The 57,671-nt window shown below is 66.2% G+C and carries 49 protein-coding genes and 1 riboswitch (2 of these 50 running past the window's edge); of the genes, 19 read left to right on the forward strand and 30 right to left on the reverse strand.

Annotated features, from left to right (window positions below; translation table 11 throughout):
- A protein-coding gene (locus tag ACTZQ5_RS06135; RefSeq protein WP_443584278.1) for a LysR family transcriptional regulator crosses the window boundary here: on the reverse strand, positions 1–436 show its start. The gene continues 455 nt to the left of window position 1, outside the view; 436 of the gene's 891 nt are visible here — the first part of the coding sequence; it begins with the start codon at positions 434–436; its stop codon lies beyond the left edge, outside the window.
- 113 nt (positions 437–549) lie between these two features.
- Between ACTZQ5_RS06135 and ACTZQ5_RS06140 the strand changes: the two genes are divergently transcribed.
- Positions 550–1,467, forward strand: coding sequence for an AEC family transporter (locus tag ACTZQ5_RS06140; protein WP_443584279.1), 918 nt, complete (start codon positions 550–552; stop codon positions 1,465–1,467).
- Positions 1,468–2,015: 548 nt separating this feature from the next.
- Here ACTZQ5_RS06140 and ACTZQ5_RS06145 read toward each other — a convergent pair.
- The 3 genes from ACTZQ5_RS06145 to ACTZQ5_RS06155 form a co-directional block, all read right to left on the reverse strand.
- Positions 2,016–4,268 (reverse strand): TonB-dependent receptor domain-containing protein, encoded by a 2,253-nt coding sequence (locus tag ACTZQ5_RS06145; protein WP_443584510.1) that lies wholly within the window; start codon positions 4,266–4,268, stop codon positions 2,016–2,018.
- A 359-nt stretch (positions 4,269–4,627) separates the two neighbouring features.
- Positions 4,628–5,413, reverse strand: coding sequence for a hypothetical protein (locus ACTZQ5_RS06150; protein WP_443584280.1), 786 nt, complete (start codon positions 5,411–5,413; stop codon positions 4,628–4,630).
- A gap of 17 nt (positions 5,414–5,430) precedes the next feature.
- Positions 5,431–8,460 (reverse strand): N-6 DNA methylase, encoded by a 3,030-nt coding sequence (locus tag ACTZQ5_RS06155; protein WP_443584281.1) that lies wholly within the window; start codon positions 8,458–8,460, stop codon positions 5,431–5,433.
- Between the two features lie 419 nt (positions 8,461–8,879).
- Positions 8,880–9,079, forward strand: a riboswitch (cobalamin riboswitch).
- 105 nt (positions 9,080–9,184) lie between these two features.
- On the opposite strand from ACTZQ5_RS06155, the gene ACTZQ5_RS06160 reads away from it, so the two are divergent.
- The 5 genes from ACTZQ5_RS06160 (at position 9,185) to ACTZQ5_RS06180 (ending at position 14,313) form a co-directional block, all read left to right on the forward strand.
- Positions 9,185–9,985 carry an acyl-CoA thioesterase gene (locus tag ACTZQ5_RS06160; RefSeq protein WP_443584282.1) on the forward strand — a complete coding sequence of 267 codons (801 nt, stop codon included), beginning with the start codon at positions 9,185–9,187 and terminating at the stop codon, positions 9,983–9,985.
- 223 nt (positions 9,986–10,208) lie between these two features.
- The gene (locus ACTZQ5_RS06165; RefSeq protein ID WP_443584283.1) at positions 10,209–10,691 is read left to right on the forward strand and encodes a VOC family protein; all 483 of its coding nucleotides are present in this window, start codon (positions 10,209–10,211) and stop codon (positions 10,689–10,691) included.
- A gap of 937 nt (positions 10,692–11,628) precedes the next feature.
- Positions 11,629–12,054 carry a DUF6326 family protein gene (locus ACTZQ5_RS06170; RefSeq protein ID WP_443584284.1) on the forward strand — a complete coding sequence of 142 codons (426 nt, stop codon included), beginning with the start codon at positions 11,629–11,631 and terminating at the stop codon, positions 12,052–12,054.
- A 4-nt stretch (positions 12,055–12,058) separates the two neighbouring features.
- Entirely contained in the window at positions 12,059–12,787 is a 729-nt protein-coding gene (locus ACTZQ5_RS06175) for a DUF4386 domain-containing protein (RefSeq protein ID WP_443584285.1), read from the forward strand.
- 11 nt (positions 12,788–12,798) lie between these two features.
- Complete coding sequence (locus tag ACTZQ5_RS06180; protein WP_443584286.1) at positions 12,799–14,313, forward strand: ArnT family glycosyltransferase; 1,515 nt, start codon at positions 12,799–12,801, stop codon at positions 14,311–14,313.
- A gap of 183 nt (positions 14,314–14,496) precedes the next feature.
- Here the strand turns inward: ACTZQ5_RS06180 and ACTZQ5_RS06185 are convergent, their stop codons facing one another.
- Positions 14,497–15,177: a hypothetical protein gene (locus ACTZQ5_RS06185; RefSeq protein WP_443584287.1), complete on the reverse strand. Its 681-nt coding sequence runs from the start codon at positions 15,175–15,177 to the stop codon at positions 14,497–14,499.
- A 290-nt stretch (positions 15,178–15,467) separates the two neighbouring features.
- Between ACTZQ5_RS06185 and ACTZQ5_RS06190 the strand changes: the two genes are divergently transcribed.
- Entirely contained in the window at positions 15,468–15,752 is a 285-nt protein-coding gene (locus ACTZQ5_RS06190) for an ArsR/SmtB family transcription factor (RefSeq protein WP_443584511.1), read from the forward strand.
- 174 nt (positions 15,753–15,926) lie between these two features.
- Here the strand turns inward: ACTZQ5_RS06190 and ACTZQ5_RS06195 are convergent, their stop codons facing one another.
- The 5 genes from ACTZQ5_RS06195 to ACTZQ5_RS06215 form a co-directional block, all read right to left on the reverse strand.
- Positions 15,927–17,663 carry an SIR2 family protein gene (locus ACTZQ5_RS06195; protein WP_443584288.1) on the reverse strand — a complete coding sequence of 579 codons (1,737 nt, stop codon included), beginning with the start codon at positions 17,661–17,663 and terminating at the stop codon, positions 15,927–15,929.
- A gap of 236 nt (positions 17,664–17,899) precedes the next feature.
- On the reverse strand, positions 17,900–19,210 hold the full coding sequence (locus ACTZQ5_RS06200) for an anti-phage deoxyguanosine triphosphatase (protein WP_443584289.1): 1,311 nt from the start codon (positions 19,208–19,210) through the stop codon (positions 17,900–17,902).
- A 112-nt stretch (positions 19,211–19,322) separates the two neighbouring features.
- The gene (locus tag ACTZQ5_RS06205) at positions 19,323–19,727 is read right to left on the reverse strand and encodes a hypothetical protein (protein ID WP_443584290.1); all 405 of its coding nucleotides are present in this window, start codon (positions 19,725–19,727) and stop codon (positions 19,323–19,325) included.
- A 311-nt stretch (positions 19,728–20,038) separates the two neighbouring features.
- The gene (locus ACTZQ5_RS06210) at positions 20,039–20,422 is read right to left on the reverse strand and encodes a response regulator (RefSeq protein WP_443584291.1); all 384 of its coding nucleotides are present in this window, start codon (positions 20,420–20,422) and stop codon (positions 20,039–20,041) included.
- 5 nt (positions 20,423–20,427) lie between these two features.
- Entirely contained in the window at positions 20,428–22,191 is a 1,764-nt protein-coding gene (locus ACTZQ5_RS06215; protein WP_443584292.1) for a sensor histidine kinase, read from the reverse strand.
- 156 nt (positions 22,192–22,347) lie between these two features.
- Here ACTZQ5_RS06215 and ACTZQ5_RS06220 point away from each other — a divergent pair, with 156 nt between their 5' ends.
- On the forward strand, positions 22,348–22,761 hold the full coding sequence (locus tag ACTZQ5_RS06220; RefSeq protein ID WP_443584293.1) for a response regulator: 414 nt from the start codon (positions 22,348–22,350) through the stop codon (positions 22,759–22,761).
- Positions 22,762–23,080: 319 nt separating this feature from the next.
- Here the strand turns inward: ACTZQ5_RS06220 and ACTZQ5_RS06225 are convergent, their stop codons facing one another.
- From ACTZQ5_RS06225 to ACTZQ5_RS06240, 4 genes are all read right to left on the reverse strand, one after another.
- Entirely contained in the window at positions 23,081–23,884 is an 804-nt protein-coding gene (locus ACTZQ5_RS06225; protein ID WP_443584294.1) for a hypothetical protein, read from the reverse strand.
- A complete protein-coding gene (locus ACTZQ5_RS06230; protein WP_443584295.1) occupies positions 23,881–24,690 on the reverse strand; it encodes a hypothetical protein in 810 nt (269 codons plus the stop codon). Before ACTZQ5_RS06230 ends, ACTZQ5_RS06225 begins: the two co-directional genes overlap by 4 nt.
- Positions 24,691–24,752: 62 nt before the next feature.
- Positions 24,753–25,679: a hypothetical protein gene (locus ACTZQ5_RS06235; protein ID WP_443584296.1), complete on the reverse strand. Its 927-nt coding sequence runs from the start codon at positions 25,677–25,679 to the stop codon at positions 24,753–24,755.
- Entirely contained in the window at positions 25,676–25,930 is a 255-nt protein-coding gene (locus ACTZQ5_RS06240) for a hypothetical protein (RefSeq protein WP_443584297.1), read from the reverse strand. Before ACTZQ5_RS06240 ends, ACTZQ5_RS06235 begins: the two co-directional genes overlap by 4 nt.
- A gap of 359 nt (positions 25,931–26,289) precedes the next feature.
- Here ACTZQ5_RS06240 and ACTZQ5_RS06245 point away from each other — a divergent pair, with 359 nt between their 5' ends.
- Positions 26,290–26,754, forward strand: a complete 465-nt coding sequence (locus ACTZQ5_RS06245; RefSeq protein ID WP_443584298.1) for a hypothetical protein — start codon at positions 26,290–26,292, stop codon at positions 26,752–26,754.
- 170 nt (positions 26,755–26,924) lie between these two features.
- Here ACTZQ5_RS06245 and ACTZQ5_RS06250 read toward each other — a convergent pair whose 3' ends face one another.
- Positions 26,925–27,266 carry an SdpI family protein gene (locus tag ACTZQ5_RS06250; protein WP_443584299.1) on the reverse strand — a complete coding sequence of 114 codons (342 nt, stop codon included), beginning with the start codon at positions 27,264–27,266 and terminating at the stop codon, positions 26,925–26,927.
- Positions 27,267–27,801: 535 nt separating this feature from the next.
- Here ACTZQ5_RS06250 and ACTZQ5_RS06255 point away from each other — a divergent pair.
- Together ACTZQ5_RS06255 and ACTZQ5_RS06260 are read left to right on the forward strand one after the other, a co-directional pair.
- The gene (locus ACTZQ5_RS06255) at positions 27,802–28,350 is read left to right on the forward strand and encodes a hypothetical protein (RefSeq protein WP_443584300.1); all 549 of its coding nucleotides are present in this window, start codon (positions 27,802–27,804) and stop codon (positions 28,348–28,350) included.
- A 563-nt stretch (positions 28,351–28,913) separates the two neighbouring features.
- On the forward strand, positions 28,914–29,447 hold the full coding sequence (locus tag ACTZQ5_RS06260; protein WP_443584301.1) for a DUF892 family protein: 534 nt from the start codon (positions 28,914–28,916) through the stop codon (positions 29,445–29,447).
- An 838-nt stretch (positions 29,448–30,285) separates the two neighbouring features.
- Here ACTZQ5_RS06260 and ACTZQ5_RS06265 read toward each other — a convergent pair.
- Both ACTZQ5_RS06265 and ACTZQ5_RS06270 read right to left on the reverse strand, forming a co-directional pair.
- Positions 30,286–31,359, reverse strand: coding sequence for an alkene reductase (locus ACTZQ5_RS06265; protein WP_443584302.1), 1,074 nt, complete (start codon positions 31,357–31,359; stop codon positions 30,286–30,288).
- A gap of 550 nt (positions 31,360–31,909) precedes the next feature.
- Positions 31,910–32,479 carry a TetR/AcrR family transcriptional regulator gene (locus ACTZQ5_RS06270; protein ID WP_443584303.1) on the reverse strand — a complete coding sequence of 190 codons (570 nt, stop codon included), beginning with the start codon at positions 32,477–32,479 and terminating at the stop codon, positions 31,910–31,912.
- A gap of 191 nt (positions 32,480–32,670) precedes the next feature.
- Between ACTZQ5_RS06270 and ACTZQ5_RS06275 the strand changes: the two genes are divergently transcribed.
- Positions 32,671–33,333 (forward strand): DUF2461 domain-containing protein, encoded by a 663-nt coding sequence (locus ACTZQ5_RS06275; protein WP_443584304.1) that lies wholly within the window; start codon positions 32,671–32,673, stop codon positions 33,331–33,333.
- Between the two features lie 15 nt (positions 33,334–33,348).
- Positions 33,349–34,023 carry a DUF2461 domain-containing protein gene (locus ACTZQ5_RS06280; protein WP_443584305.1) on the forward strand — a complete coding sequence of 225 codons (675 nt, stop codon included), beginning with the start codon at positions 33,349–33,351 and terminating at the stop codon, positions 34,021–34,023.
- 426 nt (positions 34,024–34,449) lie between these two features.
- On the opposite strand, the gene ACTZQ5_RS06285 is transcribed toward ACTZQ5_RS06280, so the two are convergent.
- The 7 genes from ACTZQ5_RS06285 to ACTZQ5_RS06315 form a co-directional block, all read right to left on the reverse strand.
- Positions 34,450–35,721 (reverse strand): MFS transporter, encoded by a 1,272-nt coding sequence (locus ACTZQ5_RS06285; RefSeq protein ID WP_443584306.1) that lies wholly within the window; start codon positions 35,719–35,721, stop codon positions 34,450–34,452.
- A 69-nt stretch (positions 35,722–35,790) separates the two neighbouring features.
- Positions 35,791–37,140: an MFS transporter gene (locus tag ACTZQ5_RS06290; protein WP_443584307.1), complete on the reverse strand. Its 1,350-nt coding sequence runs from the start codon at positions 37,138–37,140 to the stop codon at positions 35,791–35,793.
- A gap of 105 nt (positions 37,141–37,245) precedes the next feature.
- Positions 37,246–37,596, reverse strand: coding sequence for a EutQ-related cupin domain-containing protein (locus tag ACTZQ5_RS06295; protein WP_443584308.1), 351 nt, complete (start codon positions 37,594–37,596; stop codon positions 37,246–37,248).
- Positions 37,587–37,853, reverse strand: a complete 267-nt coding sequence (locus tag ACTZQ5_RS06300) for a hypothetical protein (protein ID WP_443584309.1) — start codon at positions 37,851–37,853, stop codon at positions 37,587–37,589. Before ACTZQ5_RS06300 ends, ACTZQ5_RS06295 begins: the two co-directional genes overlap by 10 nt.
- Positions 37,850–39,274: an aldehyde dehydrogenase family protein gene (locus ACTZQ5_RS06305; protein ID WP_443584310.1), complete on the reverse strand. Its 1,425-nt coding sequence runs from the start codon at positions 39,272–39,274 to the stop codon at positions 37,850–37,852. Before ACTZQ5_RS06305 ends, ACTZQ5_RS06300 begins: the two co-directional genes overlap by 4 nt.
- On the reverse strand, positions 39,271–40,428 hold the full coding sequence (locus ACTZQ5_RS06310; protein WP_443584311.1) for an aromatic ring-hydroxylating oxygenase subunit alpha: 1,158 nt from the start codon (positions 40,426–40,428) through the stop codon (positions 39,271–39,273). The genes ACTZQ5_RS06305 and ACTZQ5_RS06310 overlap by 4 nt, the downstream gene beginning before the upstream one ends.
- 89 nt (positions 40,429–40,517) lie before the next feature.
- Positions 40,518–41,399 carry a LysR substrate-binding domain-containing protein gene (locus ACTZQ5_RS06315; protein WP_443584312.1) on the reverse strand — a complete coding sequence of 294 codons (882 nt, stop codon included), beginning with the start codon at positions 41,397–41,399 and terminating at the stop codon, positions 40,518–40,520.
- A gap of 217 nt (positions 41,400–41,616) precedes the next feature.
- On the opposite strand from ACTZQ5_RS06315, the gene ACTZQ5_RS06320 reads away from it, so the two are divergent.
- The 4 genes from ACTZQ5_RS06320 (at position 41,617) to ACTZQ5_RS06335 (ending at position 47,986) form a co-directional block, all read left to right on the forward strand.
- Entirely contained in the window at positions 41,617–42,873 is a 1,257-nt protein-coding gene (locus tag ACTZQ5_RS06320; RefSeq protein WP_443584313.1) for an NAD(P)/FAD-dependent oxidoreductase, read from the forward strand.
- 1 nt (position 42,874) lies between these two features.
- Positions 42,875–43,816 (forward strand): PDR/VanB family oxidoreductase, encoded by a 942-nt coding sequence (locus ACTZQ5_RS06325; protein ID WP_443584314.1) that lies wholly within the window; start codon positions 42,875–42,877, stop codon positions 43,814–43,816.
- A 52-nt stretch (positions 43,817–43,868) separates the two neighbouring features.
- Positions 43,869–45,170 carry a hypothetical protein gene (locus ACTZQ5_RS06330; RefSeq protein WP_443584315.1) on the forward strand — a complete coding sequence of 434 codons (1,302 nt, stop codon included), beginning with the start codon at positions 43,869–43,871 and terminating at the stop codon, positions 45,168–45,170.
- 230 nt (positions 45,171–45,400) lie between these two features.
- Entirely contained in the window at positions 45,401–47,986 is a 2,586-nt protein-coding gene (locus ACTZQ5_RS06335; RefSeq protein WP_443584316.1) for a sensor domain-containing phosphodiesterase, read from the forward strand.
- A gap of 239 nt (positions 47,987–48,225) precedes the next feature.
- Here ACTZQ5_RS06335 and ACTZQ5_RS06340 read toward each other — a convergent pair whose 3' ends face one another.
- Entirely contained in the window at positions 48,226–49,593 is a 1,368-nt protein-coding gene (locus tag ACTZQ5_RS06340) for a tyrosine-type recombinase/integrase (RefSeq protein WP_443584317.1), read from the reverse strand.
- Positions 49,594–50,118: 525 nt separating this feature from the next.
- Positions 50,119–51,360 carry an MFS transporter gene (locus ACTZQ5_RS06345; RefSeq protein ID WP_443584318.1) on the reverse strand — a complete coding sequence of 414 codons (1,242 nt, stop codon included), beginning with the start codon at positions 51,358–51,360 and terminating at the stop codon, positions 50,119–50,121.
- 289 nt (positions 51,361–51,649) lie between these two features.
- On the opposite strand from ACTZQ5_RS06345, the gene ACTZQ5_RS06350 reads away from it, so the two are divergent.
- Together ACTZQ5_RS06350 and ACTZQ5_RS06355 are read left to right on the forward strand one after the other, a co-directional pair.
- The gene (locus ACTZQ5_RS06350) at positions 51,650–52,327 is read left to right on the forward strand and encodes a response regulator (protein ID WP_443584319.1); all 678 of its coding nucleotides are present in this window, start codon (positions 51,650–51,652) and stop codon (positions 52,325–52,327) included.
- The gene (locus ACTZQ5_RS06355; RefSeq protein ID WP_443584320.1) at positions 52,324–53,391 is read left to right on the forward strand and encodes an ATP-binding protein; all 1,068 of its coding nucleotides are present in this window, start codon (positions 52,324–52,326) and stop codon (positions 53,389–53,391) included. The genes ACTZQ5_RS06350 and ACTZQ5_RS06355 overlap by 4 nt, the downstream gene beginning before the upstream one ends.
- 241 nt (positions 53,392–53,632) lie before the next feature.
- Here ACTZQ5_RS06355 and ACTZQ5_RS06360 read toward each other — a convergent pair whose 3' ends face one another.
- The 4 genes from ACTZQ5_RS06360 to kduD all read right to left on the reverse strand — a co-directional run.
- Complete coding sequence (locus ACTZQ5_RS06360; protein ID WP_443584321.1) at positions 53,633–54,544, reverse strand: dimethylarginine dimethylaminohydrolase family protein; 912 nt, start codon at positions 54,542–54,544, stop codon at positions 53,633–53,635.
- Positions 54,545–54,615: 71 nt separating this feature from the next.
- Positions 54,616–56,160: a carboxylesterase/lipase family protein gene (locus ACTZQ5_RS06365; RefSeq protein WP_443584322.1), complete on the reverse strand. Its 1,545-nt coding sequence runs from the start codon at positions 56,158–56,160 to the stop codon at positions 54,616–54,618.
- On the reverse strand, positions 56,147–57,157 hold the full coding sequence (locus tag ACTZQ5_RS06370) for a PfkB family carbohydrate kinase (RefSeq protein WP_443584323.1): 1,011 nt from the start codon (positions 57,155–57,157) through the stop codon (positions 56,147–56,149). Before ACTZQ5_RS06370 ends, ACTZQ5_RS06365 begins: the two co-directional genes overlap by 14 nt.
- A 153-nt stretch (positions 57,158–57,310) precedes the next feature.
- Positions 57,311–57,671, reverse strand: the end of a protein-coding gene (gene kduD / locus ACTZQ5_RS06375) for a 2-dehydro-3-deoxy-D-gluconate 5-dehydrogenase KduD (protein ID WP_443584324.1). Its footprint extends 410 nt past the window's final position; 361 of the gene's 771 nt are visible here — the last part of the coding sequence; its start codon lies beyond the right edge, outside the window; the stop codon is at positions 57,311–57,313.

A 57,671-nucleotide genomic window follows, 5' to 3' on the forward strand; every position in this document is an offset into this window, starting at 1 on the left:
TCCCGGCATCGAACCGCCCCTCCAGAACCTCGGTGACGAGCAACGAGGGCATCGTCTCCCGCAGGTGGAGCCGTACACCTGGGCGTTCCGCGAGCAGGCGTCGCGTGAGTGCCGGCACGCTGCTGAAGGCGGCGTGCATCATGAAGCCGATCGTCAGCTCGCCGATTTCGCCCGCATCCGCCGCCTTCGCATTGCGACACGCCTGATCGACGCTGGCCAGGATCATGCGCGCATCGATGAGGAAGCGGGCACCGGCGTGGGTGAGCCGGACTCGACGAGAATAACGATCGATCAGCTTCACGCTCAGGAGGCTTTCCAACGCAGCGATCTGCCGGCTGAGCGCGGGCTGGGTGACGTGCAGGCGCTCAGCAGCGCGGCCGAAGTGCAGCGTCTCGGCAACCGCCGTGAAATACCGGATGTGGCGGAGATCAACCATGCCTGCGATGCATCAATGGACCCAACGAACGGCATTGGAAAGCATCGACGTCAGGGCCTAGCGAGCTTGCGCCTGAAAACCTGAGTACCGCCATGCCATCCGTCCTTCCCGTCGTGCTGCCGATCTTCGCGCTAATCCTCGCCGGATGGGGCGCGCGGCGGATCGGCGTGCTTGGACCGCACGCCACCGGCGAACTGAACCGCTTCGTCGTCCATCTCGCACTGCCGGCGCTGTTGTTCGACGTCGTCGTCAAGGCGAGCTGGAAAGAGATATGGCAGCCCGGCTTCGTGGCGGCCTTCGGCATCGGGTCGGGGTCGGTGTTCCTGCTCGCCCTCCTGTTGCGGCTCCGCGGCTCGCGGCATCTCGCTGATGCGACGATCGACGGCCTGAACGCTGCCTACGCCAACACCGGCTTCATCGGCTTTCCTCTGGCTGCGGCGGTCCTGGGTGCCGATGCGCTGGCGCCTACTCTGATCGCGACCATCCTGACCGTCTGCGTGCTGTTCGCCGTCGCGCTGATCCTCATCGAAGTCGGTATGCAGACCGAGCGGCATCCCCGTCGCCTGGCGATTAAGGTCGGAAGGTCGCTCGCCTCGAACCCGTTGCTCATCGCACCCCTGCTGGGCGGCGTGTTCCTCGCATTCGGCATCGCAGTGCCTGCGCCGATGGACCGCTTTCTCACCCTGCTGAGCGCCGCCGCTTCACCCTGCGCATTGGTCGCGCTGGGCCTTTTCCTCGACGAGAAGCGGGATGGTGCGAACATGCCCGACGGAGCGGTCACGTTGCTGATGACGCTAAAGCTGCTGGTGCAGCCGCTTGCGACATGGGCACTCGCCCGGCACGTCCTCCACGTCGCACCGGCATCGACGTACACGGCCGTACTGATGGCCGCGCTGCCCACTGGAACAGGGCCGTTCATGGTGGCTCAGTTCTATGGCCGGGAAGCCGGCACGACGTCTCGGGTCGTCTTTGGCACGACGATCATGTCGGTCCTGACGATCACCGCCTACCTGGGCGTCGTCAGCCCCTAGTCGCCGTTCCGGCGTTTCACGGAACCGCGATCGACGGACCTATCAAGACCTGCGCCGGCGAAGGCAGCGTTCGGGGGTGGGCGGCCCCCCCGTGATCGGAACAGGCGGCAGGCAGGTTCCGGCGGATCAGCAGCAGCGATCATGATGGGCGATCAGCGGCGGGCGACTACGGCGCAGGCTGGGGGCCGAGGTCGATGAGAACGCCGATCAGATCCTCTGCCGGAACGCAAGGTTGGTCTAGCCGATGATCAGAACGGAAATCGCTCGACAGCGGGATGTAGCGCGACGGCGACGGCAGGCCGTTCCGCGACGCTTCGGCCCGTATCTCGGCCCTTCGTGAGCTAGGCGCGCAAATGACGTATCCGACTCCTGACCAAGTTGTACGGCGCAAGGACCTGCAACGCGGCGTCGTCTCGTCGTCCGGCGCCCCTCTCCGAGGTGGCGGAAGACCATCTCCGAAGATCCATCCCACACGGGGAGCATCGGGCGCCCCACGGTCGTTCGTTCCTGGAAAGGTCGCGGCAGGGCGGCTGCCGCACCCGGACACGTCAGAATGCGTGGCGCATCCCGATCACGAAGTTGCGACCTCGCAGCGGCGACTGATCCTTGACGAAGGAGGTGTGCACGAACGCAAGCTCGTCGAGCAGATTGGTGCCGCGAACGTAGAACTCGACCCCCTTGGTCCGTCCCAGGTCGAAGCGGTAGCTGAGCGTGGCGTTGACCATCTCGTAACCCGGCGTTCGCGTCTCATAGGCGGCGACCCTGTCCTGCTCGAACGTATGGTAGTATTCCAGCTCCCCGGTCAACGGCCCGGCGCCATGGTTGTAGCGCGCGCCCAACCGGCCGGGTGAGATACGCGGCAGATTGTCGTCGCTCCTCTTCAAGCCAGCGTCGACGTAGTCGCCGAAGACAGTCAGCCGCGATGCGGAGTCGAGACGGTAGCTCATCTGCCCGTCGATCCCCCGGAACACCGCGTCGGCGGCGTTGTAGGCGAGCATGTTGGCGCGCACGCCGGTCTCGCTCTCGCTCTGGATGAATCGAGCGAAGACGTAATCGCTGACGTCCTGGTGGAACAGTCCGACCTCGAATTCGAACGGGCCGCCCAACTTGCGAAGGGTCAGATTGATCGAATTGGTCTTCTCCATGAGACCCGGCGCGCTAGGCGCGAACTGGATCGGGAAGTCGGGAAAGAACCCCAGGAAGGACGCCGGCGATTGAGTCAACCCCAGCTCATAGCTGTTGGTCGCCAGGTTCATCCCGTTCGCGAATAGCTCTCGAACGGTCGGACCGCGCTCGGTGCGCGCGACCGTCATTGCGACGGCATAACCGTTTCGAACGTTCCAAGTGGCGCCCAACGATGCCGAGAACGGATCGTGCCGAAGATCGGGATTGCTCTCGGGCCAATAGCTACGTTGGTCCGCTTCGATCACCTTGCGCCACTCCGCGCCGTAGTATTCGACGTAGGAGGCCTGGTCCTCTTCCGGAACGTTCGTGAAGAACGCGCCGGGAATGGGCGTGCGGATCGTTCGCCAGTCCTTGCGCGCCGCGATCTCGACGTCGACACGGCCGAAGGCGCGCCTTTCGCTGAGAAATACGCCGACGTTCTCCGTGCGGCGCTTCAGCGTTCCCGAAAAGCCGTAATAGTCCGTGGTCGGCAAGTGGAGGGCGTTGACGTCGAGCCCACCGAACGTGGCGTCGGTATACTGGATGCCCAGGACGCCTGCGAAGCCCAAGAACGCCCTATGCGCGAATTCGGCCCGACCATCCCACACTTCGTTGGTGAAGCGGGCGAACAGGGTCGTCCCGTCGATCTCGTCGTGGCGGTAATCGGTGTACGAGCCACGGAGCCGAAGGTGCGCCAGTCCGGGCAGCGGATCGTCGTAATCGCCGCGAACATCGATGCGGTCACTGCGCAGCCGGATGAACGCGGTGAGGTCATCGGGCGTGGTCACGTTGTAGCCGATGCTGCCGTGCGGTCGACAGTGGAAGTCGAGCCGATCGGAGTAGTAGTCGCCGTGACAAGCGCTGTTTGCGTGGCTGTGGCCGGGCAGTCCGTATTCGTTCCCCACCCTCGAGTACGCCGCGCCCAGATATCCCCTTGGCGTGATCCAGGAGGCCCCGAAGGCGTAGCTGGTGCTGTCCGCGAACGAGTCTCGCAGCTTGTCGCTGCCGAAGGCGTCGGGCACGTCGTAGTCCTCGGCGCGGCGCCGTGCGCCTTCCACGTGGAATGCGAACTGGCCGATCCCAGCGGTTAGGCGGCCGACGACCGTCTTCTCCTCGTCACCGCTTCCATGACGCACTTCGGTTGCGCCGGTCAGGCCGCCGACCGGCACCGTCTTGGGCACCTTGCCGTCGATCAGATTGACGGCGCCGTTGGTGGCGTTCCCGCCGTAGCGGATGGCCGCCGGTCCGCGCTGGATCTCGATCGCGTCGAGCAGCAGCGGATCGGTGGTGATGGCGTGATCGGGAGATATGGATGAGACGTCGAACAGGTTGGCGCCGTCCGTAAGGATCTCGATGCGCGGCGTGGTCTGGCCGCGGATCACCGGTCGCGATGCACCGCCACCGAAACTGTCGAGATGCACTCCTGGCAGACCAGCGAGGGTCTCTCCCAGGCCACCTTGTCGCCGGTGCGCGAGCTCCTCGCCGGTGAGGACCTGTACCGGCAGCGCGGCACCCTCCTCCTCCAGCGAGCGGCCGGTGACCAAGATGTCGTCGTTGCGACCGCGTTCGCGCTCCTCGCGTTCGACGTCCCGCTCGGATGCGAGCTCCTGGCTCCACGCTGTCCCCGGCATGCCCACCGTCAACGCGGTCGCCGCCGCGAATGCCGTGGCGCGCCTCTTCGTCCTCGCAATCAAGACGTTTTTCCCCAACAAACCAAGCAAACATCGCGATTGATATGTTATCTCATCAAGTCAAGAGCGCGTCGATGAGCCGGTCGATCACGCCAAGGGCCGCCTCCCGCGGACGCGCGACTGACGTCGGAGCCGACGTGCCGGATCGATCCATCGCGCAGAGGCTGCCGCGAAATGTTCGCCGGAGTGCGATGCATCACGTCGACCCACGTAGCGCGATCGTCAGGCCGCTGGTTGCCGTGCACGGTCGCAGCCGACGTTCGGCGGCCTTCACGTGGCAACCGCCTGGTTCCGTCCGTCGGTGGCTACTCTGGAAGCGGGGCGGACGGCACTGCGCGGCGTCGACGGACGGTCGGAGGCTTCTGCGGCAGGAGGCGTGCGTCGGGTCGACTTGGCAGCGTTACGAGAAGGTGAAGGACCAGCACGTCCCCGACCGTCGGATTACCCAAGATGCCGCCCGGAATGTTCCATCTACCGACCTTCAGCCGCTGGAGCGCCGAAGAAGAGGAGGGCATCTGACGATCGATGCGGGCCGACCAATGCGCTGGATCGTGTTGGAAGACGTAACCGAGCATCATGCCGACCGGCTGCACGGTGTAGGGTTCGCGGTGTGCGAACCTCAGCAGACCTTCGCTCCCGAGGTAGTCGCCCAAGTGACTGGCGCCCAGCAATCTCTTGGCCTCGATGCGCAGGTCGAGATCCGGGACCGAGCTCGACGCGAACTGGATGTCCGTCGTGTAGGCGGCACTGCCGAGTCGATCCTGGACCTCGCGCGGCTGCTGCTGCACCACGAATATCTGCTTCTGTACCAGGAAATGATTGGGGCGGCGTCTCCTCAGCAGATCCTTACAGGACCGTACCAACGCGTCGGTCACCGCGTTCTCGAGCGGGATGCGCACGTCGTGACCGAGGACCCTGTGACCGCCTTCTCCCCACCATCCGTTGCGCGTCGAGAACGCGACGGGTCGATCCGCCGCGACCCTCGCGGCGGCACATTGTAGCATGGCGACGACATTCCTCACGAACTCGTCCCAGACCTGCGCGCGCACACGGTCGAGGTAGCCGGCACCGCCCGGCATCGTCGACGCCACGCTCGGGGGCGTCGCCCTCAAGCGGCCATGACCCTGTTCGCGACGCCGATCGCATCGGAATAGGCCCGGTCGGTCGTCCAGGCGGTCTTCACGTCAGGCTTGAATATGTGGGCAACGGCGTACTCGACGTGCTCGGTAAGCTCGATGGCAGCCTGGGACCCGAAATCGGGCATCGCGTCCGGCGTCCCGACGACGGCCACGTCGACGCCCGGCGGAGCGAGCACGACCTGCACCTCGCGACCACCGACGTTGGGGGCAAGGAGACGGATGCTGAGCGGAGTGTGCGCGAGAAGGTGGCCAAGCTCGTCGCGCAGCGCATCGGCGTACCTCACGAAGTCCGCGTCCTTCATGACGGTGTCGCAATCCGGGAGACGCTTTCCGTTCTGAGCACGCTCTCGCAGCGAGCGGTGCTCCAGTACCGCCTGCGCGAACAATGGCGGCATGCCCAGTCGCTCGCCGGCGAAGAGAGCGAAGCCTTCGACATCCTCCTTGCCGTTCCGGAAGAAGTCGGACACCGGCATTCGCAACAGCTCGTTCCGATCCTTGTAGGGAAAGGGCAGCCGCTTGAGGTCGGGTGTCTCGAAGCGGCGCTGATCGGCGATCCAGCTGCGTCCGAAGAGGGAGACCATATAGCGACCGACGCCCGTGCGGAGGTAGAGGGCGAATTCGCGCAGTACCTCGCGACGCTCCGGTTCGGGGGTCTGTGTGCCGGTGAAGTATATGCCTTGGATGGAGGCGTTGAACGCCGCACGTCCGACGACGTGCGGGGTGGCCTGTGATCGAGGCATGAAGAGCGTCGGTCCACCGAACATCGCCCTGAACCGATCGGACAGAGAGTCGAAGAGTTCGTCGGGTATCTGATAGTTCGTGGACACCTCCTCGTCCAATCCGAGCGGTTCGGCGTCCGACAGACCCAGCCGCAACCTGAAGTCGTTGTCGCCGTGCGTCCCCAGCACCAGGTCTTCGGGCAACCCCGTCCTCTTCCAGGTCTCGCCTGTCGAAACGTGCATATGGGACGCCTTCAGGAACGCGGACACGTTCAGCGGTGACCTGGCCGATCCATTCGTCTCCAGAGCCGCGACGATGCGACGGTCCAGCGGCTGGAGAAGCAGATCCCGGTACCACTCGTAGTCGGCGGCGGACATTTCGGCCTGATGGAAGCGTTCGACCTGGCTCCTATCGATCACTATAGCCCATGGCCGTCCATCGGCGCCTAGCGGCTGCGCAGAAAGCTGGGGAGAGAAACGCCATCCCATCGCGAGAGGGCCGGGCGCTCCCGGAGACGCGAAGACGACCGTCGCGGCCTCGCCAGCATCCTGGAAGAGCTTGCGCCGGAAGCTCGTCAGGTTCGCCACGCCGTGCAGTCGCGTGCGCGTAGCGACGGCGTGGGGGAAATGCCGCGCTCCTGGGGCAATGAACGCCTTGGTAGGCATCACGAACGCGATGACGGCGTCCTCGGCGGCAAGGTCCAGCATGGCTCTCCAGTAGAAAACCTCCGCCTGTGCCTGCTCGTCGACAACGGTGTCGTGCAGTCGCTTGAGAAGAGAGGCCGCGTATGCCGCGGCGGGCGATGCCGGGGCGTAGCGGTTCCACGGTGGATTGCCGAAGACGTGGGTGGCTCGCGCGGCAAATGCATCTGGCAGCAGCTCGAACGCGTCCTGGTCGATGATGTTGTGGGACAAGTCCGGGAACAGCTGGCGATCGCCGAGCTCGTCAGCGAGCGACGCCAACGTCCTTCCCGGAAGATAGTCGAGCATGGTCAGGTACAGGCTGAACCGCGCGACGTTCGCAGCCTGCGCCTTGAGCTCTACCCCCCTGATGGAGTCGCTCAGAACGCGGCCCAGCTCCATCGGGGATAACGTAGCTCCATCGGCCCGATCGGCTTCGAGGATGTGACGGTAGCCGGCAACCAGGAACGCTCCCGATCCGCAGGCCGGATCGAGGACGCGTGCCTTCCGATCCAACGAACGGATGCGGTCGGCTTCCTGTACGACATAGTCGACCAGGAAGGAAGGAGTGTAGAACGCGCCGTGATTCCTTCGCTCTCCATCGCCCTCGAGGTCGAAGAAGCACTCGTAGATCGCGGAGATCGTCTCGCTCCGCAGAACGGCGTAATCGACGTCGATGAAGGAGAATTGTTGCCCGCCGTCCTCGGTCAGCGTATCCGATCGGAGCACTCTCCGGACGAGGTCGGAGACTTCGGTCGTGACCAGCTCGCGTTCATTCTTCCCGATAGGGAAGATGGAACCGTTCAAGACGCCGTCGATCGCATCGAACAGCAACCAGACCTGCTCGACCGGCCACGCCGACCCGCGCTGGGTCGGGTCGATGTCCCTCAGCGTTATGTCGGGACAGAGGCGCCTGCCGTCGGCGTCGGTGAGACCATCGATCCAGGCCTGGTCCAGGACGCCCCTGTCGACGAGTACGTTGAGATACAGGAAGTGACCGATCAGGGCGTTCACAAGACCTGGACGGGAACCGAGACCGGGGTGGTCCTTGCGGACCTTGACGCTGAGATTGCGAATGTCGGCGGCGATCCGGGCATCGACCCGGTTGGGGATGGTGAAGTTGCGCCAGGAGGAGGACGATCGGATCGCAAGCGACGTCAGCGGAACGAGTTCACGCGGAAGGCCCGAACCGTCGAGTTCCGACCAGGGATGGAGCGCTCCCTTCTGCCGGTAGTCGAAGCCGTTGCGGAGCGAGAAGCCGGCCGGGGTGGCCATCAATATCTGCGGCACGACCGACTGCGACCAGATGGCGCGATGGCGTGCATCCGCCTCGTCCTCGTCCGCGGCCGTCACGACGTAGACGACGGGAATTCGCCTTTCGTCGACAGCCGCATGCGTCTGGTTCGCGAGCGGCGCACGGGGCGTGAGGGCACCCACCACTCCGATGCGCTCGAAGGCGAGGTCGAGCGAATGCCGAAGCGGGCCCGCTTCTCGCGGACCGATGCCGGTGCGGTAGTCGGGGTCACCGAGGTAGCCCAGAAGTCCCAGCAGGCGTTCGAGCCGATCATCCAGACTCGGATCGGTGAAAGTGCCATCCATCCGGCGGCGCTCCCCTCATGACCCGCTTCATAAGCATAGCAGCAATTCGTCCACCGGACAAGAATCCCAACCGGATCAACGGGATACATGGAATGTTCTATTGTTTCAGCGACTTAGGCGCCGGCTTGACGCAGATGGGTCATGCGGTGCGCGAGCATGTCGCCAGCGGTCGGCCGATAGGCGTATTGGCGAGGTGGCTCCATCATGCGACGGGTTCCAGCTCCAATTCCCGACCCGCGAGCAGATGCCGGCGAAGCTGCGCGCTCTGGTCGACTTCCTGACGGAGAAGCGTCGCTCAGCCTCGGGGTGACATTCGAAAGGACGCCGGCCTTGTTCCTGAGGTCGATCGTCGACTGTGGAAGGTACGCCGCGCGCAGTCGGAAATTCCCCCTGACCTTGACCCGAAGGGACGTTTTCTGCGACCCCGGTACGGTCAAGGTTCCTTCGCCGCATGGCCGAAGGCTAAGACGGGAAATCGGTTCGATGCCGATGCTGCCCCCGCAACTGTAAGCGGCGAGTAGAAATCCCCTCGCGTGCCACTGGCGCTTCGGCGTCGGGAAGGCCGGGATTTCCGTGACGACCCGCGAGCCAGGAGACCTGCCTTCGACGCCATGACGACCACCGGCGGGGTGCCCGGTCTGGCCGCTGCGTTGCTGCGGGAGAGGTACATCTCTCCCGTTGGCTGCCGGCGTCTGGATTACCTCGCGAATGATTGAGGACCAGGATGCCGCAGGAACATCAAAGCACCCCCATCCAGTTGATCGACATGGTCTTTCCCGGTGATGCCAATCACCACGGAACCCTCTTCGGTGGTGTGGCCTTGGCGCATATGGACAAGGTCGCCTTTCTCGCGGCCTCACGCCACGGCCGCGCGGCCTTCGTCACCGCCTCTTCGGAGAAGATCGATTTCGCGGCGCCAGCCCGGATCGGCGACATGGTCGAGGTGACCGGTCGGGTCGTGCGGGTGGGGCGGAAGTCGCTCGACGTCGAGGTCGAACTGATCGCAGAGGCGCCGGTATCGGGCGAACGACGGCTTTGTACGCGAGGCCGTTTCACGCTCCTCGCGGTCGGAGGCGAAGACCCTCTGCCGCCGATGGGCGAGACGGTTCCGCACGATGCGACGCAGCCGTTGCGAACGGTCGAGATGATCTTCCCGAACCAGACCAACCATTACGGCACCCTCTATGGCGGCGATGCGCTTCGCATGATGGGCAAGGCGGCCTTCATCGCCTCGACGCGCCAGGCACGGGCGGTCATGGTCATGGCGGCATCTGACCGGATCGACTTCCGTTCCCCCATCCGGGAGGGCGAGATGGTCGAGCTGACTGCCGGAGTACAGATGACCGGGCGCAGCTCCATGCGCATCAGTGTGGATCTGAGCGCCGAGGATCTGGTATCCGGGGAAAGACGACATGCGGCCACGGCTCTGTTCACGATGGTTTCGGTTGATGCGAATGGTCGAGCGAAACCGCTTGGTGGCATCCGAGGACATTCCCCCCAGACTTTCCCAAAAAGGGAGGGATGAATGGGGCCGCTGGCGGCCTGCCACCCCGCAAACGGCCTCAGCCGAAGCGCGGCCAACCAAAGGAATGTGTGGGGGGCAGCGCAGCCATCGGGTAGAACATACGTGGAATAGCTTGTCTGACGAACACCGCGCTCAGCTGGCTTGGTGATAACGGAATGGCTCATACCGACTTGCCAGCTGTATTGCACAGGATCGAACATCGGGAAACTCGGCGCATCACGCCATGCGCGTTGACAAGCCATCAGGCGTTCTGCACGGCTGGTGGACGGACACCGCTCCTGAACCGGCACGCGCACCGCCGTCCCTGCCCGAAGAGGAAGGCAAAATGGTGTTTCCCTCCATTTCCGACGTCGCGTTCGGCCGAACCGCGCCTTGCATCTGCGTGCGGGATATCCAGGCTGCGCACAACTTCTACTCACGCATCCTAGGCTTCAGGAAGGTGTTCGAGAACGGTGATCCAGTCGGCTTCATGGTGTTGAAGAAGGATCAGGCCGAAATTCATCTGAGCAGGAAGCCTGACCACCATGCCTCGACCGCGAATGTGATGCACATGTTCGTGAGCGACGCGGCCGCGCTCTATTCGATCTGCGAAGCCGAAGGCGTCCGGATCATCAAGAGGCTGATGGACAAGGAATACGGCCAACGCGCCTTCGTGTTTGCCGACCCTGATGGCAACCGGGTCGACATCGGCGAGCGTATCCGCTGACACCGCCGGCCCGGCCTACCTCAAAGGGATGGAGCAACGAAGAAGTGGAGCGCCTCTCACGACTCACCCGCCGACAGCGATGCGACAAGAGCGGTCCCGCCGCGGTCGTCACGTACTTGGTCTTGCCTCTATGAGGGCAGGCGGTGAAGATGCCGGATCGGGGTAACGACGACAAAGGATCGCGAACTCGCAAAGCTTGAACGGTTGACCTTTCCCTCGGACGCGGTGTTCGTCATCGCGATCACGCTGGTGGTAAGCGAGCCCCGCCCACCCGGGCTGCACGCGGCGACGAACGCAAGCGCTAGACAGTTAGACTGACCTTATGGTTAACGCTGGATTTACCCCCGCATCATATACCCGCTTGGTCGGGAGCTGATGGGATATCGCCATGACAAGTGAGAACGCACTTCGAATCGACAACGCAGTCAACGCCGTCCGCGAATTATTGCATAGGGCGCAAGACGCCCTTGATTGCCTGCCACAGGCAAAAGCGGAGGTCGCTGCGGCATACCTGAGCCTGGTCATAGATATCATGAGCGGCATTACATGATCGAGGGCGACGTCCATTCCGTCCAACAAGGCCGTCTTCTACCGATCACACGAAACCACGACGGGAAGAAGCCCCCGCGTCGACTTGATCGGCTCGGACGTTAGCCTGCATCGAGTGGTGAGCTCCTACCGTCCGAATGGAACGAAGGCGCGCAATCCTTCGGAAACGGTGACCTGGACGGCCCCCGATCCTCCCCGCAGGAGACGGTCGTACGGACGGCCGAGACGTTCGCCAACGATCCTGATCTGCAGATGTCTCCGCTCACCCGCATGATCCATCAGCGCCAAATGGCACCCCGGTGCCAGCAAGGATCGAGAAGCGCGAAGCCGGCCAGCGCCGCCTACCGTTGCGGCATAGGCACGACTGTGTCATCGTCGCAAGACACTGGTGGAGGGGCTGGTAGTGCTGGAGGAGTATCGGGCGCCAACGAAAGTTAAGCTCGCGGCGCTCTGGGCGTCCACGATGTTCTGCTACATCTACGGCGACTATTTCGGCCTCTACGTCGCCGGCACGCTGGCGGACATGAACCACGGCGGCATGGGTCCGCTCGGCCATGCGACGCCCGGTGTTCTCACCGGCGTATCGCTGATGATGGCCATCCCGAGCCTGATGGTCGCGCTGTCGCTGCTGCTGCCGGCGTCCATCTGCCGCTGGGCCTGCATCCTCCTCGGCCTTTTCTACACCGCGATCATGGCGGTCAGCCTCCCCGGTTCCGAGCCGTTCTACAAGGTGCTGGCGGCGATCGAGATGGCGCTGACGCTGGCGATCACCGTCGTCGCTATCCGCTGGCCGCGGGACATGCGCCGTGGCTGAGGCCATGCCTTCACCCTCCGTCGCGCGGCTCGCCGGCGCGCTGTACCTCGGCACGATCGTGTTCGGCCTGTTCGCGGAGGTGGGATCCCGAGGAGCGTTGATCGTCGGCAGCGATGCCGCCGCCACGGCGCGGGCCATCCTCGCCGATGAACCGCTGTTCCGCGCCGGCATCGCCGCCGATCTCGCCATGCTAGCCTGCTATGTCGGGGTGACGGCGCTGTTCCTCGACCTGTTCCGCCCCGTCCATGCCGGCGTGTCGCGGATGGCGGCGGCCTTCAGCCTGATCGGCATCGCAGTGTTGGCCGCCGACGCGCTACTGCTGCTCGCGCCGCTGCGGTTGCTGGCGTCGTCCCCAGCGCTCGTGGCGCTGGGCGACTCACAGCGCGAAGCGGCAGCGCTGGTCGCGCTCAAGATGCACGGCGACGGCTACGACGTGAGCCTCGTGCTCTTCGGCATCTATTGCCTGATGCTGGGCTGGCTGGCGTGGCGCAGCGGCTTCCTGCCCAAGGCGATCGGCGCGCTGATGGCACTGGCTGGTGGCTGCTACCTCCTCAACAGCGTCGCCGACCTGACGGCACCGGCCTTCGCCCGGATGCTCTCACCACACCTGATGGACCCGACCCTGATCGGCGAGGCCGCGCTGGCGCTGTGGCTGCTGGTGTTCGGGGCGCGCGGGACGCCCGGCCGGACGATCCGGGTGCCACAGGCCGCTCGGCAAGGGCATCGCGCTTGACGGGCGGTACGGTGTCCCGCCTCCGATCGGCGGATGCCGCGGCGCTGTTCGGGGCTTCGATCGTCGTCGCCCTGCATCTGGCGCTCGGTGGCCGCTACGATCTGTTCCGCGACGAACTCTACTTCATCGTCTGCGGCCAGCATCCTGCCTTCGGCTATGTCGATCAGCCGCCGGCCGTGCCGCTGCTGGCCGCCTCGCTCTACAAGCTCGGCCTGGGCGCACAGGGCTTGCGCATACCGACCGCTTTGGCGGCCGGCGCGCTGGTGTGGCTGGCGATGCGCTTCGCCCGATTGCTGGGCGGAGACGGGCGAGCGCAGGCTCTGGCCGGCCTCGCCTGTGCGATCGCGCCGATGCTGATGGGGCTGACGGCGACGCTGAACACGTCGGCGTTCGATCCGCTGGCCTGGACCGCCGTCGCCTGGCTGCTGGTCAGGGCGAACCGCGAGGGTTACGATCGCGCGCTGATCCTCGCCGGCCTGGTCGCCGGGCTGGCGTTGCAGGTGAAATATTCCATGCTGTTCTGGATGGTCGGGTTGACGCTCGGCCTGCTCCTGACGGCGGAGCGGCGGGTGCTGCTGGGACCTTCCTTCTGGATCGGAGCGGCGCTCGCGGCCTTCATCGCGGCGCCATCGTTCCTCTGGCAATGGGCGCACGGCTTCCCGTTCCTGGAACTCGGCGCCGCGGCCAAAGGCAAGAACGCCGACACCGCCGCCCTGCCGTTCCTGGCCAATCAGGTGCTGGTGATGAACCCGGCCTTCGCGCCGCTGTGGATCGCCGGACTGGTCGCGCCCTTTACCGTGCGGCGCCTGCGCGATCTGCGCTTCCTCGTGATCGCCGCGGTCGTGGTGGTCGCCATCGTGCGGATCGGGCACGGCAAGGACTATTACCTCTCGCCGATCTATCCGACGCTGTTCGCGATCGGCGCGGTGGCGCTCGCGCCGCTGATGCGCACCCGCTTCGGCCGGGTTGCGACCGCCAGCGGCGTGGCGGCGGCCATCGCCCTGTCCGCGCTCGCCGCGCCGCTGGCGCTGCCGATCCTCTCCCCGCCGGTCCTCGAAGCCTACATCGAGCGGACCGGGTTCGCACCGCAGCAACAGGAGCGCAGCTTCAAGGGCACCGTGCTGCCCCAGGTCATGGCGGACCAGCTCGGCTGGCACGATTACGTCCATCAGGTCGAGGCGGCATGGCAGCGCATCCCGCCGGCCGAGCGCGCCGCTACCGCGATCAAGGTCGAGAACTATGGCGAGGCCGCCGCGCTCGATCTCTACGGCAGGGAATTGCCGCCCGTGGTCAGCGGGCACAACCAGTACTTCCTGTGGGGCTTGCGCGGTCAGCACCCGGCCAACGTGCTGTCGATCCAGGACGACATGGCGGGGCTGCGACCTCATTGCCGCAAGGCGACGCTGCTCGGCGTCACAGGCTCGCGCTATGCGATGGCGTTCGAGAACGGCAAGGTGATCGCACTGTGCGAAGGCGTGACGCCGTCGCTCGGCGATCTTTGGCCACAGCTCGAACTGTACTCCTAGCCGCTGTTCCGGCGATTCCCGGAAGTACGATCAACGCGCCCATCGAGACCCGCACCAGTGAGAGCAGCGTTCGGGAATGCGGGACAGGATGAGCGCGATGTATCCCGGACGGCCCACCCGAGGGTGCTCCGGCCGTAGGCATTCCGACGCCTCGCGTGCAGTCGAAGATGGGATGATCCGCGATCAGTCCCGCCACGGGAACGCGACGGACGCACCACCGACACGGAGGCGGAGGACGGTGTCGGCCGCCGAGACGCCGGCCGTGTCGATGAGGAGGCTTCGGCCGCGCAGGAGCGGGAGATCGACGACTTCATCGAGCCGCCGGCCCGCGCACGTCGCGAGCACGACCTCCGGAAGCCGACCTTCCAGCTTCAGACGGGCCGCCCCCTCATGCGTGGCCAGTTCGAAGGCGTCGCTGCGCATCGCAACCTCCAGCCACCTTCCGCAGGCCACGATCTCGACCCAGTCCGTCAGCGCTCCGTCGGCCAGCAGGGCGGACCCGATGCGGGACGGATGCGCATGGACGTTCCCGGCTGCGGTGGTCGCCGACCAACGCCTCCCCAGCGCGACGAAGGATGGAAGTGGTCGCGGGGTAGAAGCCTCGACGTTCCTGCCCGCGCAGGCAGGCCAGGCGGCGGTCGGCCGCAGGCGTTGCACCGCCTCCGCCAGCGAGAGGCCGATCGACGCCGTCACGTCGGGGAGGATGGCCGGCATCATGTCGACGGCGCTGGCGATGTAGCTTCGGAAGGAGGCGAGGCGCATCGCTTCGGCCATGCGCGAGATGGTGACCGCCTCGTCCCTCGCGCGACGCCCCGCCTCTCTGAAGATCGCCCGTCGACCATCGTCGCCGGCTGCGTCCGCCATGGTTTCGCTCCTTCGTTCGAGCCTTCCGTGTGGCTCGCATGTCCAGGATCCGGCTCACGTGACGGTCCTCGGGGGTCATTTGCCCGCCCCCAGGCACCGAACGAACGTTCAGGGAGAACCTTCGACCTCGCGCCGTCCGGGTGCCCGGCAGTCAGCTGCGGCATGCACATGGAGGAACCGTCTAAACATTCAATAGTTCCGGAACATTGCTAGTTTCTTTTTCGTCCGGCGTGGACCCGCACGCGTTTGCCGTCGGCCTCTGTTCATCTTACAACCGTGGAGTGGAAAAGATGCAGGCCATGCGGATCATGAGCGCGCTCGCGCAGTCGACGAGGTTGGATGTCTGGCGGCTGCTCGTCTCTCGGCGCCCGGAGGGGATGATGGCGGGAGACATCGCCCGCGCCGTGGGGCTCAGCAAGAACGGCATGAGCCCCCACTTCACCATCCTGTCGGCCGCCGGCCTGATCTCCTCGGAGAAGATCGGTAGGTCGATCGTCTACAAGGCGAGCATCGCGGCCGTGGAGGAGTTGAGCTCCTTCCTCGCCGCGGCCTGCGACGAGGGCAGGCGAACCTGACTATCCCATCCTGACGGGTGCATCCGTATCACTACGGATCGCGGCGAGGGGGCCTGCGGACGCGTAGAGCAGTCGTGTAGCCTCCCTCGCCGCGATGTCGTGACTTCAATGGGGCTAGCGCCGAGCGTTCTTGCCGCCCTCCGCACTGCGATGGCCGCTTGCGTACATGCGCGGTCAATGCCAGCTGGATGCGACCCTGCGGAAGAAGTCCTCGACGGCCTCCAGCATCTCGGACGCGGCCGCGGCATCGCCGCCGAGCAGCCCCGCCCGGTACTGGGGTGCGTCGACGGGCAGCGCCCGGATCGCCGAGAGCCGATCCGCCAGGCGTCGACCTTCGCCACGCCAGACGAAGCGACCCGGCGGGACCCAGAACCATCCCCTGTTCTTCTTGTATTCGGGCAAGCGACGACTTGCCGCCTCCAACGCGATCCAGAACTCGCCGTCATCCCAGGCCTCCTGCGCCTGAGTTGTCGAGGCCGCCACGTCTCGGGCGTCCTGCTCGAACAGCTTGGAGAAGAACCAGCTATGGGGGGTGTACTGCCGCTCCAAGCCGGGGAGGAACTTCCACTCCACGTCCCTCAGCGCCCCCAGCGGGAGCGTCACGGCGGCCGATGCGGAGCCGTCGTACCGGCGCGGGAGTTCAAGTCGCGTGATCCGCGCCAGACGCTCGTGGTCTTCCCGCATGAGGGCCCCGGCAATCGCCCAGTGGAAGCACATCGATGCAGGAAGGACGCGCAGGGAACTCCAGTACGTGTAGCCCGACTGCGCGTCGGCGGGCGACCCCGCGTCGACGATGGCCCGCAGCACGGCCCGGAAGGCCTCCTCGCCTCCCCAACGGGTGCCGACCAGCACCAGTCGCCGCAGCCCCTCGGAGTGGCCGATGATCCGGGCGACCACCTCGTTCACCAGATCGGTCGTCGGCCTGTCGGTGGGGATGGCCGACACCACCCTGTCCATGGTCGTCTCCAACTCCCGCGCCAGGAGATCAGCCCACTCCGGCGCCGACCTCTCGTCGCGGCAGATCGTCTTGCCCTCCGCGACCGTCATCGCGACGGAGCGGGGGTGCAGTCGGTCCAGAGCGCGCAGCGCCTCGACCTTCCCCGTGAGACGCTCGAACAGCGCATCCGCGTCCGACACGACGATCCGCCGGCCGTCACGGTGGTCGACGAGATCGAGGGCAGCAGGAGCAGGGACGCCCTGCGACGTCCAGTAGAACGGATAGCGACGGTTGGGCGCTCGCAGGATGGCTTTGCGCAGAGCGGTGTCCCACTCGCCCGACCAGCCCGAGACGACCAGTCCGTACTCGTCGAGAATGCGGTCAAGCAGCGCGTCCATCGGAGCCGAGTAGGTGTCAAGCTCGCCTTCGGTGTTCCTGATCCGGGCATCCATGTAGTCGCCGTGCAGCTTGAGGACCGTGCAACGGGAATGCGGCAGCGGCGTCGCTCCCAGAATCGCATCATCGGACGCGATGACGGTGGGCTCCACGCCGGCCTCCCGCAGAGCCGCTTCGAGCAGCCGGTCGAAGTTCGTCGTGAGGATGACGCGAACGGCGCCGGACGACACCAATCGCGCGATCGCGCGGTGGGCGCGCGTGGGCTGGCGGGGCTCCCCTTGGCCCTCGATGTACGCGTGGATGATCGAGCGCCGCTCGGCGGGCGAGGAGGCGACCGCATCGAGGACTTCCGAATAGTGCGGCGGACGACCGAACCGTTCCTGATACCAGGTCGGCCAATCAGAGACACCCATGGCCCCTTCGACCGCTCCCACGCGGGCGGCGAGATCGACGGTGATCTCCCACCCCGTCGGGATGCCTGCGGCTCTGGAGATCCCGCTGCCGAGCAGCAGCGCCTGCACGCCCGGCGAGTGGTGGAGGGTGAGCGCCAAGGCGTCCAAGGGGTCGAGATCGATCATGGTCCGGTCACCTACAGGGCCCCGGGTCGCGGCAAAACCCGGTACGTCGCTCGTCGACGACCCCGTCGTGCACTTGGCACGGGAAGGAGGGACGGCTCGACCACCCGATCGACCGTCATCGCCCTCCAGAGAAGGACAGACGATTCGCACAACGTACCATGCCAGTCCGGCGGGCACGCCTCCGAAGGTCGGCTCGGAGGCCTCCATCGGCTCGCCGAGGCGAGTCGATTACATCCTCAGAAGTGATCGAACACCGACCCCATGCGTGGGCTGAACAGGCGCTCGTACGTCTTGAGCAGTGAACCGTCGGTCATGGATGCCACGTAGTCGGAGATGGCTCGTGCACCCGAGCGATCGACGAGAGCGCCGACCTCGCGCGGAAGAAGTCGTCGCGGGTCCGAAGCCAACGCCTCGAACACGGAGGCGACCATCCTGCGCCCCTTGTACTCCAACTGCTGTACGCGGGCGGCGTCGATGACCTCGTCGACGATGACCGTCTGTAACGCGTCGAGAAGAGCGCGTGCCTCCGATCCCAACGCGACTCTCCTGGCAAGAAGCGGGTGCTCGAATCCGTCGACCATCGGGACGGAAACGTTGCGGATGAGGTGATGCACCAGGCGGCCGATGGCCCGCTTCCGACGCCCTTCGTCACCGAAGAGGGCGCTCATCAGAGCATGGTAGGTTCCGCCATCCTCGAGGGGTCGTTCCGCCAGCGCGGTCAGCAGCCCTGCGCAGACCTTCTCGTCGACCGCCGCGGCGAAGCGGTCGCGCTCCACCAGCCCCAATGCGATCGCGTCCTCGAGATCATGCACGCCGTACGCGATGTCGTCCGCCGCATCCATGAGGCTGCAGTCGAACGACTTGTGGACCGACCGCGCGTGGCCGGACGGCCGCTCCCTGATCAAGGCCAACGCTCTGCGGTCCCCGTCCGAGAAGGGCTCGGTCACCCAGTCGAAGACGTCCTGATCATCGTCGTAGTAAGCCTTGGCCGCATGGCCGACCTCGTCCAGCTCCGTCCGGACGACGTCGGATCGCCTGACGGGATACTTCAGCACGCCCAGCAGGGTGCGACGGGTCACGTCCGCACCGTGAGTTGGCGAGAAGCATTCAAGCCGGGTCAGGATGCGAAGCGTCTGCGCGTTGCCCTCGAAGCCGCCGGCGGCGGCCATGCTCGCGTCCAACGCCTGCTCGCCTCCGTGACCGAATGGGGGATGACCGAGATCGTGCGCCAGGCCCAGGGTGGGGAACAGCGCCTTCGGAGCGATGAGCTCCCGAATCGCGTCGTCGCGTTCGTGCCCGAGCTTCTGGACTATGCCGCCGGCGATTTGAGCGACCTCGAGCGAGTGCGTCAGCCTGGTCCGGTAGAAGTCGTCGTCCCCCAAGGCGAGGATCTGCGTCTTGCCCTGGAGGCGGCGGAACGAACCGGAGTGGATGACTCGGGCGTAGTCGACCTCGAAATCCGACCGCGGATCGTCCCCGTGCAGCTTCCTGCCGCTCCGACGATCGGTCCAGGGCCCCCGCACGAACGCGCCTTCCGGTTCACCCACGCTTCGACTGCCCCTTCGCGTCTCCGAGGACGCAGAATAAGGCACAGACCGACGTCCATGTCGAGGCGGACCGGGACGGGCCGCGGTCCAGACGAAGCGTTGATGAAGATGGTCAGCGGCGGAGGCTATCCGGGAGATGCTCGCCAGCGCCCATCTCCGATTGGGCAGCCGATCGCGGTGGCGTCGATCCCAGGTCACCACAGCCGCGGTTGGTAGCCAAGGTCACCTGGTCGCGCAGGATCGAGAGCGGCACGGCGCCGATCCCTTCGGGATCGGCGGCGCGGATCTCGGCCAGACGGCGCATCCGATCCGCCTTGCAGATGGCGCGGCCGAAGGATGAAGCGTCCTCGGCACGCCAAGGACGGATGCCCACATCCGCAGGATCGGCCTTCGGATCGCCTGCGGCGATCCGACCACGCAACTTCGTGATCCCTCGGTCCTCAGCAAGCGCATGACGACGCCGCATATCCGGCTCCTTCATGGCCTGCCAGGCCGTGAAGTCCGCGATCTCCTCCAAGCGCACCGCGATCCCGTCCGCAGGCGCGGTACGGGTCCCGCAGATCCTGAAGGCATGCGTAGCGCAACCGCATGCAATGGCCGTGCACGCCGCCGAGCCGGGCGTACTGAGCCCTGCTCGGGCGCAGCTTGTGGCGGCCGGAGCGAACCTCCATGGTTCGCGCCAAGCATGGGTCCGAAGTGGGATCAAGCGGAGACGCCGGATTAGAGTAATCCGGCGGACCATCGCTCTCGTCGCCAGGCGCACTTGACTGCCCCAGCCCACCCAAGGACGAAACGCGCAGCCACCGGATGTCGGGCGCGCTCAGTCGGTCATGGGGAAGCCTGGCCCTGCCCGATCTGGCGCAGCACGCGGTGGGGATCGAACGGTTTGGAAAGGAAGGTCGCCCGTTCCGGCAGAGCTTCCCGCGGAACCGGGTCCAAACCGGACACCACGAACAGGAGCGTCGGTGGAAAGAGCTCGCGAACGTGATGGGCCAATCTCAGTCCGTCCATGCGGCCGCCGACCGTCGCGTCGATCAGCGCCACTGGAATGTCGGCGTGCCGATCGAGGACGGTCACCGCCTGATCGGCATCTTCCGCCTCGAACACGCGCCAGTCGCGCTCCTCGAAGAAGGCGGCGACGTCGAACCGGATCAGCGCTTCTCCTTCTACGATCAGGATGGTGTTGCCGCTCCGCGGCTCGCTCTGTGCCACTGCCTCTACTCACCCATAATCGCGGCATCTCCAAGCCGCGTCTCCAATTCGAAAACCAAGCCCTCCGGACGGTAGTCCGTCGCGGCCTTTCCACGGAAGTACGAGCGGAGCGACCGCTCGATCAGAGTCGATCCGAAGCCCCTGCGCGTCGGCGGCGACACGGGCGGGCCGCCCTGCTCGCGCCAGACTATCGACAGGACGGCGCGATCCCCTCGGCCGGCCACCGCCCAGTGGAGCGCAACCGTGCCCACGTCGTTCGACAGGGCCCCGTACTTGGCGGCGTTCGTCGCCAGTTCGTGCAGCGCGAGCGCGAAGGCGACCGTCACCTCCGGCTTCAGAGTGATGGCGGGGCCCTCCAGCAGGATCCGGCCGCCGGGGCCACCGTGCGGCAGCAGTGCTCGCGTCGCCACTTCGCGCAGATCGGCCGATCGCCAGGAGCTGTCCGTCAGCACGTCCGTGGCGGCGCCCAGCGCGACGAGACGAGCACCGAGATCGTGGCTGGCCGTCTCGGTGTCGGGCGCGGTGCGCAGCGTCTGGGCGGCCACCGACTGGACGACGGCCAGCACGTTCTTGAGCCGATGCGCCAACTCGCCGTTCATCAGCCGCATGTCGTCCTCGGCGCGACGACGCTCGCGGAAATCGCGGGTGACGGTGCCGTATCCTAGAAGCGCCCCACCCGCGTCGGTGATCGAGAAGACGGAGTAGAGGACCGGAATAGACTCGCCGGTCCGGAAATGCCGGAAGTCCAACTCGCCGATCCAATGCCCGTCGCGGTCGACCTGCGGCAGCACGTCCCGCACGATCGTCTGGGCCTGTTCGGGCGGGAAGAAGTCGGTGATGTTGAGCCTGTCGATGTCGGCATCATCCAGGCCGACGAGCCGCCTCGCGGCATCGTTCATGTAGAAGACGCCGCCATCGATGCGCGCCATGCCGACGAAGTCGGTGCTGTTCTCCGCCAGCCGCACGAATCGGTCCCGCTCCTCCTCGCTGGCTCGCAGTTCGGTGATGTCCCGCGACACGGACAGGATGCGATCGGGGCGGCCATCCGGACCCCTGATGGGACTTACCGCGACGTGCCACCATTTGGATGTGCCTTTGTAGGTGTCCGCCATGCCTATGAAGGTGCTCGCGCTCCCTTCCCTCGCGGCCGCTATGGCCGTCTCGGCCTCGGCGTTGCCGGCATCCCGCCAGAAGTCGGGCCAAGGGCATCCCGCGACGGCGTTGAAGTCGCTCAGCTCCATGACGCGAAGGCCGCCATCGCTCATGAAGGTCAGATTGCCTTCGAGGTCGAGCACCTTGATGCAGTCGGTGGAACTTGCGAGCACGCCGGCCAGGAAGGCCTCGCGCTTCCCCGTGACGACCAGCGCCATCTCGCGTTCCTCTCGGAGCCCATCGGCCTCCAGCAAGGCAGTGCGCAACGCCTCCACCAGCACGACCAACCCCAAGGTCGTGACGACGAAGATGATCGAGGCGCACCAGTGCACGGGCGTCAGAAGCAGCGGTTCGTCAGACTTCGCTACGACCATCCCGGCGCCGATCGCCGACAGGAGCGTCGCGAGGATGCCGGATCCACGTCCCAGGAACAGCGTCAGCAGCACGACGGCAGGCGTGTAGAGGAACCACGGGGCCGAAGAGCCGAACAGGGCGGACTGAACAAGGGCCACGATGACAACGGCGAGCACGGCCAATCCGAATCGGAACGGCCGCGGGCGGGGCCGGGCGAGGGTCATCTCGCGCAGACGGATCAGCAAGGCGGTCGACGTCGTCATCTTTCCCCCAGCATGGGGAAGAGGCGCCCCGGTTGCTGCTCGAGATGTAGCGCGCCGCCCCAACACCCGCCAGTCCTGAGGCCGAGGCCGTACCACCATCAGCGGCCACATCGCCGGGTTTCGTGAACTATGTCGCAGGTCAACCATTCTCAGGCGATGACCGACGACACGTCCCCCTTCGCGCTGGTCGTCGACGACGACGCCCTCATCCTTCTGAACACGTGCGACATCCTGCACGATGCCGGATTCCGGCCGCTTGACGCCGGCGACGTCGCCGAGGCGATCGACGTTCTGGAAAAGCACGACGGCAGCATCCGCCTGCTGTTCACCGACGTCCAGATGCCGGGCGAACGCGACGGCTTCGATCTGGCGCGCGAGACGAGTACGCGCTGGCCGGAGATCAAGATAATGGTGGCTTCGGGAAAGGCGAAGTCCGGCCCTGCGGACATGCCGGACGGAGCGGTGTTCGTCGAGAAGCCATTCAGCGCCGATTTGGTCTACGATCGTCTGCAGGAGCTCCTGCCGGAGGGCGAGAAGCCCGAGCCGCTCAAGAGCAAGGTCGGCGGGTGAGAGGAGCGTGGCCCCACGCCGCTGGCGTCGTGGCCAAAGCCTGGACGGCATGGCGCCGCCCAGACCGCAGCCAGTGCAGCCTCGTTCCCTCCGGCGCGCGTCGGTGTCTCCAGGGCGCTCAGCTGCCCTGCGGATAAGCTGCCGCACGCTGTGCACAGATCAGGCCAGTACGGTCTGGCCCGACCTAGCCGATGCGAGAACGGTCGCTACCTCCACCTCGATCGGCCATCACTCCGGCCTCGGATGGTCGGACTCCACCGCTACGGGCCGGTCGACCGGATAACCGCTCCTTCCGCTGGTGATCCACGGCGTTCACCGATCAGCCGGCGTCCGGACCCTTCCCCGCGGAGGTGGACATCAGCGTCAGGAGATGCTGCGTCAGGCGGTCCGCGCCCTTCCGGTACGCGATGGCCGCCCAGTCGTCCCAGCGATGGGCGCGGACCGCCAACCACCCGAAGAAATCGTCACGGTCGTCGGAATCGGCGAAGCCGAGAGACCAGAACGTGCGCCTCATCGGCATTCGGCCGTCCTTGCTGAGCCCCGTCAGCACGATCATGTGGGATCGCCCGACCGTCTTGCGCGCGAAGCCACTCGGTCGCGTCGCCGTCTCCCGCTCGAAGGCCTGGAGCATGGCCTCGCGCGATCCCTCGGGGCCGCCGTGATGGGCGTGGCGGACGGCTTCCACAACGTCCGCGATGGGCAACTCCGCCCAAGCCGGCTCCGCGGTGGCCGAGAGCATCAGGCGGACCTGCAATCCCTCTTCCGTGAGCCTTGCGCTCAGCGGATTGCCGTGATCGTGCGCTTTGGCGAGCCGTATGGAGACGAGCCAGCACATGTAGAAGCGCCAGAACATCATGTCGCCGAAGAAGAGGTCATGCATGTTCTCGCTTGGCGAGCGCCATCCATGCTCGAGGGCGGTCAGCACGCGCAAGAGCAGTTCCTGCTGCTCGGGAACGAAGTGGACCGAAGGAAATCCGAGGCGTCCGATCCAGAAGGCCTCCCGCACGCTTCTCCAGCGCCTGCCGTCGTCGTCCTCCACCTCACGACCGACCTGCGTCAGCCACGAACCCCAGGGAAGCGGATGATCCTCCCGGGCTCCCGGTCCACGGTGCTGCACCGTCATGCGCCCCTCTTCGCGTCAAGGCCCAACGGAGGTGCCGGCGCCCCCCGTCGGAGGGGCATAGGCTCGCCGTCGGCGATTGCCTTCAGCTGACGCGCGAGATGCTCGATCTCGCGGCAGACGTAGTCGTCGTCGCGATAGGTTCCACCGATTTCGGCACCGAGAAACCGCTTGCGGTCGCCCGCGTCGTCCAGGATCACGTCGTACACCTTGTCGCACGTGAACCCCAGCCACCACGCATCCCGGTGGGGCTGATGAACGGCGGCATCGAGCGGCGCTCGCGTCCTCTTCGGCCTGACGGGCGGATGACAGATCCTGTTCGCCTCGGCCACGAGCGAAGGCCTCGCCGATGGGGTGGCCTGGCATGCGGCCGAATAGCTGACGCCTCCATGCACGTCGATCTCCGACGGGACGGCATTCCTGTCGAAGCCGTAGAGCGGATGGGACGGCGGAATGCCGACGTATCCGCCGAGGAAACCGCCGTTGCCCGCGCGCATCATGATGCATTCGAGCTGCGTCTCGGGATCGAGCCACGAGACCTTGTCGGCCTCCCCGAGCCGTCGAGCGGACGAGGTCCGCTGTTCCGCCCTGTAGTAGATCTCCTCCGCGTCGATCGTCAGGCCTCCGGCCGTGATGTACGGGCGATCCGAGACGAGGATCGTACCATCCTCCTGCTCGATCGAACCACCCGAGCCGGCGATCCTGGCGACCGCCGATGCCGAACGGATCACGGCGACGATCCGGTCGTCCGTCGCGGGGGTCGCGACGACCAGTGCGGTCGACTTCTGGTTCTTGCGCGAAGTGGGCATCTGTATCTCCGAACGTTCGACTCTGTTTGTGACGAGGAAGGGGCGAGGCGGCGGTGGCCGCGTCAGGAGGACCGCCCGCGGGCGCCACGGATGAGGTCCGCCGCCAGGATGCCGAGATCTTCCGGTCCGACGGCCGCCTCCACGGTTTCGTATCCCGGCGCATCGAGACCGTGCAGCCTGGCGAACGACATGAGGAGGTGTCCCAATCTCGGTTCGTCGGCATGGCGTCCGATACTAGCCTTCCACGCGTCGATCGGCGCCGGTTCGGCGAGATAGTCGACGAGCGCCTGAATGCGCACGCGGGAAGGTCCGTCGGTGGCGGCCTCGAGGGCGCCCGCCGCGCCGAGAAGTGCGTCCGCGCGCTCGAGGTACGGGCCGTCCTCCAGGAAATCTCCGAGCTTCCCCCCCGGGGGTGCGACGTCGTGCGGGCGCGTCCAGCCGAACCTCGCCTCAAGATCGGCGAAGGCCGCGACGGGATCGCCCGCATCGGCCGTCGCCAGCACCGCCGAGACCGGTCGAGTCATGTCCACGCGGATTCCGGAGGCACTCGGCGTCGAGGACGAACCCGCCCACGCGGCGACCACCTCCGCAACGGCACCCGAGGCGAACCCGTCGGGCATGAAGGTGACCACGGCGCCCGCCGTTGAGGGCGCTGCTGGGGGCCGATTCGCCACTCCGAGATCCGACGCCGCGCAGACGGCCGCGCGACAGATCTCCGGCCAGGCCCGCTCGACGATCGAGACCGCGCTTCCCTGCGGCAGCCACAGGGAGTTCAGCTCGAAGACGGTCGCGAGCGCGATGGTCCTGGCCAGATCGTAGCGGACGCGAACGCCGGTACCGGTCCTGATGTCGCTGGGAAACGGCCTCAGGCGAAGTTTGCGGAACCTGACGCGGATCGCCTCCGGGTCGGTCCCGTTGAGATCGGCGATCGTCCGCTCCAGCTCCCCGTAGGTAAGGGCCAGCGCCTCGGCACCCATCGAGCCGGTCACGACAGGGTCTCCGGATACTCGGTCGTCGATCCGAAGCGGCGGGAGGAGCGCCACTCGTCGATGTCGTGACGGCGGTAGACGATCCCGCGGCGCCGGAACAGCCGATGGTAGTTCGGACCGCCGCCCTCCAGCCGCAGCTTCTTGAGGTGTCCGGCGCTGCAGCCGATGTAGGCGGCGGCGGCGCGGGTGTCGAAGGATTCGTCGGGGACGATGGCGGCACGTTCAAATTTCTCGGTGGCGTTGTTCGACATCTTCGATCCTTCCGACAGCGGACATAGGTTCCACCAGGATACAATGTCAAGGCCGTAGTATCCGAATGGATACCTTCGGATGCCGACCGACCCCTATTCCCCGCGCGGCCGCATGGCTCGGACGTGGCCCGGAGGCGGTGGATCGGGACGGCGATCCGACGGATGCGCGGCCGTCGGACGTCCATCCGGACATCTCCCGAGAAGGGCTCAGGCGGCCGCGCGCACCAAAGCCATGACGTGCGATCGCCGAAGCGGATGCCGACGGTAGAACGGGGAAAAGCGTGCTCCAATTCGTCGTCGGGTCCAGAGGTCGCGGTCAAGCGCTTGCGCGAGGCGATCGTGGCCCTATGGTGTGCTGCATGAGCAACACACGACCTGCATCCGGATCCGCGCTTGAACTCGCCGCCGCGGGATTGCTCGCCGGTGCCGTGGTGCATCTTGCCGCATGGTTGGGCGGGCCGCGGTGGATGGCAGCGTCAGGAGCGCCACCGTCGATCGTGGCTTCCGCCGCCGCGGGAACCTGGCCGGCGCTGCTCGGCACGCTAGCCATCGCGGCATCGCTCGTCGGCGCGGCGCTGTCGTGCCTCCTGGTGGCTCGTTCGAGCGGCAGGCTGACTTTTGTCCGGATCGCGCTGGGATCCTTCGCGGTGATCCTCCTTGCGCGGGGATCGCTCGTCGTGCCGTACATCCTATGCGGCCAACGGCGATGGCGCACGCCTGCCGGCGACATCATCGCCACCGGTGATTGGTTCGTGGCGGGATCGTTAGTCGTCCTCGCGATCGGGGCGCTGATCTGTCTGGAGCTCCGTCCATCACGATCATAACGGCGATCGCCGAACCCAGGTGGAGCGCTGCCCCGCCGAACGGGAGTGCTCCACCAAACAGGATGACGCTGAAATCCGCCTTCACCATCAGGAAGCAACGGCGCGACGGCTGAGGGCTTTGCCTTGATGAGCTGGTCGATCGGAACGCCGACCTGACGATCAAGGGAGACCTACTCGGCGTCGCGGCGCAAGGACCTGCCGATCAACCAGAAATGCAGAAGCTGGATCGAGACAAGGACGACACCGCTTCCGACCAATACGGGAAAGCAAAGCTCCTCCTGCCCGGCGCGAGCGGGAAAATGCCGCGCCATGAACACTTGAAGGCCTAGAACGCCGAGCGCCAGCACGGGCATGAAGGCGAGCGCGACGGGCCGCGGCGCGGTCCAAGTCACGGCCCCGGTGATCCCCCACTGCATGGGAAGTCGACTTTCTCGGCGGAAGCGCATGTTCGCGCGACAAGCCAAGGCGGTGATCATCAGGACAAAGACCATCGCAAGGATCATCATACCCATGGCCCCGCTCCTCCAAGGATGACCATAGCACATCACGCACACAACGCATCGCCATCCTGATCGGGACGGATGTCAAATCCGTTCCCGGACGCTTCGAACGAAGGGAGAAACCACCGGCGTGGTCGGCGGGCACATGATTTCCCGCCACTCCGCCCTTCCACCCGCCGTCGACCGCCGACCTCTAGATGGAAGCAGGCGAGGAAGACGGCACCCACGACAATCGACGACCGATCCCGGAGGTCGCCTGGCTAGCGGCGCTACGCCAAGGCCGATCGGTCGCCTGGCGAGGGAACGCCCTCCGTGCCCACTGCTTCGATCCGTGCGCCATCCGCGAGACACGTCCCGGATCACCGTCGCAGCGCCTCCAAGCGCTACGCCCCCAACAATCACGTAAGCGATCCTCGCTGGCCCAGCCGAGGTTTCACACCATCGTTCACGGGTGTGCAGGTTTGGAAGCATGTGCGGAGGGGAAAAGATCCCCTGCGGGCTTTCTGAACCATCGCCGCTCGGCTGCGAGCCCACCGTGAGGAATATCATGACCGACCAACTCGACATCCATGCCGTCAACCACGTGACGGTGGCCATCAACCGCGAGATGTCCCCGCTCGGACGCCCGCACCCGGACACCGACACGCTCTTCATGGGCGGCACGCCTCCCACGAAGGCGGACGAGGACGCCCTCGGGCGCTTCGCCTGCAGCAGGAACTACAAGATCGTCTATCCGGCGTTCGACGCCACCAGCGAGAAGATGCTGCCGACGACGGTCGACGTCGTCGTCACCGACGGCCTCGCCAGGACGATCCTGCTGCGCGGCGGACGCCTGTGGAAGCGAGCCAAACGCGACGCGGCCGTACTGATGTTCGCCGACACCCGCCTCACCGTGTCGCTCGACGCCAAGGGGCGGCTCAAGATCTCCAGGATGCCGATCCGGATCGATGAGCGGGGCTACGAGACCGCGCTCGCCGCCGTCGCGGCACGCGCCACGACCGAGCTCGGTGGCGCCCCCGTCGTCTCTCGCATCGGCGGTCTGATCACGGTGCTCGACGCCAACGCGCTCCTCGACACCTTCGCCAAGGCTGCCTGAGCCGAAGTCGTCCGGCGGACCGCCGCCGCCGGACGCCGGTTCGCCAGCGGGCACTTCGGCCCGAGGAAATTTCGCAAACTGCACCGGCATTTAACCTTTTCTTAATGAATTCACCCCTACGGCGAAGCCGCGGGGCCGGGCCAGGCCTCCGTCTTTTCCCCTCATCCCTCCGGAACATCACCATGATGTCCAATCGGGGCGCCCATGGACCCGATGCTCGTCGGGCAGGCGGCGTTAGCGCTCTGGCTGCTCGTGTCCGGGAAGCGCCGGACAGGGGCGGCCACGCACACCTTAGAGGCCATGGCACCGGGAGCGGTCGCGCGAGAGGCGGCCGCGCGGCGTGGCTTCACCCCGTTGCGTTCGGTCCCGCGACGGACCGTCTCGATTCCTCGGCGGCCGGCACCTGCCTTTGTAGATGTCGATCGGCTGCTGATGACACGTCGCTCCAAAGATCCGGCAGGAACGACCAAGCGCTAGGCGACGGAAAGAATATCGGTTTCGCGAGGCCCTGCTGATGTCAACGCCAACCCGGAACAATGGAGGAGGAGCGAGGTTCATCGGCAATGGACGATCCCGTCTATAAAGGAACCGACATGTCGAGGCAGAACGTCCGGAGCTACTACGTCGCTGCCCTTCACGCCTTGCGCTCGGCCAGCGAGCAGGGTGCCGCAAGCGCCCCCAAGCTCGAAGAGAGTGCAGCCAACGCGGACCTGAAGGCGATCGTCGCCGACTACGGCCAACTTGCCTCCATTCATCGGGACAAGATCGTCTCGTTCCTTGGCGAGCTGGAGGAACGACCCAACGATTTCAAGGATCGGGTGATGGAGGGCGTCGGCAACGGCACCGACGAGATGCTGTCCGCGGCCTCGGACGATGTGATCGATCTGGGCGTGATATCGGGCTCGCGGACCGGCGCGCAATACTATCGGAACGCATTCGAAGCGCAGCCGGCGACCGCCAAGGCGCTGGGCTACGACGACCAGGCGGCGCGCTGGGGAGAGATGGCAGCCGAGTGGAAGGAGATCGAAGATCGCCTCGCCGCAGCCAGCCGGACAGCCCTTAAGACCTCGCTCGGGACCGAGACGCAGGCGGCCTGACGAGGTGCGGAGGCGGCGGTCCGCGACCGCCGCCTCCATCACCTTGGATATACGCCGGCGAACGTGGCGATTGGGACCGGACGAGGCGGATGACCCCGTCGCTGCGACAGGCCTCAAGCTCGATCGGCGTCGGGATCGGCTCTGCCTCTCAGGATGCCGAAACAGTGATCCAGCTGCTGTTGACGTCTGACATCACCTCCTCCGCACGGGGCCGATCTTCTCGCGGAGTGGACGCTTCGTCGATCCGGTACGCGCAGGTGAGAACGTACAACACCCCGGTGCGCGCGACCACGACGATGGCGACACCAACGGCTCCCGACTCCCAAACGAGCATCGTACCCGCTTCCGAGCCGTTCCGAACCGATGAAGTCGGAGCACACGTCGGAGGAGATCGGCGCGTCGATCCCGTCACTCCCAGAGCGGCAGCGGTAGGCGTTTCGCCTCCCGCAACGTCGGGATTTCATCGGACGTCTAAATTCATCTTCCGCATGTTGCCCCCAGGCCGATGGCCAGGTTCAGGCGTCTAGGATCGGTGAGCTGGCTGATCAGGCGCCCTTCCTGCTTCGGGCGAATAAGCCGGTCCAGGGGCAGGGACGAGCACAGCTGGGGGATATCCACCGCTCGATCGGCTTGTCGGCGCGGGCAGGCAAGACCGCGATCATCCAAGATGGCGTCGGGATCTTCGAGGTGGGTATGGGTTTCGGGGCGTCCGTCCGATGTGGGCGCGCCGAGGCGCGGACTCGTGAACCGGGCCGCCTGCCGGGCAGGTCCGTCGAGACTGCCCGGTCTTCTCGAGAAACGGAAGGCTGCCGCACCAGCCGGCGCGGCAGCCTTCCCGTCAGAGTTCGGGGTAGTCGGTGTACCCCTTGGGGCCGCGCGAATACCACGTCTTCATGTCGTCCTCAGCCGGCTTCTTGCCTTCCTTGAAGACCTTGGGGAGGTTGGGGTTGCTGATGAACGGGCGGCCATAGGAGACGGCATCAGCGTCACCGTTGCTCAGCGCCTCCATGCCCGAGGCGTAATCGAAGCTGCCGTTGATGATGAAGGGATTGTGGAAGACCTCCCTCATCGACGGATGCACCTGCGGGGAATCCGACTGCAGCATATCGGCTCCCGGCGCGGCTTCGCGAACTTCGAGATAGGCGATGCCGATGTCGTTCAGACGCTGTGCCGCCGCGGTGAAAAGCGGAATGGGATCAGTGTCGTTGACGCCCAGTATCTCACCGTTGGGCGACAGCCGGACCCCGACCTGCGCGGCGCCGACGGCGTCGACCACCTCGGTCACGACTTCGGTCAAGAAGCGGATGCGATTGTCGATGCTGCCCCCGTACTCGTCCTTCCGGAAGTTGCTGTACTCGCGGAGGAATTGATCGATCAGATAGCCGTTCGCGCCGTGCACCTGGACGCCGTCGAAACCGCAGTCCATCGCGTTGCGCGCGCAGACGCCATATTGGTGGACGATGCCCGCGATCTCCTCGACGCTCAGCGCCCGCGCCGTGTCGTACTCCTCCTTGCCATGATAGACATGGGCATGCCCCGGGGAGGTCGTCGCCGACGCGGAGACCGGCTTTTCGCCGGACAGGAAGGACGAATGGACGACCCGGCCCATATGCCAGAGCTGCAGGACGATCTTCCCACCCTCGTGGTGAACGGCACGCGTCACCTTGCGCCAGCCATCCATCTGCTCAGGTGTCCAGATGCCGGGTGCATAGGGCGTTCCAAGTCCCTGCTGCGAGATACCTGTCGCCTCGGTGAAGATGAGGCCGGCGTGGACGCGCTGACGGTAGTACTCGACCATGAGGTCGTTCGGGATGTGGGTATGGGTGCCGCGACCACGCGTCAGCGGTGCCATCAGAATTCGGTTCTTGCACTCGATGCTACCAAGGGTGATCGGGTCGAACAGGCTCGGCATGACGTATCTCCGGTGTGAGCGAGGTTTAGGAGGCGGTTTCAGAAAGCTTGCTGCGGCTCAGCCGCGGCTGGCGATGAATGCTGGCGGGCTATGCCACGATCGACGGCGAACGTGACGACGGCCACGCGATCGGGGGAATCGTTCGGAAGGCCAGGACGGCGGAGCTGGCTTCCCGAAGCCGGCTCCTTCCGCCGCAGGCCACTTCAAGAGCGACGTTGCGCAGACGCCCCCCGTATGCCGTCGTCTTCGACCCTCTCGCGATCGGCGGTCTGCGAGATGGCGGTCGCCCGGGCGGGATGGGGCCATTCGGCGCCGAGCGCATCAGCTACCCCCTACGGAACGGTGAACGGCATCGTGGCTGCAACGGGGGTTCGGCGCCGCCGTCGACCCGCTTTCGGCCGGCGTCAGCGACCTCGCCCGGCAGAACGCCGAGGGACGCGCAGACAACCCGGATTTCACCACCAACCGCACGAGCGCACTCCTTTGGACGATTTCGTCCAATGCCGCTAGAATGCAGAGCTCGCCGGTCTGTTCCCTTGGAGGTCGAACGTCAGGCGTCGGATAGCCGTCCGGTCGCGATCAAGAGCGTGATGGCGTCCTCGACGTCGCGCGGCGCCTTGGCGAGCAATTCGTCCATCGGTCGTCCGAACGTCGCCTGGAACGCTATGGGCTGCAGCGCCAGTTCGACGAAGCGGCAGGCGACGGGCAGCATACGTTCCACCTTCGCCTCATCGTCACCATCGGCGAGCGTCCGTGCGACGACCCGTGCAGAGCCCTCGAAGCTCATGCGGTAGCCGAGCGTCGCAAGCTCCGGAAAGGTAGCGGCTTCGGCGGCGACGATCCTCATGAGCGAGACGCAGCGGTTCGTCAGCAGGACGCGGACCAGGTCGAGGCCCAGATGGCGCAGGCGATCCTTGCGATCGCGCTCCGAAGGTACGGCGACGAGGTCGGCGAACATGTCGTTGATCGACCGGGTGACGACCGCCGCGAAAAGCTTCTCCTTGCTGCCGTAGCGGCCGTACAGCGACGACTTTCCGGTTCGAGCCCGCTCGGAAACCTGATCCAGCGTTGTACGCCCGTACCCCTGCGCCAGAAAGAGCTCCGCCGCTGCATCGAGCACCCGTTGCTCCACCCGCCCTGCGTCCTCCGCCCGCGGACGACCGCGACGCGCGACGTAGTTCCTGCCAGTCGTCATCTGCGAAAGGCTCCTTGGCATCTCATCGGCCGATTGAACCCTTTCAACCCAACCACGTTCAGCAAACAACGGACGATACCGTCCAAAGTGCCACCTCTCTTTGCGCGGATGATCCCATGATCAACGATGCGACGCTACGGTTCCTCAAAGAGCTGGGCAACAACAACGACAAGGCATGGTTCGACACTCATCGAGATCTCTATGAGGCGGCCAAGGCCGATGCCGTCGAGGCTGCCGCCGCGCTCATCGACGCCGCCACCCGGTACGATCCCGCGATCGGGAAGGCGAACCTCGAGCCGAGGAAATGCGTGAAGCGGATCAACCGCGATCCGCGCTTCAACAAGGGCAAGCCGCCCTACAAGACCGAATTGCTCATCATCCTCAACGCAGGCGACCCGGCCTACCTGGCAGGGTACTACCTTCACATCGAACCCGCGAACTGTCGCACCGGCGGATCGCTCCTGATGCCCTCCAAGAACGCGCTCGCTCGCATGCGGCGATCCATCGCCGACGATCCGAACGGATGGGAGGAGATCCGTAACGAACCGGCGTTCCGTGATGCCTTTCCGAAGGGCATATTCGCGCTCGATGCCCTGAAGAACGTGCCGACCGACTTCGCGCCAGACGATCCGGCTGCGGCTTGGCTGAAGATGAAGGGCTACGGCATCGCCGCCAAACTCACGCACGCCGACCTGACGGCGCAGGACGGAGCGGACACGGTCGTCGATCGCCTTGCCACCGCACGCCCGCTCGTCGAATTCCTCAATCGCAACGCCTGACCTCAGGAGAGCATCATGATCGCTGCCAAGACGCTGACGTTTCTCCGCGAGCTCGACGACAACAACAGCAAGGAATGGGTCGACTCTAACCGTGACGCCTACGAGGCCGCGATCGAAGACCTCACCCGGATGGCCGCGCGCCTCATCGGAGCAGCCGACCAGTACGATGAGCGGATAGCCGGAAATGCAATCGATCCGAGGCATGCGGTGTCGCGCCTGCACCGCGACATGCGGTTCCAGAAGGGCAAACCGCCCTACAAGACCGACTGGTTCGTCACGATCGGTGAAGACGCGCAGAGCCGTGGCCCGGCCGGGTACTACGTTCACGTCCAGCCCGGGCACTGCTATGCGGGCGGTGGCGTCTACACGCCGCCCGCCCCCCTGCTGGGGAAGATTCGCGGGCGCATCTCACAGCGCTACGATGAATGGCGGGGCATCGTAGAGGATGAACATCTTCTCGGGCTGATCAAGGGCGGGCTCACCTCGCCTGCGGAGCTGAAGACGATGCCGCGAGGTTTCGACGCCGACGATCCCGCCGCACCATATCTTCGGATGAAGGGATTCTGCGCCAACCGTCCCCTGACTCACGCCCAGATCGAGAGCGACGAGGGCTATGCGTTGACGATCGAGGCGTTCAAGACCGCACGCCCCCTCGTCGACTTCATCAACGAGGCGGGCCGAGGCCGCTAGTATCCGTCCGGCGAGCCTTAGATCCCATCGGCATCATCGCGTCCCGTTGATGTTGGACCGCGACGACAAGCTTCCGCCAGCGTCTGGCCGCGGAACCATCGAAGGCCCGAATAAAGGGGCGCGAGCCGGCAGCGAAGCACCATCGTGGGGGGCTCGCCACGGCCAGCCGACGTCGCTCCGCACCGGCTCGTGCCCACGCCGGTCGTCCGCCCGGATTTTCGCCCGCGCGTCCCCCGAGACGAGCCGGACATCGTTCCGCGCGATGTGGAAGCCCAAGACGAACGGGTGCCCTGCGATGGCCGAAGCGGCGCGGATCCCGGTTCCTACTCTTCTCCGCATTCGCGCGGACGACTCACCCACGATCGGGACCGAACACTTGTCGCGCGACTTCGGGTCGTGGAGCGGACTCCGGCTCCGCCCTTCAAGTCATCGGAGAGGATCCGGGCGTCCGTCGTCCGCGCTCGGCTTCCTGGATGCCTGAGCGTCTACCCTCGTCAGGACCGCCGACACGCCGGTCGTGCGAGGCAAGGCCTGGAACGGCTGCTGCGAACGCCCCGGCACGCCGGCACGACTGCGCAGCCTCCACGTACCGAAGACGAAGGCGAGGATCGCCACGGCGCCCACGCACATGAACAGGCCCGGTGCGCCTGCCGCCTGCACGACCACCGATGCCGACAACGGTCCTACCGCGGCGCCCGCCGAATAGATCAGGATGAGCCCCCCGCTGGCGCTCACGCGCTCGCTGGGCTGCAGCCAATCATTGGTATGGGCGGCGCACAGGGGATAGAGCGCGAACAGCAGTCCGCCGAAGACCGTCCCCAGCGACATGATCCACAGATGCGCCCCGGCGCTCGCCAGCGTCAGGAGAGCGCAGACGGCCGCGGCGGCAGCGAAGGTGCCCACTATCACGCGGCGCCTGTCGAAGCGGTCCGACAGCCAACCGAGCGGCCATTGCAGCGCCACGCCTCCACCGATGACAAGCCCCATGAACAAGGCCGACCCGGATGCGCCGAGCCCCATGCGTTGCGCGTAGACGACGCCGAAGGCGTAGAAGGAACCGATCATGACTCCGGTCGCCCCTACGCCCACCACCCCCAACGGCGACGTGGCGTAGAGTTGACGTAGCGAGAAGGGGGTCTGATCCTCCAGCGAAGGTCCAGCCATCTTCGTGAGGGTCACGGGCAACACGGCGAGCGAGACCAGGATCGAAGACAGGATGAAGGGTACCCCCGCCGTCGTTCCCGCGTTCAGCAGGAACTGTCCAGCAGCCTGGCCGAAGTACAGCGCGACCATGTACACACCCAGGACCGTCCCGCGGCTTGACGGCTCGCTCCAGTCGTTCAGCCAGCTCTCCAGACAGACGAACACGCTGGCCATGCAGATGCCGTCGACGAAGCGCAGGACCGTCCACAACGGCACGTTCTGCCCGAGTGAATAGATCAGCGTGCTGGCCGACAGTATCGACACCGCCGCCGCGAAGGTGCGGATGTGACCGACCTGGCGGATGACCGGAATGACGCGCGACGATCCCACCATCAGTCCGATGAAGTAGGAGGTCGCGACTATGCCTATGACGGCCGCGGGTTCGTGCGCCCTCTCCAGTCTGAAGCTGACCAGCGTCGTGATGAATCCGCCGCCCGCCATGACGACAAATATCGCGATCAACAGAGCTCGAACCGAGGCGATGGCCCTTCCCATGATCAGGCGAGCCGCCCGTCGCGTCCGTCTGATCGCTCCGTTCCCGTCGACACCGTACGCACCTCCTCCTCAAGAACACTTCGTCGCGCAAGCGACCTGCGGGTCGGACACGTACCCCTGCCGCCTGTCCGACGGCGCGCTCGCATCGTTCAGCGCGACCCCGCGCGTCTCGGGTGCGAGCAGGAACGAGACCACGCCGCCGAACAGGCTGATGCCCGCGGCGATCAGCATGGTGCCCGAAATGCCGATATGGTCGATGGAGACCGGCATCAAGAACGTGCCCGCCGCCGCGCCGATCCGGGACACCGCCGTGGCGAAGCCGACGCCCATGCCCCGGATCTCGGTCGGAAACACCTCGCCTGGATAGACGCTGCACAGCGTCGTCGACACGGCGTTGAAGAACGAGAAGGAGACGACGCAGACCACGATCAGGGTCGCCGACTGGTGCGAGAAGAGAGCGACGACCACAAGCGCCACGACCGAGACGAAGAAGGGCGGGATCGCGAGCTTCCGCCGTCCCCAGCTCTCCACCAGCAGCGTCGCGACGATGGTTCCGAGCAGCGCCAGCGCGGTCAACGCCACGCCGCCGACCATGCCGTTCCCAAGGCCCAGATGCTTCAGCACCGCTGGCGCGAAGGTGCTGATCGCGAAATAGGGGGTCACGTTGCAAACCCAGAAGACCGACACGAAGATCGTCGTCCGAATGTACTTCGGACTGAACAGATGACCGAAGGAGAGGCCGGAATCCGCCTTCGTCGAACGAAGGTCCCGTCGCTCCTCTTCCTGCATGTACGCCTGCGCCAGTTCCTCGGCCTCCTCGACGCGCCCTTTGCTCATCAGCCAATGCGGCGACTCGGGGGTTCCCAGCCGCATCAGGAGGACGACCAGCGTGGGAACGGTGCTGAGACCCAGGATCACGTTCCAGCTGACCTCGGTCGAAACCGTCAGAAGCCAGCCGAGCGTGTAGGACACCATGAACCCGGCATACCAGCCGATCTCCTGGATCGAGAGCAGCCGGCCGCGCAGCCTCGCGGGTGCGAATTCGGCGAGCATCGGCCAGCCGACCGCGTAGTCCGCCCCGATCGCGACGCCCATCAGCAGACGTACGAGGAACAGCTGCAGCGGATCGCTGACGAAGAATTGCAGCGCGGAGCCGACCAGGAACATGGCCAGGTCGATGGTGAACATCGGCTTGCGCCCGACCTTGTCCGCGAGGTAGCCCCCCAGCGGACCGCCGATGAAGATCCCGATCAGCGCCGACGCACCGATCAGACCCTGCCAGGTGAGCGAGAGACCCAGATCGCCGGTGATCGCGGGCATCAGGATCCCGATGCCGCCGAGGATGAAGCCGTCGATGAACATCCCGCCCGAAATCAGCACCGTCAGCTTCGTTATGAAGCCGCGCTGCTTGTCGGACATGGGGCGCGGCGATGCGGCCGCTGCCGGCGCGTGGCCGGCCGAACTTATCTGCAACTTCGCCTCTCCTACTTCTATTCTGCTTGTGCTTCCGAACCCCTGCCCGCGCTACTTCGGCGCGGGGCGGCCCGCCCAATCGCCGGGCTGGACCGCATAGAAGATGTGCGCCTCTTCGCCGCCGTAGGTGACGTGCGTGCCCTCGGGTATCCACATCACGTCGCCCGCCTCGGCCACGTGCTCCCTCCCATCGACCGTCACGACGAAACGACCGGCGATCACGTAGACGACTTCGTCGTAGCGGAGCGTCCACTCCACCGCGCAGCCGTCGAAACGGCCGAAACCCGCGCCCAACGACGAAGACAGCCGCGTGTCTATCGCCCGTCCCACCAGCGCGTCACCGGGCGGACCGCCGCGATGCGCGAGCACCACGTCGTTCCGGCGAACGACGGTCACGCCCATTCCGGGACCATCCAGTTGCGGCCATGTGCGACGAGACGGCGGTCGAGCGCTGCGGTTTCCGCCGCCCCGGTCTCCAGCGCCAGAACGTAGGCCTGGGTCAGGTAGAAGCACGCCTCGTCGATGCGCGCGTCCCGCTCCAGCGTGTCCGCAGCCCGCGTGTAGATCGCCACCAGCGTCGTGGCGTCACCCCGCCGATGCGCGTCGAGCAGCTTGCGCTCCAGACCGGCCCATTCCTCGGGTTCGATGGACGGGCTCATCGCCGCAACCGGATCGCGACGTTCTTCGTGCGCACGTAGTTGTAGAGCGCCTCGATGCCCTTCTCACGACCGAAACCGGACTTGCCGACCCCTCCGAAGGGGGTGGAGATGCCGCCAGCGAACCATTCGTTGATGAACACCTGCCCCGCACGCAATCGTGCGGCGACCCGGTGGGCGCGGGACAGATCCTGAGTGAAGACGCCCGCCACCAGACCGAAGTCGGTCCCGTTGGCGATGCGGATCGCCTCGTCCTCGGTGTCGAACGGCATCATCGACAGGACCGGGCCGAACACCTCCTCGCGCGCGATGGCGGCATCGGGGCTGACGTCGCTCAGCACGGTGGCCGCCATGAAGTGTCCGACCCGATCAAGCCGCCCGCCGCCGGCCGCCGTCGTCGCGCCTTCGCTCCTGGCCCGGTCGACCATCGCGACGATGCCCTGCAGCTGCCGGTCGGAGATGACGGGCGTGTGATCGGCTTCGTCCAGCCCATGACCCGGCGTCAGGCCGTCGGCCAAGGCCGCGCATGCCTCGACCGCCCGGACGTACAGGCTGCGGTGGACGAGGAGGCGCGACATCGCGGAACAGACCTGGCCGGCGTTGAAGAAGATGCCGCTCCGCACGCTGTCGAGCAGCGCGGCGAGATCGGCATCGTCGAACGCGATCGCCGCCGACTTGCCGCCCAGCTCCATCAGCGACGGCGTGACGTTCCACGCCGCCGCGCGCAGGATCGCCTGTCCCGTGGGCACGGACCCGGTGAAGACGATCTGGTCGATGCGCGTGCTGGCGACGAGCTTGGCGCCGAAGTCTGATCCGACGCCGTTGAGGATCGACACGGCACCTTCGGGTACACCGGCCGCCTCGATCGCACGGGCGAGCACGATGAGGCCGAGAGGGTCGAGTTCGGGCGACTTGACGATCACGGCGTTGCCAGTCGCCAGGGCGGGGGCGAGCGAACGAGCGGCGAGCGATACCGGGAAGTTCCACGGCACGATCTGCGCCGAAACACCGACAGGTTCGAGCACCGTGTAGTCGACGTAGTCGGGGCCGAGCGGGATCTGCTTGCCCTCCATCTTGTCGGCCATGCCGCCGTAGTAGTCGAAATAGGCGGCGGCCTCCTCGAACTCGCCACGCGCATCGGAGAGGCGCTTTCCGCTTTCGCGCGTCAGAACCTCCGCCCCTTCGGCCGTCACCTCGCGGATCTCCCGCGCTATGCGGCGCATCAGATCGGCGCGCCGATGCGGCACGATCGACGACATGTCGCCGCGATCGACGCTGGCCCGCGCCGCGTCCAGTGCGACGGCGAGCGTCCGGTCACCTGCCACGGGAGCCTCGGCCACAGTCTCGCCGGTCGCCGGGTCCTCCACGGCGAGGACCGCATCGCCATCGACCCATCTGCCTGCCAGGAAGTTGCGATAGCTCATGCCGCCGCGCGCCCGGCTTCGACCTGCGTGGCGACCCACTTGTGGAAGTTGTGCGTCGGACCGTCCATCGCGGGGGAGAAATGCCCTCCGTCGAACAGAAGGCCGTGGCGCCCACGCTGCATGCCTTCGACGACGAAGATGTCCTCCTTGAAGACCTCGCGCCAACGCTGGGCGCTCTCGGCGCGCAAGCCGTCCTGTTCCTCTGAGCCACCTGGCGCCTGCGCGAAGTAGAGGGCCACATGCTCGATGGTCTTCTCGAGGCCGATGGGCTGGAGGATCAACGCGAAGGCATGATCGCGTTGGACGCCCAGGAGGACGTTCGGATACAGCGACACGTACTCGCCGCCCTGATGCCATTTGGATGGCAGGCCGGAAAAATCGGGCAGCACGTTGCCCTGCGCATCTTTGAGCTGTTGATAGACCAGAGTTCCCTGACCGGAATATTCCGACCGCCCCTCGATGTTGTAATGGTCCTCAAGGCGCGAATAGCTGTTGAGACCCGGATGCACCCACGGCAGATGATAGCTTTCGCAATAGTTCTCGACCGCCAGTTTCCAATTGGTGTTCACCTCCAGCTGGAAACCAGCCGCCTCGCCGCCGAAGTGCATGGGCTGGTCGAAATCCGCCCACCGCGCGAGCAGATCGGCGTGCACCTCCTCGAACGGCTCGGCGTTTCCGTTCACGTTGACGTAGACGACGTCGAGCCAGACATGGCTGCGCACCCTGACGAGTCCCAACGCGGTGGGATCGACGTCCTCGTGCGTGTTCTGACCTGGCCCCCCGATGTGCGGCGTCGTACGCAAGCCGCCATCCAGTCCGTAGCACCAGCTGTGGTAAGGGCAGCGGATCGCTCCGCGGATCCTGGTGGGCTGATCGACCAGGATCATGCCCCGGTGGCGGCAGGTGTTCTGGAAGACGTTCACGCCACCGTTCCGGTCGCGCACCAGCAGCAGCGGCATGCCGAGGAAGTCGATCGGCCTGGCGTCGCCCGCCTCCGGCACGTCCTTGCCGAACCCGACGCCGGCCCAGTTGTCGAAGAGCACAGACTTGCGCTCTTCGGCGAAGACCGCAGGATCGACATAGTGCTCGTTGGGCAGGCCTCTGGCCTGCTCTATCGGCGCGTGGACGGCGTCCAGATCGGTGACGTGCTTCATCGGGCCTCTCCGTGAAATGGTTGCCCGGAGGATCAGTTCGATGGCGCCGACGCTCAATGTCGGAAAAATTAAGGCTGGGTTGAGATCATCTAATCCGTGATCCCGCCGATCCAACCCTTGAGAAGACGCGCGGGCGCGGCGAGGTCCTCATCCGGCCGCGAGACGAGATAGAAGCGGCGCGGCGCGGGGATGCTGTGCCCTTCCACCACCTTCAGCCGACCTCCTTCGAGCAGCGGCCCGACCAACCGTCGCCACCCCAGCATCAGCCCCATGCCGTCCATCGCCGCATGAAGTCCGATCATGTAGTTGTTGACCCGGAATCCCCGATCGCCGACTTCGGGATGACCCTGAGCCGTGAACCAGTCGTTCCACGTGGTCCAGCTGTAGTCGTTCTGCTCCAGATGGATCAGCCGCTGCTCGGACAACACTTCGATCGACGCGCCACTCAACGCGATGGCCAAGGCTGGGTCGCCGACGGGCACGAGTTCGTCTCGGTAGATCGGCTGCTGGCTCCAGTCGCTGCGATGGTCCTTGCCGTATCGAATGTACATGTCCAAAGCCGCTTCCGCACCAAATCCCTCCTCGGAAACCAGCTGGTCGACCGTGATGTCGGGATGTTCGCGCCAGAAGGTCGACAGCATGTGGGAGGTCCACAGATTCGCGACCGCCGAAGTCGTGCCGATCTTGACGCGCTTCTCGCCGCGCTTCGCCCGCACCTCCCGCAGCTGGGCGGAGATCCTGTAGAAGCTCTCCGCCAGAGTCGAGAACAGCTTGCCGCCGTCGGCGGTGAGCTCGACGCCGCGATGGCGACGTCGGAACAGCGTCGTGCCCAGTTCGCTCTCCAACGCCTTGATCTGATGGCTGACCGCGCCTGGCGTGACGTTCAGTTCGACCGCCGCGTTCTTGAAGCTGAGATGACGCGCGGCCGCCTCGAACGTGGTCAGCGTGCTGAGCGGGGGCAGGTCGTACATGCGTCTGGACATGACTCTACTCTCCTTCACCCAGACTACAGGTGAACTGACCTAAAGCCAATATGAGTTTTTCGCGGATTGAAGGAGACGGTGGATCGGCGCTCTCTGAACGGAACAGACGGAGAGGCCAGAGATGTTTTCGCAAGTTGGAGCTGTCCGCCGTACGCCGCTCCCCGATACGCCCGCCGGCTGGGTGACCTTGTCCGAACTGTCGGTGATGGGCAGCGCCGCGCCACCGAGCAGCGTAGATTGGGCAGTTATCGGAGCGGGCTTCACCGGCCTGGCCGCCGCCCGGCGGCTCGCCGAGCTGAACCCGAGCCGAACCGTCGCCCTGATCGACGGCCGCGCGGTTGGTTGGGGATCGTCGGGGCGCAATTCCGGCTTCGTCATCGATCTGCCGCACAAGTTCGATCTCGACGTGGGAGAGCCCGAGCGGATGCGTCGCGTCGTGCGGCTGAACGAATCCGCCATCGCCGATCTCGAGACGCTGGTGCAGCGCCACGGCATCGAATGCGAGTGGTCGCGCGCAGGCAAGCTGCAGGCGGCGATCGGCGGGACGGGCGTGGCCGCGATGACGAGATTCGCGCGCATACTCGACGGCATAGACCAGCCCTATCGGATGATGGACCGCGTCGACGTCGCAGAGTTGACCGGGACGGACTACTATCAAGGCGCGATCCACACCCCAGGTTGCATCCTGATGAACCCGGCTCGGCTGGTCCGTGGTCTGGCCCGGTCGCTGCCGGCCAACGTCGTGCTGCTCGATGGATGTCCCGTCACGCATCAGCGGCGCACGCGGGGCGGCTTCGACCTGACGCTGAGGCGCGGCGGCGTCTCGGTGACCTTGCGGACCGGCGGCATCATCGCAGCGACGAGCGCGTACACGCCTGAATTCGGATGGATGAAGCGGCGCATCCTGCCGATCGCGACCTTCGCGTCGTTCACCCGGCCGCTGGATGATGCGCAGATCGCCGCATTCGGGGGCAAGCTCGACTGGGGCCTGACGCCCGCCGATGTGGGCGGCACGACGATCCGCATGACGCAGGATCGACGCCTGCTGATCCGCAACCAATACGACTACGTCGGTGCCTATGCCGCGACCGAGGCCATGCTGGACCGCGTCCGGGAGAGCCATCGAATCGCCCTCTCGCGGCGCTGGCCGCAGCTCGCCGAGGTCGCGTTCGACAGCACCTGGGGCGGCGTCACCGCGCTATCGCGCAACCGCGTCAGCTTCTTCGGGGAAATGGCGGCCGGCGTGTGGGGCGCCAACGCGGACAATGGCGTCGGTGCCGCGAGGGGCACCGTTTCAGGCCGTCTGCTGGCGGAAGCGGCGAGCGGCATGACCAGCCCGCTTCTCCGCGACATGGAGGCCGTGTCGGCCATGCCCGTTCGCAACCCGCCGCGCCCCTTCGTCGGCATCGGGGTCAAGGCACGCCTCAGGTTCGAGGCTTGGCGCAGTCGCAAGGAGATCTGACATGTCCATTCCCGTTCGGCTCATCCGAAAGACCAGGCTCAGCGCGGACATCGCGGAGTTCCGCTTCGAACCGCTCGAAGGCCGCATCGCCGGGTTGGAACCCGGCGCCCATGTCGACCTGCGGCTGAGCGACGATCTGATCCGGCAGTATTCGCTGTGCGACTGGGATCCCGATGGCGCCTGGCTGGCCGTCGCAGTCAAACGGGAGGCCAGCGGGCGCGGCGGATCGCAGGCGATGCACGCACTGGTGGAGGGCGTGACGATCGAATTGGGCGGGCCACGCAACCACTTCGCCCTGCAGGATTCCGATCGTGCCGTACTGCTCATCGGCGGCGGCATCGGTGCGACGCCGATCCTGGCCATGGCGCGGCATCTCGCGGCCAGGTCCGCCGACTTCCGCCTCGCCTATCTCACACGGACACGGGACGATGCGGCGCTGGACGGGGCGTTCGGCGCCCTCGGCGTAGGAGACGCCTATCGGCTGCACTGCGACGCCGCCGACGGCCTGTGCGACATCGATGCGCTGATCGCCGATCACCCGGCGGACGGGCACATCTACGTCTGCGGTCCAGAACCGATGTTGGCCGCCGTGTTGAACGCAGGCGAGCGCCTGAAGCGCCCGAACATCCATTTCGAGCGCTTCGCCGCCGCGCCAGACGCGCTCGGAGGTCCGACCGAAGCGTTCGAGGTGCGGATCGCCTCCAGCGGCGACACCTATCGGATCGGTCCGGGCGAGACGATCCTGGGCGTGCTTCGATCCGCCAACTACGACGTCGAGTTCGGCTGCTCCGAGGGAATGTGCGGCTCGTGCATCGTCAACGTGCTGGATGGCGAAGTCGATCATCGCGACAGCGTGTTCCAGGGCGATGAGCGCGAGCAGAACGACTACATGTGCATCTGCGTGTCCCGTGCGAAGACCGGGAAGCTGACGCTCGATCTGTAGGTGCGATGACGCCCGGAGAGGCACGTCACGTCGATCATCGGAGAGGAACAAGGTGACACTCATCGCATCGACGGTGCTGGTCGCGGCCGCCATCTGCACTGTCGCCGGCGCGCAGGACCTGCCGCAAGCGACCGAGCCAGCAGCGCCGGTCCCGCCGCCGACCGCCCCGCCCTCCGCCGACCAGGAGATCGTGCGGCTCCCCGAACCCGACGCGCCATCCCAAACGCCGAAGTTCAAGCTGGGGCTCGGCATCCGGGGGCGCATCGACATGCGCTTCGACGACGCACGTCCATCCGGAGAACGCTACACCTCGACGCACCTGTCGTTCGACACCGTCATCGTCACCGCCGACTACGACTCCAGTACGTTCTTCGGATCCGCGGAATATCGCTTCTACGGAGCGAACTTCATCTACGGCCGAAGAGCGGGATACGACGCCTATCCGGGCGAAATCAATTTCCCCGCATACGCATACGCAGGAGCCAAGATCACCGGGTCGGACAAGGTGTCGGTCGGCGTCCTCCCCGTGCCCTTCGACGAGCGCTACTGGGGATCGTCCTGGTACAACACGCTGGGCTTCGTCTACGGCCTGGAGGAGGTCTACAACGCTGGGATGAGCTACAGCCACACCGGGGGACCGCTGTCGTTCACCGCCGGGTTCTTCCCGACCACCGGCCCGGCGGGGTTCGGCAGGAGCCGGGACTCCGCTCGCTACAGCGTCAACATCGTGAAGGGCGATGCCTACCTGCCCGACACCTCCGCAAACACCGAGCGCAACATCGCAGCCGGTCGGATCCAGTATCAGCTCGGGTCATCGGCCAGGGGCAGTCTGACGATGTCGGCATCGGCGTGGTTGTCTGACGTGCGCAACTACGACACCGGCCGCACGGGTTCGCGCCGCGCCTACGCGCTGAGCATCAAGGACACGAGGGCCCCGGTGAACCTGAAACTGCTGGCGGCGCGGCAGGTCGTAGCCCCCGAGAACGCCGGCCGAAACGACCTCATCGCGGTCGGCGACTACGACTTCTCCTACAACATAGCCACGAGGAGCACGATGCTGTTCGGCGAAGCCAGCCATGCGTTCGATGCCCGCTGGTTTCCGTTCAGGCTGAACGCCTACGCCAGCTACGCGCGAGTGCTGAAGGAGGCGCATGGCTTCGCGGACACCCAGAGGATCAACATCGGCGTCTTCTGGAACGACAAGGCGACCGGCAGGATCAAGGTCTGGACCGAAGGTCTGATCGCCCGCAACGATCCCTACGTCGGCGCAGGACAATATTCCTCCGGCGCAGCGCAAGGTGGCGATGATCGTTGGAAGGTCTCCGCGCTCGTCATGGCAGGCTACTACTTCTGAAGGGCATGCCGCCGCCGTCTTCCGGCCGGGACCGACGCGGTCGTTGACGAGCCCGTCCAGCGACCTGCTATGGATGTCAGGATCGGTCATCCGATGAAGAAGTAAGGGGATGGCCGTTCGTAAAGTCGAATCGCGCATCAAGACGCATATGTGCGTGTCCGAGTCGGAGCATCGATGTAAACCGCCGCTTAATCGCTGTAAGCTATTCAGAAGCGATTGGATCGGAGAGCATGACGGTGGACGGTGTCGAGCAGATCGAGGAGGCAAGGCTGCGCTCCCTTCACAGGCTCGACATCCTCGACACCATCGACGAGGCGGAGTTCGACCACATAACTAAGCTGGCCGCCCGCCTGACGGGTGCGCCGATCGCAGCCGTCAGCTTCATCGACGCCAAGCGTCAGTGGATCAAGTCGAGAGTGGGAGTCGATGCCTGCGAGGTCGCCCGCGACATCGCGTTCTGCGGACAGACCATCCTCGGCGACGAGGCGCTGGAGATCTGTGACGCGAGCAAGGATCCACGCTTCGCCGACAATCCGCTCGTCACCGGGCCGCCCCACGTCCGCTACTACGCCGGATCGCCGCTGATCACGGCCGGCGGCCATCGTGTCGGAGCGCTGTGCATCGTCGACACCATCGCCCGACCTCCCATGAGCGCCGATACCGCCGCGCTGCTCGACGGATTGGCGAAGATCGTCGTCGACCATCTCGCGCTACGCAGATCCCGTGCGATCGGACGCGTCGCGACCCTCATCGCGGAAACGACGTCGGACGCCGTCATCTGCGCCGACACCCGCAACAGGATCACCTACTGGAACACGGCTGCTGCCCGGATGCTCGGCTGGACGGCGGAGGAGGCGATCGGACAGACGCTCGACCTCATCGTCCCCGAGCACCTTCGCGCCCGTCACGCGGGAGGTTTGGCGAGGGTGGCGGCCGGTGGAATCCCACGCCTGTTCGGGAAGATCATCGAACTACCGGCGTGTCGGCGCGATGGCCGGGAAATCCCGATCGAACTGTCGCTTGGAACCTGGTCCGATGAAGGCGGCTCACCCGCAGGGTTCGCGGCGATCGTCCGGGACGTTTCGGATCGAAAGGCGCTCGAGGCCGAGCGCCACCGCACCCAGGCGCTACTCGACACGGTCATCGAAGCGATGCCGGTCATGCTATTCGTCAAGGACGCCGAAGATGGGCGCTACACGCTCGTCAACAGGACGTTCGAAGCACTCACCAAACTCTCTCGCGACACCATCCTGGGTCGGACCGACGCCGAGTTGTTCTCGTCGATGAACGCGGACGTGTTCGTCGAGAACGATCGGATCGCACTCGCCGCCCGACACACCGTCCTGTCGGAGGAGACGCTCACCAGATCGGACGGATCGACCATCGTCGTTCGTTCGCAGAAACTGGGCATCGATCCGGACGGGAACGACATGCCGCGCTACGTCCTTGGCATATCAGAGGACGTCACGGAAAGCCGCGCCGCTCAGGATCGGCTGAGGCATCTCGCGTGTCATGACGGGCTCACCGGTCTGGCGAACCGCACGAACCTCACCGATCGGTTGACCGCGATGCTGGAAGCACGATCGGGACCGATTCCCTGCGCCCTGCTGTGCATCGACATCGATCGCTTCAAGATCGTCAACGACCTCTACGGACATGGGTTCGGAGACGAGGTGCTGGTGGAGTTGGCCAAGCGCCTCGAGGCGACTTGCGGCGACGATGCCCTCGTCGCGCGACTGGGCGGCGACGAATTCGCCGTTCTATGCGAATGCGATGCCGATGGCAGCCGCGCGACGATGCTGGCGAAACGCATCGTCGACTCGGTCAAGGCACCGATCATGCTTTCCGGCCGCGTGGCGCACCTGGACGCTTCGTTGGGCGTCGCGATATCTCCCGCCGACGGCAGCGACGCATCGGATTTGCTGCGCAACGCGGACATGGCGCTCTATCGTTCCAAAGCCGAAGGACCTGGAACGATTTCGTTCTTCGACGTGTCGATGGATCGGGCCGTTCACCGGAGGCGGATGATCGAGGCCGAGTTGCGCACCGCCATCGCCGAGAAGGCCATCGTGCCGGTCTATCAACCCATCATGTGCCTCGAGCGTGATCAGATCGTCACCTTCGAAGTGCTCGCGCGATGGCACCACCCTTCCCTTGGCGACGTGTCGCCGGACTCGTTCATCTCGGTTGCGGAGGAAAGCGGTCTGATCGTCGAGCTCGGCCGCCAGATCCTCACGATGGCCGCGACCGAGGCGCAGCGTTGGTCGGTTCCGCTCAAGATCGCGGTCAACCTGTCACCCGTGCAGTTGCTGAGTGGCGACTTCGCCAAGGATGTGGTTTCCGTCCTCGCCATGACGGGTCTTGATCCAACCCGCCTGATCCTCGAGGTCACGGAGGGCTTCCTCATCCGCGACACGACCCGCGCCATCGACATTCTGAAACGTCTGAAGGCGATCGGCTGCCAGATTTCGATGGACGACTTCGGGACCGGCTATTCGTCGCTCAGCTACTTCCGCCGCTTCCCGTTCGACAAGGTCAAGATCGATCAATCGTTCATCCGGGACATGGCGCGCGATCAACAGGCCCGCGCCATCGTGCAGGCGGTGATCGGGCTCGGCCGCGGTCTCGGATTGTCCGTCGTGGCCGAGGGTGTGGAGGACGAGAGCCAAATCGCCATGCTGCGGGCGGAGGGCTGCTCCCAGGTGCAGGGATATCTCCTGGGCCGGCCTTCTCCGATCGAGACGTTCGAACATATCGTACGGGCCAAGCCCGCCATCGGGAGCCTCGGAGAGGATCGGATCGCGGCGGCGGCCTGACGTCAGGACCCACCTCCACGACCTGAGGCGACGGTGACGGCAAGAGCGGTGACCGCCGGAGTGGACCTGGACCAGCGAGCCTTCGGGGGCGGGGTGATAGCTACAGAGAGCCTTCCCACCGACGTCTCGACGACGGCGAGGCTGAGCCTCTCCCCGTCACCGGTCCCGTTTGCGTGGGAGAACCGGCTCTCTCTTCGTCAGAGCATGCACGCCTTGCGCATTCGGAGGCGCAGCCGCAGCTACTGGCTCGCCGCCGGCGGTCGCCGCCTCGTCCTTCGGGCGGGGTCGATTGCCAGCACCCCCTCGACGTTGCCCTTCGCGAGTTCGTCGGCCGCCGCGACGACGAGATCGCCCCAGCGCTGCAGCGCGTCCGCCTTCTCGTCGAAGTAGTCGTACAGCTGGTAGATGCCGCGCACGCCGGCTCGTCGCGCGCCGACCTGGTTGAGCACCGCCTCCGTGACCTCCATGGTGATGCCCATCGACTGGCACCCGGTCGCGAGGGAACGCCGCAAGTCGTGCACGACCCAGTGCGGCAGCACGCTCCCGAGCCGCAGCGCGGCAGGAGCGTTGCCGGTCAGGGCAGATGCGACGCACTCGTCCAGAGCGGTCTTCAACTTGCTGAAACCGGCGATGGACACGCGCCCGTCGGTGGTAAGCACCGGGCCGGAACGTGCCCCCCTTCCGTTCAGAGCCTGCACGATGGACATCGCCTGGGTGGAGAGGGGAAGCAGGTGCTCGTTCTTGTTCTTGGTGCGGCTGCCCGGAAGCAGCCATTCGGCACGCTCGAGATCCAGCTCCGCCCACTGCATGCCCGCAACCTCGCGCAGACGCTGTCCGGTCAGGATCAGCAGGCGGTAGAAGGACGCGAACGGTTCCGGAAGCTCTCCCGCCGCCAGCCAAACCGTCGCGACCTCGAGGAGGGAGAGGACACGCTTGCGAGCGGGCTCGACATGCGGCCGCCGGACGCGATCGAGCGGCGAGTGCTCGACGACCCCGCGCTCGACGAACCAGTTGAACATCTGCCTGAGCCACTTGTGCATCTTGTTGGCCGCCGCCCTGCTGCGCTCCCCGACGATCTCCAGCGCTTCGATCACCTTGCCCTTCGTGATCTCGTCGGCGGTGAGCCCCGCGAACGCCGGCTTGATGTCCCGCTCGAGCACGCCCTCGACGTCCTTCAAGCTCCTTAGCCCGTCCCCCTTCACGTGGCGCTCGAACCAACGGTCGGCGAGAACGTCGAACATCCGCTCCGCGCGCCGATCGACCTCGGCCGCCTTGGCGACCCGCGCGGATTCGCGCTCGGCCGCCGGATCGGAGCCAGATCGCACCGACGCGAGGAGCTCGAGCGCGCGCCGACGCGCCTGTTCTGCCGTGTACGGCGAGCCATGCCTGCCGATCGTCACCTGCCGCTGCTTCTCGTCCCGTCCCCCGACCTGATAGCGGAGCACATAGGTGCGGTCGCCGCCGCTGCTGACCCTGACTCCGAAACCCTTCACCTCGGCGTCCCACAGGACCGTCCTCCCACCCGGCGGCGGCACCGCGAGCGCCTCCACGCTGGACTTCGTGATCCGTGTGACCGATCGTCTCGATCCGCTTCGCTCGCCCGTCATTCCCATCGTTCCTCATCGGGCCGGTGACCGGAATTTCGGTCAGGACCGGGTCACACGCAGGAAGTAACCTGCGGCACCCGCCGGGTACCTACGAAGCCTGATAAACGACGGAAATCTGCGAGTTAACATCCGCTAGATACCAACAGGAACCTATGGAACCCGTCTGGAATTTTCTTGGTAAGGCTGAGGTCGTGAGTTCAATCCTCACCGGCAGCACCATTTTTCTCTGATATTGCCGCCGCTTGGCGGGCAGGGCTGCTTACGACGGACCAAGTCAGGCCATTGCCGGCACTGCTCGCAGTGTTGGCTGCGCGCGACCTCGGGGAACGCGATAGGGTCACAGAGACGTCGCAGTATCCAAGCAGCATCCCGGCAGTACGCGTGCATGCCTCGGTGACTGGAACCCCGCTTGGCTGCCGCTCGTCAAGGCGACGCAGCACGGGCCTGGACCGGCTGGTTATGGTGAAAGGCGGAACGCCGGCTTCGGAGCGGTGAGCCGAGGGCAACAGACGCCAGCGACCGCCATCAATCCGCCCGCCGCAACTCGCCGGACAGGAACGCCATCAGGCTGACCATCGTACCCGCGGCCCCCATCAGCACGAACAGCCAGCGTACGCCGATCAACTCTCCCAGCGGGGCAGCGGCGACGAGACCGATCGGGGCGGCGAGGCCCATCAGTGTCTCGAGCAGCGCCAGCACCCGACCCTGCAGCTGGTTGGGAACGGTGGTCTGGACAAGTGCGGTGAACGGCGCATCGCCCAGGATGAAGGTGACGCCGCTCAAGGCCCAGAACGTCGCCGCGAGCCAGAACAGCTCGGGTGGCATCAGCGCCGTCGCCGCCAACGTCGCGCAGGACAGGGTGAAGCCGACGAGGATCCACGAGACCAGCCGCCTGGGAACGATCATCGCGACGATGACGCCCCCCGCGATCATGCCCACACCGCCGAGGCTCTCGATGATCGCGACCTCCGCCGGCCCGCCGCCGAAATGCTGCTTCACCAGCAGCGGCAACAAGGTGAAGGTCGGCATGATGACGAGGACCACGGCGGTCAGCAGCGCATAGATGCGCAGCAGCTGTGGGCTTCGCCGGACCAGCCCGACCCCCTCCAGAAACTCCGCCCAGATGCCGGTTCTCGCGCCCGCGATGCGATGTTGCGGGATGGCGAAGACGAGCAGCGGCGTGATGCCGAGCAGGGCTGTGCCGACATCGATCCACAGCGCCATGCCGATCGGCATCACTCCGATCGCCAGCGCCCCCAGCGGTGCGGCGGCCACGGTCACGAATCCCACCAGCGTCTGGTTGAGCCCGGCGGCGCGCGCCAGGAAGTGCCTCGGCACCAGCATCGCTTCGCTCGCCACGGCCGCCGGCATCTGGAACGCGGTCGCCGCGCTGCGGACGAACATCGCCGCATAGACATGCCAGAGCGCGATACGGCCGCTCAGGAACAAGGCGATCAGAGCGAGGATGCACAGCGCCGCGACGAGGTCGGAGACGATCATCAGCATGCGGCGGCTGTAGCGATCGGCGAACGTCCCCCCGACGGGCCCCAGCAATGCCTGGGGCAACAGCGCGACCAGGCCCGCCGTGGCCAGCGCTCCAAGATCGCCGGTCAGGTCGGTGATCCACCAGATCAGCACGAACTGGGTGACGGCGGACCCGACCAGCGACAGCGACTGTCCGGCAAAGATCGACCAGAAGCGCCACTGCCAGCCGGCACCCGGATCCACGCCGGCCGGTCCCATCTCGATGGGGGTCGTCGGCGTCATGGCTTTCGTGCCGGCACGGGGGTGTAGCCTGCGCTCCGTCTCCGCGTTGCTTCGGATGCAGCGCCGCCACCCAATGCCCGGTAGAGCGCGCCGGCTGCGGCCAGTTGGTCGCGTCGGACGATCAACATCGCCTGCCGTGCGGCTTTCTGAAGGGATTGGCACGTCATGGCGTCGCCTATCGGCGCGATCCGTTGCGTCCTGGTCGAGACTGTGTGGAGATTGCGTCGAGGGGCGCTGGCTTCGGAGGGCCGCGCCGGTAGGATGCGATCATGCCAAACGGATCCGCCCCATGAGCCCGCTCGTCCTGATCGCGGAAGACGACAGGGATATCGCCGACATCGTCCGCGCCTATCTGGAGCGTGAAGGTTTCCGCACCGTGCAGGCGAACGACGGCCGCACCGCACTCGATCTCGATCTGGCCCTCAAGCCCGATATCGTCGTCCTCGACATCTCGATGCCCGTCATGGACGGCTGGGACGTTCTGTCGGAGGTCCGGCGTCGCGGACATACGCCGGTGATCGTCACCACCGCGCTCGACCAGGATATCGACAAGCTCCAAGCGTTGCGGGTCGGAGCGGACGATTATGTCGTCAAGCCGTTCAATCCGGTCGAGGTGGTGGCACGGGTGAAAGCGGTGTTGCGACGTTCGGGCGGGCAGCGGGGTACGGGCGTGCTTCGCGTCGGTCCGGTCGAGATCGACATCGCCGGACACATGGTGCGCACGGATCAGGGCCAGGTAACGCTCACGCTGACCGAGTTCCGCCTGCTCGAACACATGGCGCGCACCCCCGGCCGGGTCTTCAGCCGCAGCGAATTGCTCGATGCGTGCCTGCCCCGATCGGACGCCCTCGACCGCACGGTGGACAGCCATGTGAGCAAGCTGCGCCGCAAGCTGGAACACGCCGGCGTCGTCGATATGCCCGAAGGCGTGCGCGGCGTCGGCTACCGGCTCTGGTCGCGCGGATGAAGGGGCGGATCGGCCTGAGCCGGCAACTGTCCGTCACCATGGCGACGCTCGCCTTCGTGGCGGTGGTCGTCAGCACTGCGATCTTCTACATCGTCTATGCCGTGCTGGAGCGATGGCGGATCGTCGCTCCACTGCCACCGGGGGTGGCGGATACCACGGGGCTGGACGTCGGTATCATGCTGTCCGCCTGCGTCCTGGGAATAGCGCTGGCCATCGCCATCGCGATCCGGCTCGCGCGCAGGATCATCGGGCCGCTCGCCGCGGTGGACGAGGCGGTGCGGCGGGTCGCGAAAGGCGACCTGACGGCCCGGGTCGAGGCAGTGCCGGGAGCGCATGGCGAGACCGCGCTCCTCATCGCCGACTTCAACGCGATGGCCGACCGGCTCGAGCGGATGTCGGACGATGTGAAGGTCTGGAACGCCCAGATCGCGCATGAGCTGCGGACACCGTTGACCATCCTGCGCGGCCGCCTGCAGGGGGCGAAAGACGGTGTCTTTCCCCTCGACGACAGTCTCCTCGTCGGGCTCATGAAGCAGGTGGATGGCCTGACCCGGCTGGTCGAGGACCTGCGCAGTGTCAGCCTCGCCGACAGCGGACGGCTCGAACTGCGCACGGAAGACGTCGATCTCGCGGCGGAATTGAACGACATGCAGCCATTGCTGTTGGCGCTCCTGACGCCCGCAGGCTTCGGCCTCGACCTGGTGCTACAAGCCGGCAGCATCCGGGCAGACATGGCCCGGATCCGTCAGGCGGTGATCGCACTCGTCGACAATGCCCGCCGCTATGCCGACCCCTGCACGTTGCGCATCGAGGTTCGCTACACGGACGGTGCCGCGGCGATCATGGTGAGTGACAGGGGGCCGGGCCTTCCGATCGGCTTCGAAGACGATGCCTTCCGTCAGTTTGCCCGTGGCACCGAACGATCGGGCGGGTCGGGGCTCGGCCTTGCCGTCGTTCGCGGCATTGCGCGTGCCCATGGTGGCGATGTCACCTATCGGCGATCACGTGCAGGCTCCCTGTTCTGCATCAGCTTGCCGGGAAGGTCATGTGCAAGAACGAACTAGAACATCGTTTGTGAACGAGCGCTATGCCGCGCCACATGTCGCATTGCTGCACAAGATCCTCGCTCGAAACGGCAGTCCGTCGCCGCAGCGCACGCGCCCGAAGGAGATTGCGACGACTCGCCTGCGCGGGCGGCATGGAGCGCGAGCACATCCGGTGGCCCCGGCGATTTCACCGCGCGGGCGCCGATCGGCTGAAGGTGTCGTTCGCCGCTATCCTACCGCAGCACCATGTTTCGTCCGGTCACGACCCGCTGCGTCGGGCCAGCGGCATCGTCAGGCAGTGGATGCCGCCGCCGCAGGCGGTGAACTGGTCGATGGCGAGTTCGACCACCTCGAACCGCGCATCGCGCATCATCGCCGATACCCGCGGCGTCGCCGCTCCGGCGAGGATGGTGCGGCCATCGAGCGACAGGATGTTGCAGCCGAGCCGCCGCGCCTCCTTGTAGGTGACGGGCAGCACCGAGATGCCGCGCGCCGCCACCGCGGCCAGAAAGGCGTCGTCCAGCACCTCCGTGGAGGCGAGCGCATGGCTGGCGTCCAGCATGCAGAACAGCGTGTCGAGATGGAGGAAATGCGGGTCGTAGCGATAGCGCAGCACCTCCCATCCCTCCGCCTCGAAGCGGGCGGCGAAGGCATCCGCGCCGGCTTCGTCGGTGCGCTCGCCGGAGATGCCGAGGATCAGCAGGCCGGGCCGCGCGATGCAGACGTCGCCGCCTTCGATCGTGCCCTCCGCCACCCGCGCGATCGCGCCGGTCGTCCACTGGCCGGCGACGCGGGCAAGATGCGCCGATTCACGGGCGCGGTGCGGCAGCGCCGGATTGAGCGCGACGAGGCCCCACGGGGTCGTCACCGCGACGTCGCGGGTGAAGCAGAGATCGGCCAGGTCGGGCTCGGCCGGCAGGATGTGGCAGGCGACGCCGCGCGCCGCCAGCGTCTCGTGCAACGCACGATGCTGCGCCATGGCCTGGCCGGTCGAGGTGGCGAAGCCGTCGCGCAGGTGCTCGCGCGTCACTGAACAGCAGGGCACCGCGCTGAGGAATGCCGGCGGGCAGAGCGCCACCGCTGTCAGCGGATCGGTCTCGCCGGATACGGCGGCGGTGTGGGGACGCGCGGCAAGCGCCGCAAAGCCTTGTTCTTCAAACGTGATTTTCATGCGACCTCTCGGTCGCTAGGAGCGCGCGGCGCGGCACATCGTTCCGCCGCGGGCAAGCGGCGGCGAGCGGTTCAGGTCCCCGGCTGGATGTACGGCACGCGCGCGAACAGTTCGCGCTGCCAGCGACGCGGATCGTTCTCCACCCGGCTCCTTGCATCGAAGATCATCGTCGCCCGGCCCTCCAGCGTGTAGCGCGGCCAGCGAGGCGATCCGGGGTGATTGGGGTCGCCGCTGCGCGCGAAGGCGACGAAGCTGTCCTGCATCGCCTTGCTGGCGGACCGGGCATCGGCGCCGGTCCCCGTCTCCGATCCCTTGGCGTCGAGCGTGCCGAACACCAGGGGAATATCCATGGTGTGGAAGGCGCCGCGCCGCGGATCGGTGCGCGAGGCGTAATCGACCTGATAGACGAAGGCGGGGGCGCCGGCGCGGGCGCGCTCCTCCGCCTCGATCACCTGCCCGCGCCAGCTGCGGCCCGCGGTCGTCGCCCCGTAGAAGACGTCGAGCGGGCTCCACGTCGGGAATTGCGCGCGATATTGCGCGACCACCCATTCGGGCAGGATGTCGATCCTGAGTTCGGGTGCCATCCGCTCGGGCAAATTGTCCCAGGTCAGCCCGCGCAGCCGGGGCGAATCGGCGCCGATGAAGGCCCGCGTCTCGTCGTGCACGTTGCCCAGCATCATCGGGATGGCGAGCCCTTGCGGGTTGGCATCCGGCCAGAACGGGTGGCGGGTCAGCCAGCGCATGTCGAGCACCGGCCCGAAATAGACGCCGCCGCCCAGGATCGGATCGACCGCCTCCAGCGCCTCGACCAGCCGTGCGGTCGGCAGCGTCGCGACGTCGCCCTGCCCCAGCTTGGCGAGGAACGCCTTGGCCCGCGCGGTGGCGTTGAGCGGCCCCGATGCGGTGACCTGCTGCCCGCTCATCGTCGCGGCGCGGTGAAACAGGCCCTTGGCGGCGGGCATGCCCATCATCGTCGCGATCTTGGCGCCGCCGCCCGACTGGCCGAACACCATGACGCGGCGGGGATCGCCACCGAAAGCGGCGATATTGTCGCGCACCCATCGCAGAGCGCAGATCAGGTCGAGCTGCCCGGCATTGCCGCTGTCGGGAAAGCGCGGGTCGAGCCGGGCGAGATAGAGATAGCCGAAGGCGTTGAGCCGGTGGTTCACCGTCACCACCACCGCATCGCCGCGCGCGGCGAGATTCCGGCCGTCGTTCAGCGGATCGGTGACGCTGCCGTTCGAATAGGCGCCGCCGTGGATGTAGATCATCACCGGCTTCTTCGCGTCGCTACGCGGATCGGCGGTCCAGACGTTGAGGAACAGGCAATCCTCGTCCTGCGGACCGTATGGCCCCTTTTGCGGGCAGACCGGGCCGAACGCCTCGGCGCGGACGGTCCGTCCCGGCTGCGACACCGGTACGGGCGCCCGGAAACGCTCGGCGCGCGCATAGCGGATGCCGCGAAAGGCGTGGACCTCGCCATCGCGCGTACCGACGAAGTCGCCCGCCGGTGCGCGTACCGCCGCCGGCGCCTGGGCGCGCGCGCCGGCGGTCAGCACCATCGCCGCGCCGGCGCCGATCGCCGCGCGGCGGCTCACCCCGTCAGCGGCGGACATCCAGGCCACCTGCCAGATAAGCGTCGATATCGGCCTGGCGGAACAGCGAGGCATCGCCCGGCAGCGAATGCTTCAGTGCGGTGAGCGCCAGGCCGGTCGCCGCCGCCGCGCCGATATCGCCACCGTTGCGCAGCGCGTGCAGCACGCCGCTGGCGAAGGCATCGCCGCCGCCGATCCGGTCGACGATGCCGGCGAGCACCACCTCCTCGGTCTGGGCATGGCCGTCGCGCGTATCGATCCGTGCCGAGACGCGGTGCAGGTCGACGTTCTCGACATGGCGCGCGGTGGACGCGATCGTCTTGAGCTTGGGGAAGGCGGCGAAGGCCGCCTCGGCCGCATCACGGCGCCGGTCCTCGCCGTCATGCGCGGAGAAGTCGCGGTCGAGCAGCAGCGCGATATCGCGATGGTTGCCGAACATCAGCTCGGCATGTTCGACCAGCTGGGTGAGCAGCGCGCGCGGATCGGCGTCCCAGCGCTCCCACAATTTGGCGCGGTAATTGCCGTCGAACGAGATCGGTATGCCGCGTGCGGCGGCAGCGCGGACGGCGGCGATGGCGCTCTGTGCCGGCACCGCGCCCAGGGCCGGGGTGATGCCGGAGAGATGGAAACCGTCGACGCCGTCGAACAGGGCATCCCAGTCCCACGCATCGGCCGGCGCCTCGGCGAAGCTCGAATGCGCGCGGTCGTAGATCACTTCGGTGGCGCGCATGCCGGCGCCCGAAGTAACGAAATACAGGCCCATGCGGTGGCCGCCGAAGCGGATGCCGCGGGTGTCGACGCCATGGCTGCGCAAGGTGCCGATCGCCGATCGGCCGAGATCGTTGTCCGGCACCATGCTGGCGAAGCCGACGTCATGGCCGAGCCGGGCGAGCGCGGTGGCGACATTGGCTTCCGCGCCCGCCACCCACACGTCGAAGCGCGGCGTCTGGAGCAGCAGCTCGCGCCCCGGCGGCGACAGCCGCAGCATGATCTCGCCGAATGCCAGGAACTTGGCCACGTCTCTCTCCCATCATTCCTCCCCGGTACGGGGAGGGGGACCAGCCGTCAGGCTGGTGGAGGGGCAGCCAAGCAAGTCATCGCCTGCGGCTGCCCCTCCACCCCGCCGCTGCGCGGCGCGGTCCCCCTCCCCGTACCGGGGAGGATCGTTACTTCACCGTGCCAGCCAACCGCCGTCCACGGCAAGGATATGCCCCTGCACGTAATCCGCCGCGCGGCTGGCGAGGAACACCGCCGCACCGCCGAGGTCCTGCGGATCGCCCCATTTGCCGGCGGGGATGCGATCGAGGATGCTCTTGTTGCGCACCTCGTCGGCCTGCAGTGCCGCAGTGTTGTTGGTGGCGATATAGCCCGGCGCGATCGCGTTGACGTTGACGCCCTTACCCGCCCATTCGTTGGCGAGCAGCTTGGTCAGGCCGCCGATGCCGCTCTTGGACGCGGTATAGCTCGGCACCCGGATACCGCCCTGGAAGGTCAGCATCGAGGCGATGTTGATGATCTTGCCGCCGCCGCCC

Source organism: Sphingomonas cellulosilytica (genome assembly GCF_052321755.1).
Lineage (GTDB): Bacteria > Pseudomonadota > Alphaproteobacteria > Sphingomonadales > Sphingomonadaceae > Sphingomonas.

Excerpts from the sequence above, each read along its gene's own strand:
- ACTZQ5_RS06155 (WP_443584281.1), bottom strand. The coding sequence starts at position 8,460 with ATGGATGGCACTTTCACCGATCCGAGTCTGGATGATCGGCTCGAACGC.
- ACTZQ5_RS06160 (WP_443584282.1), top strand. The coding sequence starts at position 9,185 with ATGCCGCAGGAACATCAAAGCACCCCCATCCAGTTGATCGACATGGTC.
- ACTZQ5_RS06165 (WP_443584283.1), top strand. The coding sequence starts at position 10,209 with ATGCGCGTTGACAAGCCATCAGGCGTTCTGCACGGCTGGTGGACGGAC.
- ACTZQ5_RS06175 (WP_443584285.1), top strand. The coding sequence starts at position 12,059 with ATGCCTTCACCCTCCGTCGCGCGGCTCGCCGGCGCGCTGTACCTCGGC.
- ACTZQ5_RS06185 (WP_443584287.1), bottom strand. The coding sequence starts at position 15,177 with ATGGCGGACGCAGCCGGCGACGATGGTCGACGGGCGATCTTCAGAGAG.
- ACTZQ5_RS06190 (WP_443584511.1), top strand. The coding sequence starts at position 15,468 with ATGCAGGCCATGCGGATCATGAGCGCGCTCGCGCAGTCGACGAGGTTG.
- ACTZQ5_RS06195 (WP_443584288.1), bottom strand. The coding sequence starts at position 17,663 with ATGATCGATCTCGACCCCTTGGACGCCTTGGCGCTCACCCTCCACCAC.
- ACTZQ5_RS06215 (WP_443584292.1), bottom strand. The coding sequence starts at position 22,191 with ATGACGACGTCGACCGCCTTGCTGATCCGTCTGCGCGAGATGACCCTC.
- ACTZQ5_RS06220 (WP_443584293.1), top strand. The coding sequence starts at position 22,348 with ATGACCGACGACACGTCCCCCTTCGCGCTGGTCGTCGACGACGACGCC.
- ACTZQ5_RS06225 (WP_443584294.1), bottom strand. The coding sequence starts at position 23,884 with ATGACGGTGCAGCACCGTGGACCGGGAGCCCGGGAGGATCATCCGCTT.
- ACTZQ5_RS06230 (WP_443584295.1), bottom strand. The coding sequence starts at position 24,690 with ATGCCCACTTCGCGCAAGAACCAGAAGTCGACCGCACTGGTCGTCGCG.
- ACTZQ5_RS06240 (WP_443584297.1), bottom strand. The coding sequence starts at position 25,930 with ATGTCGAACAACGCCACCGAGAAATTTGAACGTGCCGCCATCGTCCCC.
- ACTZQ5_RS06245 (WP_443584298.1), top strand. The coding sequence starts at position 26,290 with ATGAGCAACACACGACCTGCATCCGGATCCGCGCTTGAACTCGCCGCC.
- ACTZQ5_RS06250 (WP_443584299.1), bottom strand. The coding sequence starts at position 27,266 with ATGGGTATGATGATCCTTGCGATGGTCTTTGTCCTGATGATCACCGCC.
- ACTZQ5_RS06255 (WP_443584300.1), top strand. The coding sequence starts at position 27,802 with ATGACCGACCAACTCGACATCCATGCCGTCAACCACGTGACGGTGGCC.
- ACTZQ5_RS06260 (WP_443584301.1), top strand. The coding sequence starts at position 28,914 with ATGGACGATCCCGTCTATAAAGGAACCGACATGTCGAGGCAGAACGTC.
- ACTZQ5_RS06265 (WP_443584302.1), bottom strand. The coding sequence starts at position 31,359 with ATGCCGAGCCTGTTCGACCCGATCACCCTTGGTAGCATCGAGTGCAAG.
- ACTZQ5_RS06275 (WP_443584304.1), top strand. The coding sequence starts at position 32,671 with ATGATCAACGATGCGACGCTACGGTTCCTCAAAGAGCTGGGCAACAAC.
- ACTZQ5_RS06280 (WP_443584305.1), top strand. The coding sequence starts at position 33,349 with ATGATCGCTGCCAAGACGCTGACGTTTCTCCGCGAGCTCGACGACAAC.
- ACTZQ5_RS06285 (WP_443584306.1), bottom strand. The coding sequence starts at position 35,721 with ATGGGAAGGGCCATCGCCTCGGTTCGAGCTCTGTTGATCGCGATATTT.
- ACTZQ5_RS06290 (WP_443584307.1), bottom strand. The coding sequence starts at position 37,140 with ATGTCCGACAAGCAGCGCGGCTTCATAACGAAGCTGACGGTGCTGATT.
- ACTZQ5_RS06295 (WP_443584308.1), bottom strand. The coding sequence starts at position 37,596 with ATGGGCGTGACCGTCGTTCGCCGGAACGACGTGGTGCTCGCGCATCGC.
- ACTZQ5_RS06300 (WP_443584309.1), bottom strand. The coding sequence starts at position 37,853 with ATGAGCCCGTCCATCGAACCCGAGGAATGGGCCGGTCTGGAGCGCAAG.
- ACTZQ5_RS06305 (WP_443584310.1), bottom strand. The coding sequence starts at position 39,274 with ATGAGCTATCGCAACTTCCTGGCAGGCAGATGGGTCGATGGCGATGCG.
- ACTZQ5_RS06310 (WP_443584311.1), bottom strand. The coding sequence starts at position 40,428 with ATGAAGCACGTCACCGATCTGGACGCCGTCCACGCGCCGATAGAGCAG.
- ACTZQ5_RS06315 (WP_443584312.1), bottom strand. The coding sequence starts at position 41,399 with ATGTACGACCTGCCCCCGCTCAGCACGCTGACCACGTTCGAGGCGGCC.
- ACTZQ5_RS06320 (WP_443584313.1), top strand. The coding sequence starts at position 41,617 with ATGGGCAGCGCCGCGCCACCGAGCAGCGTAGATTGGGCAGTTATCGGA.
- ACTZQ5_RS06325 (WP_443584314.1), top strand. The coding sequence starts at position 42,875 with ATGTCCATTCCCGTTCGGCTCATCCGAAAGACCAGGCTCAGCGCGGAC.
- ACTZQ5_RS06335 (WP_443584316.1), top strand. The coding sequence starts at position 45,401 with ATGACGGTGGACGGTGTCGAGCAGATCGAGGAGGCAAGGCTGCGCTCC.
- ACTZQ5_RS06340 (WP_443584317.1), bottom strand. The coding sequence starts at position 49,593 with ATGACGGGCGAGCGAAGCGGATCGAGACGATCGGTCACACGGATCACG.
- ACTZQ5_RS06345 (WP_443584318.1), bottom strand. The coding sequence starts at position 51,360 with ATGACGCCGACGACCCCCATCGAGATGGGACCGGCCGGCGTGGATCCG.
- ACTZQ5_RS06350 (WP_443584319.1), top strand. The coding sequence starts at position 51,650 with ATGAGCCCGCTCGTCCTGATCGCGGAAGACGACAGGGATATCGCCGAC.
- ACTZQ5_RS06355 (WP_443584320.1), top strand. The coding sequence starts at position 52,324 with ATGAAGGGGCGGATCGGCCTGAGCCGGCAACTGTCCGTCACCATGGCG.
- ACTZQ5_RS06360 (WP_443584321.1), bottom strand. The coding sequence starts at position 54,544 with ATGAAAATCACGTTTGAAGAACAAGGCTTTGCGGCGCTTGCCGCGCGT.
- ACTZQ5_RS06365 (WP_443584322.1), bottom strand. The coding sequence starts at position 56,160 with ATGTCCGCCGCTGACGGGGTGAGCCGCCGCGCGGCGATCGGCGCCGGC.